Origin of the sequence: Pseudomonas reidholzensis, from assembly GCF_900536025.1 — a bacterium.
In the GTDB taxonomy this organism is placed as follows: Bacteria; Pseudomonadota; Gammaproteobacteria; order Pseudomonadales; family Pseudomonadaceae; genus Aquipseudomonas; species Aquipseudomonas reidholzensis.
This window is the reverse complement of record NZ_UNOZ01000013.1, coordinates 619,385-669,310: the sequence shown is the minus strand read 5'-3', so window position 1 is coordinate 669,310 and position 49,926 is coordinate 619,385. Positions and strand designations below refer to the sequence as shown.

At 61.7% G+C, this 49,926-nt stretch carries 80 protein-coding genes and 1 tRNA gene (2 of these 81 only partly in view); 34 read left to right on the top strand and 47 right to left on the bottom strand.

The genetic code is table 11. The features are described from left to right. The 36 genes from CCOS865_RS11335 to CCOS865_RS11160 form a co-directional block, all read right to left on the bottom strand. On the bottom strand, window positions 1-2,404 hold the 5' portion of the coding sequence (locus tag CCOS865_RS11335; RefSeq protein WP_119140734.1) for a phage tail length tape measure family protein. The gene continues 626 nt to the left of window position 1, outside the view; the window shows 2,404 of its 3,030 coding nt (coding positions 1-2,404); its start codon is at window positions 2,402-2,404; its stop codon lies beyond the left edge, outside the window. Window positions 2,405-2,440: 36 nt separating this feature from the next. After that, a complete protein-coding gene (locus CCOS865_RS11330; protein WP_119141000.1) occupies window positions 2,441-2,683 on the bottom strand; it encodes a hypothetical protein in 243 nt (80 codons plus the stop codon). Window positions 2,684-2,790: 107 nt separating this feature from the next. Beyond that, window positions 2,791-3,234, bottom strand: coding sequence for a hypothetical protein (locus CCOS865_RS11325; protein WP_119140732.1), 444 nt, complete (start codon window positions 3,232-3,234; stop codon window positions 2,791-2,793). Between the two features lie 57 nt (window positions 3,235-3,291). After that, window positions 3,292-4,461: a phage tail tube protein gene (locus CCOS865_RS11320; RefSeq protein WP_119140730.1), complete on the bottom strand. Its 1,170-nt coding sequence runs from the start codon at window positions 4,459-4,461 to the stop codon at window positions 3,292-3,294. Window positions 4,462-4,522: 61 nt separating this feature from the next. Further along, window positions 4,523-4,927 carry a phage tail terminator-like protein gene (locus tag CCOS865_RS11315; RefSeq protein WP_119140728.1) on the bottom strand — a complete coding sequence of 135 codons (405 nt, stop codon included), beginning with the start codon at window positions 4,925-4,927 and terminating at the stop codon, window positions 4,523-4,525. Beyond that, window positions 4,924-5,322 carry an HK97 gp10 family phage protein gene (locus tag CCOS865_RS11310; RefSeq protein ID WP_119140726.1) on the bottom strand — a complete coding sequence of 133 codons (399 nt, stop codon included), beginning with the start codon at window positions 5,320-5,322 and terminating at the stop codon, window positions 4,924-4,926. The genes CCOS865_RS11315 and CCOS865_RS11310 overlap by 4 nt, the downstream gene beginning before the upstream one ends. Next, on the bottom strand, window positions 5,322-5,708 hold the full coding sequence (locus CCOS865_RS11305; RefSeq protein WP_119140724.1) for a hypothetical protein: 387 nt from the start codon (window positions 5,706-5,708) through the stop codon (window positions 5,322-5,324). Before CCOS865_RS11305 ends, CCOS865_RS11310 begins: the two co-directional genes overlap by 1 nt. After that, window positions 5,665-6,696: a structural protein gene (locus CCOS865_RS11300; RefSeq protein ID WP_119140722.1), complete on the bottom strand. Its 1,032-nt coding sequence runs from the start codon at window positions 6,694-6,696 to the stop codon at window positions 5,665-5,667. The genes CCOS865_RS11305 and CCOS865_RS11300 overlap by 44 nt, the downstream gene beginning before the upstream one ends. Continuing rightward, on the bottom strand, window positions 6,693-7,211 hold the full coding sequence (locus CCOS865_RS11295) for a DnaT-like ssDNA-binding protein (RefSeq protein WP_119140998.1): 519 nt from the start codon (window positions 7,209-7,211) through the stop codon (window positions 6,693-6,695). The genes CCOS865_RS11300 and CCOS865_RS11295 overlap by 4 nt, the downstream gene beginning before the upstream one ends. A 40-nt stretch (window positions 7,212-7,251) precedes the next feature. After that, the gene (locus CCOS865_RS11290) at window positions 7,252-7,638 is read right to left on the bottom strand and encodes a hypothetical protein (RefSeq protein ID WP_119140720.1); all 387 of its coding nucleotides are present in this window, start codon (window positions 7,636-7,638) and stop codon (window positions 7,252-7,254) included. A gap of 9 nt (window positions 7,639-7,647) precedes the next feature. Then, window positions 7,648-8,577: a DUF2184 domain-containing protein gene (locus CCOS865_RS11285; protein WP_119140718.1), complete on the bottom strand. Its 930-nt coding sequence runs from the start codon at window positions 8,575-8,577 to the stop codon at window positions 7,648-7,650. 9 nt (window positions 8,578-8,586) lie between these two features. After that, the gene (locus tag CCOS865_RS11280; RefSeq protein ID WP_119140716.1) at window positions 8,587-9,039 is read right to left on the bottom strand and encodes a structural cement protein Gp24; all 453 of its coding nucleotides are present in this window, start codon (window positions 9,037-9,039) and stop codon (window positions 8,587-8,589) included. After that, complete coding sequence (locus CCOS865_RS11275) at window positions 9,039-10,157, bottom strand: DUF2213 domain-containing protein (RefSeq protein WP_119140714.1); 1,119 nt, start codon at window positions 10,155-10,157, stop codon at window positions 9,039-9,041. Before CCOS865_RS11275 ends, CCOS865_RS11280 begins: the two co-directional genes overlap by 1 nt. A gap of 192 nt (window positions 10,158-10,349) precedes the next feature. Beyond that, complete coding sequence (locus CCOS865_RS11265) at window positions 10,350-12,131, bottom strand: anti-CBASS protein Acb1 family protein (protein ID WP_119140710.1); 1,782 nt, start codon at window positions 12,129-12,131, stop codon at window positions 10,350-10,352. Then, a complete protein-coding gene (locus CCOS865_RS11260) occupies window positions 12,131-13,417 on the bottom strand; it encodes a terminase large subunit domain-containing protein (RefSeq protein ID WP_119140708.1) in 1,287 nt (428 codons plus the stop codon). The genes CCOS865_RS11265 and CCOS865_RS11260 overlap by 1 nt, the downstream gene beginning before the upstream one ends. Further along, on the bottom strand, window positions 13,404-14,042 hold the full coding sequence (locus tag CCOS865_RS11255) for a terminase small subunit (protein WP_119140706.1): 639 nt from the start codon (window positions 14,040-14,042) through the stop codon (window positions 13,404-13,406). Before CCOS865_RS11255 ends, CCOS865_RS11260 begins: the two co-directional genes overlap by 14 nt. 86 nt (window positions 14,043-14,128) lie before the next feature. Then, a complete protein-coding gene (locus CCOS865_RS11250) occupies window positions 14,129-14,425 on the bottom strand; it encodes a phage holin family protein (RefSeq protein ID WP_167469045.1) in 297 nt (98 codons plus the stop codon). Next, window positions 14,422-14,814: a putative holin gene (locus tag CCOS865_RS11245; protein WP_119140702.1), complete on the bottom strand. Its 393-nt coding sequence runs from the start codon at window positions 14,812-14,814 to the stop codon at window positions 14,422-14,424. The genes CCOS865_RS11250 and CCOS865_RS11245 overlap by 4 nt, the downstream gene beginning before the upstream one ends. A gap of 22 nt (window positions 14,815-14,836) precedes the next feature. Then, on the bottom strand, window positions 14,837-15,094 hold the full coding sequence (locus tag CCOS865_RS11240; protein ID WP_119140700.1) for a hypothetical protein: 258 nt from the start codon (window positions 15,092-15,094) through the stop codon (window positions 14,837-14,839). A 119-nt stretch (window positions 15,095-15,213) separates the two neighbouring features. Further along, window positions 15,214-15,804, bottom strand: coding sequence for a hypothetical protein (locus tag CCOS865_RS11235; RefSeq protein ID WP_119140698.1), 591 nt, complete (start codon window positions 15,802-15,804; stop codon window positions 15,214-15,216). Beyond that, window positions 15,795-15,926 carry a hypothetical protein gene (locus CCOS865_RS28550; protein WP_269835852.1) on the bottom strand — a complete coding sequence of 44 codons (132 nt, stop codon included), beginning with the start codon at window positions 15,924-15,926 and terminating at the stop codon, window positions 15,795-15,797. Before CCOS865_RS28550 ends, CCOS865_RS11235 begins: the two co-directional genes overlap by 10 nt. Next, window positions 15,923-16,525: a recombination protein NinG gene (locus CCOS865_RS11230; RefSeq protein ID WP_119140696.1), complete on the bottom strand. Its 603-nt coding sequence runs from the start codon at window positions 16,523-16,525 to the stop codon at window positions 15,923-15,925. Before CCOS865_RS11230 ends, CCOS865_RS28550 begins: the two co-directional genes overlap by 4 nt. Continuing rightward, window positions 16,516-16,791, bottom strand: a complete 276-nt coding sequence (locus tag CCOS865_RS11225) for a hypothetical protein (protein WP_119140694.1) — start codon at window positions 16,789-16,791, stop codon at window positions 16,516-16,518. Before CCOS865_RS11225 ends, CCOS865_RS11230 begins: the two co-directional genes overlap by 10 nt. After that, window positions 16,791-17,162 (bottom strand): recombination protein NinB, encoded by a 372-nt coding sequence (locus tag CCOS865_RS11220; RefSeq protein ID WP_415842642.1) that lies wholly within the window; start codon window positions 17,160-17,162, stop codon window positions 16,791-16,793. The genes CCOS865_RS11225 and CCOS865_RS11220 overlap by 1 nt, the downstream gene beginning before the upstream one ends. A gap of 37 nt (window positions 17,163-17,199) precedes the next feature. Then, window positions 17,200-17,754 carry an ead/Ea22-like family protein gene (locus CCOS865_RS11215; protein ID WP_119140690.1) on the bottom strand — a complete coding sequence of 185 codons (555 nt, stop codon included), beginning with the start codon at window positions 17,752-17,754 and terminating at the stop codon, window positions 17,200-17,202. Beyond that, window positions 17,754-17,939, bottom strand: coding sequence for a DUF1382 family protein (locus tag CCOS865_RS11210; RefSeq protein WP_119140689.1), 186 nt, complete (start codon window positions 17,937-17,939; stop codon window positions 17,754-17,756). The genes CCOS865_RS11215 and CCOS865_RS11210 overlap by 1 nt, the downstream gene beginning before the upstream one ends. A gap of 61 nt (window positions 17,940-18,000) precedes the next feature. Then, a complete protein-coding gene (locus CCOS865_RS11205) occupies window positions 18,001-18,783 on the bottom strand; it encodes a hypothetical protein (RefSeq protein ID WP_119140687.1) in 783 nt (260 codons plus the stop codon). Continuing rightward, on the bottom strand, window positions 18,770-19,753 hold the full coding sequence (locus CCOS865_RS11200) for a phage replication protein (RefSeq protein ID WP_119140685.1): 984 nt from the start codon (window positions 19,751-19,753) through the stop codon (window positions 18,770-18,772). Before CCOS865_RS11200 ends, CCOS865_RS11205 begins: the two co-directional genes overlap by 14 nt. A gap of 1 nt (window position 19,754) precedes the next feature. Beyond that, the gene (locus CCOS865_RS11195) at window positions 19,755-20,012 is read right to left on the bottom strand and encodes a hypothetical protein (protein ID WP_167469044.1); all 258 of its coding nucleotides are present in this window, start codon (window positions 20,010-20,012) and stop codon (window positions 19,755-19,757) included. Continuing rightward, window positions 20,009-20,302: a hypothetical protein gene (locus CCOS865_RS11190; RefSeq protein ID WP_119140683.1), complete on the bottom strand. Its 294-nt coding sequence runs from the start codon at window positions 20,300-20,302 to the stop codon at window positions 20,009-20,011. The genes CCOS865_RS11195 and CCOS865_RS11190 overlap by 4 nt, the downstream gene beginning before the upstream one ends. After that, a complete protein-coding gene (locus tag CCOS865_RS11185; RefSeq protein ID WP_119140681.1) occupies window positions 20,299-21,153 on the bottom strand; it encodes a Rha family transcriptional regulator in 855 nt (284 codons plus the stop codon). The genes CCOS865_RS11190 and CCOS865_RS11185 overlap by 4 nt, the downstream gene beginning before the upstream one ends. Window positions 21,154-21,277: 124 nt before the next feature. Next, window positions 21,278-21,490: a hypothetical protein gene (locus CCOS865_RS11180; protein WP_119140679.1), complete on the bottom strand. Its 213-nt coding sequence runs from the start codon at window positions 21,488-21,490 to the stop codon at window positions 21,278-21,280. A gap of 20 nt (window positions 21,491-21,510) precedes the next feature. Continuing rightward, on the bottom strand, window positions 21,511-21,717 hold the full coding sequence (locus CCOS865_RS11175) for a hypothetical protein (RefSeq protein ID WP_027907143.1): 207 nt from the start codon (window positions 21,715-21,717) through the stop codon (window positions 21,511-21,513). A 64-nt stretch (window positions 21,718-21,781) separates the two neighbouring features. Then, window positions 21,782-21,994, bottom strand: coding sequence for a hypothetical protein (locus tag CCOS865_RS11170; RefSeq protein ID WP_119140677.1), 213 nt, complete (start codon window positions 21,992-21,994; stop codon window positions 21,782-21,784). 18 nt (window positions 21,995-22,012) lie between these two features. Further along, window positions 22,013-22,222, bottom strand: coding sequence for a hypothetical protein (locus CCOS865_RS11165; protein ID WP_119140675.1), 210 nt, complete (start codon window positions 22,220-22,222; stop codon window positions 22,013-22,015). A 29-nt stretch (window positions 22,223-22,251) separates the two neighbouring features. Then, window positions 22,252-22,449: a Cro/CI family transcriptional regulator gene (locus tag CCOS865_RS11160; protein WP_119140673.1), complete on the bottom strand. Its 198-nt coding sequence runs from the start codon at window positions 22,447-22,449 to the stop codon at window positions 22,252-22,254. Between the two features lie 287 nt (window positions 22,450-22,736). On the opposite strand from CCOS865_RS11160, the gene CCOS865_RS11155 reads away from it, so the two are divergent. From CCOS865_RS11155 to CCOS865_RS11015, 31 genes are all read left to right on the top strand, one after another. Continuing rightward, on the top strand, window positions 22,737-23,369 hold the full coding sequence (locus CCOS865_RS11155) for a S24 family peptidase (RefSeq protein ID WP_415842643.1): 633 nt from the start codon (window positions 22,737-22,739) through the stop codon (window positions 23,367-23,369). Between the two features lie 56 nt (window positions 23,370-23,425). Then, window positions 23,426-23,734, top strand: coding sequence for an outer membrane protein assembly factor BamE domain-containing protein (bamE, locus tag CCOS865_RS11150; protein WP_119140669.1), 309 nt, complete (start codon window positions 23,426-23,428; stop codon window positions 23,732-23,734). A gap of 104 nt (window positions 23,735-23,838) precedes the next feature. Next, window positions 23,839-24,264, top strand: coding sequence for a hypothetical protein (locus CCOS865_RS11145; RefSeq protein WP_119140667.1), 426 nt, complete (start codon window positions 23,839-23,841; stop codon window positions 24,262-24,264). 468 nt (window positions 24,265-24,732) lie between these two features. Beyond that, the gene (locus tag CCOS865_RS11140) at window positions 24,733-24,984 is read left to right on the top strand and encodes a hypothetical protein (protein ID WP_119140665.1); all 252 of its coding nucleotides are present in this window, start codon (window positions 24,733-24,735) and stop codon (window positions 24,982-24,984) included. Window positions 24,985-25,048: 64 nt separating this feature from the next. After that, window positions 25,049-25,255, top strand: a complete 207-nt coding sequence (locus tag CCOS865_RS11135) for a hypothetical protein (RefSeq protein WP_119140663.1) — start codon at window positions 25,049-25,051, stop codon at window positions 25,253-25,255. A gap of 487 nt (window positions 25,256-25,742) precedes the next feature. Continuing rightward, on the top strand, window positions 25,743-26,018 hold the full coding sequence (locus tag CCOS865_RS28030; protein ID WP_147406498.1) for a hypothetical protein: 276 nt from the start codon (window positions 25,743-25,745) through the stop codon (window positions 26,016-26,018). Further along, window positions 26,015-26,236 carry a DUF551 domain-containing protein gene (locus CCOS865_RS11130; protein WP_114942265.1) on the top strand — a complete coding sequence of 74 codons (222 nt, stop codon included), beginning with the start codon at window positions 26,015-26,017 and terminating at the stop codon, window positions 26,234-26,236. Before CCOS865_RS28030 ends, CCOS865_RS11130 begins: the two co-directional genes overlap by 4 nt. 20 nt (window positions 26,237-26,256) lie before the next feature. Further along, window positions 26,257-26,670 (top strand): hypothetical protein, encoded by a 414-nt coding sequence (locus tag CCOS865_RS11125; protein ID WP_119140661.1) that lies wholly within the window; start codon window positions 26,257-26,259, stop codon window positions 26,668-26,670. Next, the gene (locus tag CCOS865_RS11120) at window positions 26,667-26,861 is read left to right on the top strand and encodes a hypothetical protein (protein ID WP_119140659.1); all 195 of its coding nucleotides are present in this window, start codon (window positions 26,667-26,669) and stop codon (window positions 26,859-26,861) included. Before CCOS865_RS11125 ends, CCOS865_RS11120 begins: the two co-directional genes overlap by 4 nt. Next, window positions 26,858-27,079 (top strand): hypothetical protein, encoded by a 222-nt coding sequence (locus CCOS865_RS11115; RefSeq protein WP_119140657.1) that lies wholly within the window; start codon window positions 26,858-26,860, stop codon window positions 27,077-27,079. Before CCOS865_RS11120 ends, CCOS865_RS11115 begins: the two co-directional genes overlap by 4 nt. After that, on the top strand, window positions 27,076-27,258 hold the full coding sequence (locus tag CCOS865_RS11110) for a hypothetical protein (RefSeq protein ID WP_119140655.1): 183 nt from the start codon (window positions 27,076-27,078) through the stop codon (window positions 27,256-27,258). The genes CCOS865_RS11115 and CCOS865_RS11110 overlap by 4 nt, the downstream gene beginning before the upstream one ends. A gap of 283 nt (window positions 27,259-27,541) precedes the next feature. Then, a complete protein-coding gene (locus tag CCOS865_RS11105) occupies window positions 27,542-28,663 on the top strand; it encodes a coiled-coil domain-containing protein (RefSeq protein WP_119140653.1) in 1,122 nt (373 codons plus the stop codon). 7 nt (window positions 28,664-28,670) lie between these two features. Beyond that, window positions 28,671-29,615 (top strand): recombinase RecT, encoded by a 945-nt coding sequence (locus CCOS865_RS11100; protein ID WP_119140651.1) that lies wholly within the window; start codon window positions 28,671-28,673, stop codon window positions 29,613-29,615. Continuing rightward, window positions 29,602-30,231 carry a lambda exonuclease family protein gene (locus tag CCOS865_RS11095; RefSeq protein ID WP_119140649.1) on the top strand — a complete coding sequence of 210 codons (630 nt, stop codon included), beginning with the start codon at window positions 29,602-29,604 and terminating at the stop codon, window positions 30,229-30,231. Before CCOS865_RS11100 ends, CCOS865_RS11095 begins: the two co-directional genes overlap by 14 nt. Continuing rightward, complete coding sequence (locus CCOS865_RS11090) at window positions 30,228-30,752, top strand: hypothetical protein (protein WP_119140647.1); 525 nt, start codon at window positions 30,228-30,230, stop codon at window positions 30,750-30,752. Before CCOS865_RS11095 ends, CCOS865_RS11090 begins: the two co-directional genes overlap by 4 nt. 81 nt (window positions 30,753-30,833) lie before the next feature. Continuing rightward, complete coding sequence (locus tag CCOS865_RS11085; RefSeq protein WP_119140645.1) at window positions 30,834-31,199, top strand: DUF7740 domain-containing protein; 366 nt, start codon at window positions 30,834-30,836, stop codon at window positions 31,197-31,199. Next, on the top strand, window positions 31,174-31,536 hold the full coding sequence (locus tag CCOS865_RS11080; RefSeq protein ID WP_119140643.1) for a hypothetical protein: 363 nt from the start codon (window positions 31,174-31,176) through the stop codon (window positions 31,534-31,536). Before CCOS865_RS11085 ends, CCOS865_RS11080 begins: the two co-directional genes overlap by 26 nt. A 62-nt stretch (window positions 31,537-31,598) precedes the next feature. Then, complete coding sequence (locus tag CCOS865_RS11075) at window positions 31,599-32,192, top strand: Lcl C-terminal domain-containing protein (RefSeq protein ID WP_119140641.1); 594 nt, start codon at window positions 31,599-31,601, stop codon at window positions 32,190-32,192. A 66-nt stretch (window positions 32,193-32,258) separates the two neighbouring features. Beyond that, on the top strand, window positions 32,259-32,867 hold the full coding sequence (locus CCOS865_RS11070) for an Lcl C-terminal domain-containing protein (protein ID WP_119140639.1): 609 nt from the start codon (window positions 32,259-32,261) through the stop codon (window positions 32,865-32,867). 52 nt (window positions 32,868-32,919) lie between these two features. Further along, window positions 32,920-33,276: a four helix bundle protein gene (locus tag CCOS865_RS11065; protein ID WP_119140637.1), complete on the top strand. Its 357-nt coding sequence runs from the start codon at window positions 32,920-32,922 to the stop codon at window positions 33,274-33,276. 202 nt (window positions 33,277-33,478) lie between these two features. Continuing rightward, on the top strand, window positions 33,479-34,636 hold the full coding sequence (locus CCOS865_RS11060; RefSeq protein ID WP_119140635.1) for an RNA-directed DNA polymerase: 1,158 nt from the start codon (window positions 33,479-33,481) through the stop codon (window positions 34,634-34,636). Further along, window positions 34,633-35,556, top strand: a complete 924-nt coding sequence (locus CCOS865_RS11055; protein ID WP_119140633.1) for a DNA cytosine methyltransferase — start codon at window positions 34,633-34,635, stop codon at window positions 35,554-35,556. The genes CCOS865_RS11060 and CCOS865_RS11055 overlap by 4 nt, the downstream gene beginning before the upstream one ends. A gap of 154 nt (window positions 35,557-35,710) precedes the next feature. Further along, the gene (locus tag CCOS865_RS11050; protein ID WP_119140631.1) at window positions 35,711-36,157 is read left to right on the top strand and encodes a YecA/YgfB family protein; all 447 of its coding nucleotides are present in this window, start codon (window positions 35,711-35,713) and stop codon (window positions 36,155-36,157) included. 117 nt (window positions 36,158-36,274) lie between these two features. Next, window positions 36,275-36,925 (top strand): hypothetical protein, encoded by a 651-nt coding sequence (locus tag CCOS865_RS11045; RefSeq protein ID WP_119140629.1) that lies wholly within the window; start codon window positions 36,275-36,277, stop codon window positions 36,923-36,925. Next, on the top strand, window positions 36,922-37,179 hold the full coding sequence (locus tag CCOS865_RS11040) for a hypothetical protein (protein WP_119140627.1): 258 nt from the start codon (window positions 36,922-36,924) through the stop codon (window positions 37,177-37,179). Before CCOS865_RS11045 ends, CCOS865_RS11040 begins: the two co-directional genes overlap by 4 nt. After that, window positions 37,176-37,511 carry a hypothetical protein gene (locus tag CCOS865_RS11035; RefSeq protein ID WP_119140625.1) on the top strand — a complete coding sequence of 112 codons (336 nt, stop codon included), beginning with the start codon at window positions 37,176-37,178 and terminating at the stop codon, window positions 37,509-37,511. The genes CCOS865_RS11040 and CCOS865_RS11035 overlap by 4 nt, the downstream gene beginning before the upstream one ends. Beyond that, complete coding sequence (locus tag CCOS865_RS11030) at window positions 37,508-37,921, top strand: phage protein NinX family protein (RefSeq protein ID WP_119140623.1); 414 nt, start codon at window positions 37,508-37,510, stop codon at window positions 37,919-37,921. The genes CCOS865_RS11035 and CCOS865_RS11030 overlap by 4 nt, the downstream gene beginning before the upstream one ends. Continuing rightward, window positions 37,918-38,244, top strand: a complete 327-nt coding sequence (locus CCOS865_RS11025; RefSeq protein WP_208644517.1) for a hypothetical protein — start codon at window positions 37,918-37,920, stop codon at window positions 38,242-38,244. The genes CCOS865_RS11030 and CCOS865_RS11025 overlap by 4 nt, the downstream gene beginning before the upstream one ends. A 56-nt stretch (window positions 38,245-38,300) precedes the next feature. Next, window positions 38,301-38,717, top strand: a complete 417-nt coding sequence (locus CCOS865_RS11020) for a hypothetical protein (RefSeq protein WP_119140621.1) — start codon at window positions 38,301-38,303, stop codon at window positions 38,715-38,717. 37 nt (window positions 38,718-38,754) lie between these two features. Continuing rightward, a complete protein-coding gene (locus CCOS865_RS28425) occupies window positions 38,755-39,156 on the top strand; it encodes a hypothetical protein (protein WP_244216083.1) in 402 nt (133 codons plus the stop codon). Further along, window positions 39,042-40,205: a tyrosine-type recombinase/integrase gene (locus CCOS865_RS11015; RefSeq protein WP_244216093.1), complete on the top strand. Its 1,164-nt coding sequence runs from the start codon at window positions 39,042-39,044 to the stop codon at window positions 40,203-40,205. Before CCOS865_RS28425 ends, CCOS865_RS11015 begins: the two co-directional genes overlap by 115 nt. A gap of 69 nt (window positions 40,206-40,274) precedes the next feature. On the opposite strand, the gene CCOS865_RS11010 is transcribed toward CCOS865_RS11015, so the two are convergent. The 9 genes from CCOS865_RS11010 to thrS all read right to left on the bottom strand — a co-directional run bounded on the left by CCOS865_RS11010 (window position 40,275) and on the right by thrS (window position 47,758). Next, window positions 40,275-40,351 (bottom strand) — tRNA-Pro (locus tag CCOS865_RS11010). A 110-nt stretch (window positions 40,352-40,461) separates the two neighbouring features. Beyond that, on the bottom strand, window positions 40,462-40,818 hold the full coding sequence (locus CCOS865_RS11005) for a MerR family transcriptional regulator (protein ID WP_008100384.1): 357 nt from the start codon (window positions 40,816-40,818) through the stop codon (window positions 40,462-40,464). After that, entirely contained in the window at window positions 40,799-41,101 is a 303-nt protein-coding gene (gene ihfA / locus CCOS865_RS11000) for an integration host factor subunit alpha (protein WP_009394049.1), read from the bottom strand. Before ihfA ends, CCOS865_RS11005 begins: the two co-directional genes overlap by 20 nt. Before the next feature lie 4 nt (window positions 41,102-41,105). Next, window positions 41,106-43,487: a phenylalanine--tRNA ligase subunit beta gene (gene pheT, locus CCOS865_RS10995; RefSeq protein WP_119140617.1), complete on the bottom strand. Its 2,382-nt coding sequence runs from the start codon at window positions 43,485-43,487 to the stop codon at window positions 41,106-41,108. A 33-nt stretch (window positions 43,488-43,520) separates the two neighbouring features. Then, window positions 43,521-44,537, bottom strand: a complete 1,017-nt coding sequence (gene pheS, locus CCOS865_RS10990) for a phenylalanine--tRNA ligase subunit alpha (protein ID WP_119140615.1) — start codon at window positions 44,535-44,537, stop codon at window positions 43,521-43,523. A 109-nt stretch (window positions 44,538-44,646) separates the two neighbouring features. Further along, window positions 44,647-45,003 carry a 50S ribosomal protein L20 gene (rplT, locus tag CCOS865_RS10985; protein WP_043860801.1) on the bottom strand — a complete coding sequence of 119 codons (357 nt, stop codon included), beginning with the start codon at window positions 45,001-45,003 and terminating at the stop codon, window positions 44,647-44,649. A 27-nt stretch (window positions 45,004-45,030) separates the two neighbouring features. After that, entirely contained in the window at window positions 45,031-45,225 is a 195-nt protein-coding gene (gene rpmI, locus CCOS865_RS10980; protein WP_028696462.1) for a 50S ribosomal protein L35, read from the bottom strand. Window positions 45,226-45,284: 59 nt separating this feature from the next. Further along, entirely contained in the window at window positions 45,285-45,836 is a 552-nt protein-coding gene (gene infC, locus CCOS865_RS10975) for a translation initiation factor IF-3 (RefSeq protein WP_208644516.1), read from the bottom strand. Beyond that, the gene (gene thrS, locus CCOS865_RS10970) at window positions 45,836-47,758 is read right to left on the bottom strand and encodes a threonine--tRNA ligase (RefSeq protein ID WP_119140613.1); all 1,923 of its coding nucleotides are present in this window, start codon (window positions 47,756-47,758) and stop codon (window positions 45,836-45,838) included. Before thrS ends, infC begins: the two co-directional genes overlap by 1 nt. A 334-nt stretch (window positions 47,759-48,092) precedes the next feature. On the opposite strand from thrS, the gene CCOS865_RS10965 reads away from it, so the two are divergent. Together CCOS865_RS10965 and CCOS865_RS10960 are read left to right on the top strand one after the other, a co-directional pair. Beyond that, window positions 48,093-48,395: a hypothetical protein gene (locus CCOS865_RS10965; RefSeq protein WP_119140611.1), complete on the top strand. Its 303-nt coding sequence runs from the start codon at window positions 48,093-48,095 to the stop codon at window positions 48,393-48,395. 162 nt (window positions 48,396-48,557) lie between these two features. Continuing rightward, window positions 48,558-48,770, top strand: a complete 213-nt coding sequence (locus CCOS865_RS10960) for a cold-shock protein (RefSeq protein ID WP_012273095.1) — start codon at window positions 48,558-48,560, stop codon at window positions 48,768-48,770. A 152-nt stretch (window positions 48,771-48,922) separates the two neighbouring features. On the opposite strand, the gene CCOS865_RS10955 is transcribed toward CCOS865_RS10960, so the two are convergent. Beyond that, window positions 48,923-49,246, bottom strand: coding sequence for an I78 family peptidase inhibitor (locus CCOS865_RS10955; RefSeq protein WP_119140609.1), 324 nt, complete (start codon window positions 49,244-49,246; stop codon window positions 48,923-48,925). A gap of 287 nt (window positions 49,247-49,533) precedes the next feature. Here CCOS865_RS10955 and CCOS865_RS10950 point away from each other — a divergent pair, with 287 nt between their 5' ends. After that, the gene (locus tag CCOS865_RS10950; protein WP_119140607.1) at window positions 49,534-49,746 is read left to right on the top strand and encodes a hypothetical protein; all 213 of its coding nucleotides are present in this window, start codon (window positions 49,534-49,536) and stop codon (window positions 49,744-49,746) included. On the opposite strand, the gene CCOS865_RS10945 is transcribed toward CCOS865_RS10950, so the two are convergent. Further along, on the bottom strand, window positions 49,718-49,926 hold the final stretch of the coding sequence (locus CCOS865_RS10945; protein WP_119140605.1) for a nucleoside hydrolase. 799 nt of this gene lie beyond the right edge of the window; 209 of the gene's 1,008 nt are visible here — the last part of the coding sequence; its start codon lies beyond the right edge, outside the window; the stop codon is at window positions 49,718-49,720. The genes CCOS865_RS10950 and CCOS865_RS10945 overlap by 29 nt on opposite strands.

Here is a 49,926-nt window from a genome sequence, read left to right as displayed (position 1 = left end):
CTGCTGCGGTAACCGCGCCAGCCTGAGCAATCTGCTGAGCGGCAACCGCTGCCGAGGTCTTCCCGAACAGCAGCTGCATCGCTTGGTTGACGCCCCATTGCGCGGCCATCTGGCCAAGCGAGTTGATGACGCTACCGAGCAGGCTTCGCGTGATGTTCGAGACCGACTCGCCGAACGTCTGGCCATCCAGGGCCATGCTTTCGAAGGCGCTGCCTACGCTGGACTGGATGCTGCCGAATGCTCCGCTGAACAGTGCCTGCGTTTGGCCGGCGACGTTCGCAGCGCTAACCTGGAAGTTGGCCAGCGCTGCGTTCCAACCATTGAGCGGGCTGGAAATCGCGGCGTCGTACTGCGCAAACCCTGACTGCAACGCCTCCAATCGCTTGGGCAGGTACTCCTGCTCCAGATCGATCTGCGCCTGCAGTTCCTGCCGCTGCTTCTCCGTCGTGGCGTTGGCCAGTTCGGTGCGCAGCTGAAGGATTCTGTCGTTGGTCTGCTGCTCGAGCTGCGCGCGCTGCTGCATGCGCTGCGTCTGCTGGTCTCCCATGCCAACGCCGGCGGCCGCGATGCTGTACTCGCTCCGCTGCCCTGCCAGTTGTCGCTCAAGCTGCGCCCGGTACTGCTCGGCCTGGGTGAGGCCCTGGGCGCCCTTGATGGCGGCGGCGTAGTTCAGTGAGGCCTGTGCCAGCGCCTTGCCGTACTCCTCCTGGCTGATCTTGCCCTTGCTCAGGGCGATGTCGAGCTGCCCTTGTTCCTTAGTGAGCGCGCGAGCGGCCTGGGAGGCCGGGTCGTACTGGTTGTACAGGCGGGCGAAGGTGTTTTCCGCCTCGGCGACGCCTTTGTTGACGCCCTTCGGGGCGTTCTTCTTGGCCTCGCGCTCCTTGATGTCCGCAATTTCTTTCTCGATGTTCTTGCGGGACTTTGCGTACTTCTCTTCCGCCGACGCGGTTAATCCGCCTGCTGCGATCGCATCACTGCGCGCCTTATCCAGGTCCGTCAGCTCCTTCTGGAGCTTCCGGGTCTGAGTCAGGGACGATTTGTAGGAGGCGTTGATCAGGTCAATGCCTTTCTTGCCCGCGGCCTGCAGAGCGTTGTCGCTTGCCTCTTGGGCTGCCTGCGCGGCGTTGCCTGCCAAGGCTTTCTGCAGCTGCTTAAGCCGGGTCTCAAGGAACCGCGTGCCCTGATCATCGCTGTCGAACAGAACAGAGAAGAACCCCTCCTTACGCTGGGAGATCAACTTCTCGGTATTGGCGATCTGCTCTTCGATAGTCTGATCGCGACCAACATCGAGCATCGCATCCCAGGCTTTCTTGGCGAACCCGGCTATGGACTGCCAGGCACCCTCAAGGCTCCCAAGGTTTCGCTCAATCTCTCCCGCCCGGCTGCTGATGGCTTCTGCGTACAGGCCTGCCGCCATGCGCGCGGCGTCCATGGTCTTGCCCTGCTCTTGCAGAGAGACGATATTCGCGTACTGCGTAGTGGTGAGAATGCTCAGCTCGCCGTCGAGCTTCTTGATTGCCTCGACCGGGCTTTTGCCGATCTCGTTGAAGGTTTGGACGACCTCGCCAATGTCTTTGCCGGTCTGCTTCGACCACGACAGTGAGGCTTGGGCGATCTCAATGTACATTCTGCGTAGTGGATTTCCCGCAGCCGCCAGCTGGGCCAATACCCCTGCCGCCGCACCAACGGTCCCGGTGGTGGCTGCCACCTGGTTCGCCATATCTGCAAGCTGGTTTACTGTCACGCCGGCGGCGTTGCCGTTTTCAATCAACGCATTGCGGAAACGGTCGGTCTCTTCCGTCGCCTGGTAATAAACGAGGGCCAGCACCCCAGCCGCTGCAGCTGCAACGGTGAATGGGTTGACCAGGCCAAACACGTACCCGCCCATGGCGCGGGCAGCAGGCCCTATTCCGCCGAACATGTCTTTCAGCTGGCCGCCCTGCTGAAGGAACACTGTCAGCGGCGCCTGGCCTGCCTGCAAGCTCACAGCGATATCGGTGAACTGAGCCGGCAAGCCTCGCAGGGCGGCGTTGTAGGCCTTGGCCGACATGCCTGCCTTATTCATGCCGTCAGAGGTGTCGCCTAGCGCGTCCCGCATGGTGTTGATGCGGCCGGTGTACTCGACGAAGGTATCGCTCTCGACGATGCCGGCCTTCTTGAACTTGGCCAGCTTCTCCTGCATGTCGTCCAGCCGGCCAAGGGCTGCGGTGGTCGGGTTGATCTGCCCAAGGAGCTGAGTGAGGGCCCTGCGCTGGTCTTCCAGGCTGTCGGATACGCCTTCAGCCGACGCTGATGCCGCATCGCCTGCCCGCGTCATCCCTTCCAGCGACCCGGTCAGGTCATCTGCATTGCGCTTGGCTCCGCGCGAGTCGATCGTTACCGCAAGGCGGGATTCCTGCTCCATAGCATTCTCCAGGCGTAAAAAAACCCGCAGGGCGGGTCATCGTTTCTTCGGTGGCGTCTTCGGCTTGTCCTTCTCCTGCTGCTCGTCCCAGTGCCGGCGGAACTGGTCATCAAGGGCAAAGACGGCAGCATCGAACTCTTCGCGGCATATCGCCGAGGGGTAGCGGTCGAGGTATTCAGTGATGGCAGATGGTGCGATTGGCGCAGGGGCGCCGACCATTCCAACGTACTGCCGCGAGCGGCTGATATAGCCGTAGGCCTCGAGGATCTCGGCAGTCACTCCGTCGATCTCTGGCGGATCAGGAACAGCGAGCCTCAATCGCTCGTGCTTCCAGCGCTTCTTGTCGCTGCCTTCGCCTGCCCACTCCCGACCCCAGAGGTATGCCGCTACTGCTTTTCCGCAGTGGCCTTGGCCTTCTCCTCGACTCGTCGCGCGATATCAGTGGCGGTGCGCAGGGCAAGGAAGTAAACGCTGGCCATCTGGTTGATCAGCGCCACGCACAGCTCTGGGCTGTATGGGGCTGGCTGGCCAGGGTTCTCTTCCACGTCAACGCCGCGCCAGTCTTTGATCAGATGCTTCGCCGCAAGCTCGACAAACAGGTCGTCGTCGGTCTCCAGCTGAACGTCCGGGATAGCGCCAACACTGAACTCGGCCGTACCCACGCCGGCCTGTTGGTTGATCGAGGCCAAATGCCGGTTGATCAACGCCTGGTGCGACTTGTAGATCGGGTTGGCGATCGAGGCGACCAGGATCTCGGCGCCGGGGGCGAACTCGACCCAGCGCTCCCCATTGATGTCCAGCTCGGGCTTTTTCGCGATGGTGAAGGCCATGGTATTCCTCTGCGGTAAAAGGCCCAGCGCGCACCGCAGGGCGCGCCAGGCAAAGGGTTAAACGGTGACGGTTACAGCGCAGGTGTCGGTCTTGGTGCCGTCTGCAGCGCTGGTTGCCGTGATGGTTGCGCTGCCGACCGTCAGGGCCTTGACCAGGCCGGTCTCGCTCACACTGGCGATGGCCGGGGCCGAGCTGGTCCAGGTGACCTGCTGGCTGGCACCGGCAGGGGTGACCACCACTTCCAGGTCTCGAGTTGCGCCAACGGCCAAGCTCACGGTGGCAGGGGTGACATCAACGGCAGCCACAACGACCGGCGCCGGCAGGCGGGTCACGGTCGGAGCAACGCGGCGGGCGGTGTAGTTCAGCTCCACCTGGATGATGTCGGTCGATCCGCCGTCCGGCCAATCGCCGGTCACTTCCATTTCGGGGATCAGGAAGTTGTAGCCGCCGTCGGCATTGCCGATGGTGAACTCCAATCTGATCGCGTCGTTGGTCTTCTGGGCCTTCCACAGCTCGTAGGCCATCTTCGACCAGCTGATGGTGATCGAGCCGGACGGGGTGAATGTGGTGGCGATGATGTTGCCGGGGTACGGGTTGCCGTTGCCGATGCACCGCTGGGTCTGCACCGCGTTGTCGAACTGCAGGCTGAAGCTGTCGACGCAGGCGTTGTCTTCACCCACCTGCACGCCGTTGATCTTCAGGCCGCTGACGTCCTTGAAGCTGAAGCGGCGCTGACTGACCTCGGACTGGGCGTTGACGATGAACGACGTGTTGTCGCCCTTGTCATCCCACGCGCGGGCAGCCATGGTCGTGGTGACCGTGATCTCGTTGTCGCCCGGGAAATCGAAGTTCATCGTGGCGACTTGGACGCCGCGGGCGATGGCCGAAACGCCGATGTCCGTAGCGTACGAGGCGATCGAGAAGGTGATGCGGTCGTCGCCCATGGTCAGAACGTTCGCCGCCCAGGCCTTGCCGAAGCACGAGGCCATGAACTCGTCCAGGGCGCCATAGCGCCACTTGGTCTCGATGTCGCCGCCAACGTCCACAGTGGTCTGGGCGGTGCCCTGCGACATGCGGGTGAAGCCGATTTCGTTGTTCTCTTCCGAGTTGAAGGTCGGCATCAGGCCGTTGCTGATACGGGTCAGCACGTTCCAATTGCCTGCCGGCGTGACGCCTGGGGTCACCTCTTTGATCCAGGCAAGCTGGACCTTGGCACCACTGGACATGGGGTGTTTCTCCTATCGATAGGCGTAAAAAAACCGCCATGTGGCGGTGGAGGTGGCGGGCTCAGTAGGCCCGGTATGGGATCGACACGTTGACCTGGTACCAGCCGTGTCCGTCGTCGCCTACCACGCTGGCTGAAACCGCGTAGCAGTCGAACGGCCCGGTCGGGTCGCTGTAGAACTCGAAGTGCTGCACCAGCGTGTCGGCAGCCTTGGCGATGGCCAGCGTGCCTTTGTAGGTCGGGACGAACAGCTGAATCATGATGATGCCGGTCCGGCGCACGCACGGGCCGATGCCGGTCTCTGGCGCGCTGGACAGGCCCGGCACATCCGCCAGCCTGGCCCATATCGGCTTGCCGGCGGGGTCGAAAGGCTGTGGACTGTTCGGGTAATCCACGCTGGCAGCGGGGATGCCGGCCCACTGCGTCATCCTGGTGGTGACGATGTTGCGGATCTGCTCGAAGGTCATTTGTTGAACGCCTGTGTCACGCCGTAGAAGGCGATGCCGTAAATACCGGCCGGCGCCTGCCGCGAGTGCCCGTCTTCGAGCGCACCGGCGTACACCAGGTTGTTCTGGATGTAGGTGACCGTGTACGGCTGCAGGCCCGAGAGCGCGCTCTCGCCGCTGGCCACCGTGTCGCGGCCGGTCTTGTCGTAGGCGTCGAGGGAGTAGTAGACCGGTGAGCCTATGCTGACGATGTTGTTGGCGACGAACCGGCCAGTGTCTACTGGTGCCCGCAGGACGATCTCGCCGAGCATCGCCAGGGTTATGGCTCGGTGACGCTCGGCCAGCGCCTCCTCGACAACGCCGACGAATGCCGTAGGCGGAGCGCTCCAGCCCCTGCCGCCGCGCTGCCTGGCCATTACGCCTTCCTCAACTGCAGGTCATGGTGTACGCCGGCAGGGTCACCGCCTACACGCACTACGCGATAGCCCTTGGCGGGCATGCCGAGGATTCCGACGTCGGCGCTGGTCTCCACCAGGTGACCGATATCAGGCCGGCCCGCCACCTCATTGGTCAGCGCGATGAGCTGGATGTCTCCGAACTTGATGTTCAGCCCATCCACGCGCTTCTCCTCGTACTCATGAAAGACTCCGCGCCCCGAGTAGATCACGGGTTGCGCTGTGGTTTCCTCGGTCACCGGGTCGAAGACTCCAGGCCCCATGTACTCGCCGGTGAATGCGGTCACCGACTCCGTGAAGACGTCATCGAAGAGCTCCCCGAAGATTTCCTGCATCTCGTCGCGCATAGTTCGCCCTTATGGTGTACCGGGCCTGACACCGGCAGTTCGCTGTTTCATCCCATCCGGCGCCGAGCCCTCGGTCTCCCGGGTAGCGGAGCAGAGCGCCAGAGTTGGCGCTGAACGGCTCACCCAGCGCCCGGGTCTGGCCCTGCATGCCGGCGTGGCTGTTGCGCACCTTCTCGTCTCGCCTGGTCTCCCAGTCCTTGACGATCGCCTCTCGTGGTAGCCCGCGCTCTACCAGCTGCTCGTAGACGCGGTCGCGGCCCGCGCCGAATGACTCCAGAGCCTCCGTCCTGGCGATCATCTGCGCATGCGTTTGGAGCAGGCGGTCGGCATAGCGCCCGGCAATCCGATCGGCGTCGGCCTGGGCCACCGGCCTGCCCTCCTTCAATGCCCTGAGCACGGTCGCGTCGAAACGCTTGTCGCGGCGCGTCCTGGTCAGGTACTTGCGCAACTGCTCGGCATCCCCGCTGCGCAGCTGGGTGCGCGCGTCTGCCACGTACTGGGCGAAGTTGCCAGGCAGGCCCACAGACCCGCCAGTGCGGCGGCCGGTCTGCTTGCTCACCCGTCCAGCGAGGTCGAGCGCGATCTGCCGCGGGCTTCGACCGGCCTGCAGGCCAGATGAAACCGTGACCCTGATGCCGTCGACTTGGTCCATGGCCATCTGCGCCTTCAGGGCGGCGATGTGCTCCGCCAGCCAGGACTGAGCGCCCGCGGCATTGACATCGAGCTCCTGGCGCCCCAGCGAGCTAGGTACGCTACTGACCTCGGCCTTCCCACCAGCGATGTAGCCAGAGCGGATCAGCTCCATGAGCGCAGCGAACACTCCCAGCGCCAGCACATCGCCCAGGGCCGAATCGTCGCGGGATGCGATGAGGCGCTCGATCTCGGCGATGGTTACCGAATCCAGAGTTGCCCGGATCTGATCCAGGTACGCCCTGGCCATGGCCGGCTCCATGCCCTCAATCTGCCGGATGAGCTCAGCCTGGTTCACACGACCACCACTGCCGGCAGCGGGCACCTCAGCACCATGATCGGCGCCAGGATGTCGTTGATGATTCCCACGACGGGCTTGTTGGGCTGGCCGTCGCCATCTTCCGGGCCAAAGAACTCGGTTTCCAGCGGCCCCACCTTGGCGCGTTTCACGGCCTTGGATGCTACATAGTCGGGGTTCAGGCTACCCGGCTTGACGAGTTCGCGCAGAGCGCCTTCGTAGGCGGCCTGCTCGACCTCCCGCGGCACTGACCCGGAATCGATTGGGTCGCCATTCCGGTCGGTTGCGCCGGAGCGCGGCCATTGCAAAGCCTGATCACGACCGCCAACCTTGCGCCCCGGGAAAGACAGAACGCATCCGGTAGTTGGCAGCTGGGTGCCCAGGCCGTCGATGTAGGCTGATGCCCGCGCCAGCGCCGCTTCCTTGTCGGCCTCAGTAGCAGCCGCCCAAGCGGCATTGCCACGGGCCAGGTGGTAGGCGTCAGCGCCCGCCACGGTACCGTAGTAGTCAGCCATCATCGCTCTCGAATAAGTGGGCGGCGAACCGCCCGGGTTGTTACTGGTGCTTGGCCAGCTCGGCCTGCAGTTCTTCCAGGGTGACGTCTTCGCCCACGACCACACCCTTCTCGGTGAGCTTGGCGATGATGTCGGCCTTGGCCTTCTCTTCGGCCTCGGCCAGGCGCTCCTGCAGGGTCTTGACGCTGGAGTTCTTGCCAGCCTCGATGCCCAGCGCCTTCAGTTTGGCGAATAGTTCTTCCTTGCTGAGCTCAACAGCCCCGCCACCTTCGACTACCAGCACGCCGGTCTCGACGTAGAACGCCAGATTCTGGCGATTGCTGTAGTCGACCCACTGCGGCACATCGATAGTGCCGCCAGGAGGCACCACGGAGCCGTCAGGTAGGCCGATAGGGGTCTTGCTATGGGTGTTGGTTATCTTAGCCATGCGACCCCCTTAGATGCCGTCGGTGTAGCGGACTTCGGCAGGACGGCGAACGTCCACGCCGCCCAGGCGGAAGATACCCGGAACTTCCCAGCGGATCGGGCCGGCCTGGTACACAGGAAGGAAGCGGTGAGGCATCGGGATGTGCATCTTCAGCACCGACGGGTCGCGACGGTAGCTGATCATGCGTGCAGTGTTGCCAGCGCCGGCGGTATCCAGGCCGTTCAGGCCCTTGATCAGCAGTGGGCGGCCGGTGGTGGCGGTGTAGACGTTGTTCTTCTGCAGGTAGGTGAAGATCGACTCCAGGCCCTGCTCGTTGACCTTGCGGGTGGCCAGCAGCAAGAACTTGCTGTAGGGCAGCAGCAGGGTGTCGGAGAACGCGGTGTACAGGGTTCCAGCCGCCTGGACGGTCAGCGCGGTGTTTACGTCGGCCAGGATCTGGTCGGCGGTCGCGGTGGCCCAGTTGCCGGTCACCGCGGTGCCGGCGGTAACGCCTGGGAAGTTGAACAGGCCAGAGAAGCCTTTCGACGAATCACCCAGCAGGGCAACACGGTCGACCATCTCTTCGTAGGCGCGGCGCGCAGCCATGGCGTCGTCGGCGGTCAGATTGATGCCGAGCATCTGCGCCTGGCTGATCTCTTCCAGGCCGTAGCCATAGCCGATACCGGCCATGTGCACGTTGGTTTCGAACTTGGTCCGCTCTGTACTTGCCAGCGGGATGTCATCGGCGTTGCCGTTGATCCAGTCTGCCTTGCCCACCTTGTCGGCGGAGTAGTAGGTGACGGTCTTGATCCACTCGGGGGCGGAGGTGTCGACCGGGATGAGGCCCGGATACTGGATGTCCGGGTATACGATCTCGTTGACCTGACGCTCGATGTACGAGGTCTGCGAGACCACGAAGCCCAGGGCGGCCTGAGCATCGAGGAGCTGAATCTGACGCATGGTTTCTCCTTAGCCCAGGCGGACTTGAGCGATTTGGTTGGCACCGGTGGTGCTGGTGTCGAAGCGTGCGTTTGCCACCAGGACGTTGTCCGTGGCCACGTTGGTCCACACGCCGGTAGCCGGTACGAAGTACACCGGGTCACCCGCGGCAACCTGCACAGAGGCAGTCACCCAGATGGCGCCCTTGGTCATGACCCGGGCGGACTCGTACTGGCTGTACTGGTTGGCCTCGGCCTTGACCGAGCGATCGCGGACGCTGATGCCGACGAGCTTGGCGGCAGTGTCGCCGGTGGTCGAAGCGCGGCCAGCCTTGTCGGCGGTTCCCTGGATGACCGGCACACCGAATGCCAGGCCGCCAGCAGCCTGAACGGTGCGGGAGATCAGAGTCTTCGGGATCATGTCGACGATCATGCCCGGCAGGCCGGCGCGGATGGTCGAGCTGTAGGTGGTTTGAACGGCCATTACTTGGCACCCCCTTTCCAGGCGTCATTGAGGCGAGATTCGTAGGCCGACTGGCCGTTGTCGCCCGGTTTGTTCGGATTGGCATCCTGGGCGCGGAAGTGGCTGCGCACAGGATCTTGGCCGGCGTCCTCGACCAGCAGGTCGAATCGAGCGTCGATGTAGGCCTCGGTTTTGCCTGCGATGGCTGCGTCACCCAGCCTGGCGATGACTACGGCCTTGCGAATCTCGGCATCGCCCTTGCCGGAGTAGTCGCCATCATGGATGGCCTTGGCCTTTCCGATCAGTTCGGCACGCGCCTGGACGCGCTTGTCGATATCGGCGTCGCTCAGCTGCTTGGCTTTCAGGCCGTCGATCTCGGCGTCCTTCTTGGCCAGCTCGCCATCTTTGGCTGCCAGTGCAACGGCGTGCGCGTCGGTCAGGGTTTTGATGTTGACGCCCGCGTCGGCCAGCTGCTTGGTCAGCTTGTCGATCGCCTGGGCGCCCTGGTCGGTGGTTTGAACGGACAGGCCATCAACAATGACCGTGCGCAGGGAATCAGCCATGTGATGGCCTCCTTTTGGGGGTTTGGGATCGTTGTCACCAATGCGAAGCTTCTCGCCGCCACGAGCGCGATGCTCAAGGCTGAGGTGGTTCATTTTCATAGGGCCGAGGTAGCAGTCGAAGCGCTCGCCCTCAGGGGTCTCTCCGTCTTGGAACACCACTTCGGCGCCGTAGCCCATGGAGAGCTCACGCTTACCGGCCTCGTAGTCCTCGATGGCCCTTGCGTCCATTAGGACCAGTGGCACCTTCACGAAATCGCCATCTCGGACCACCTCGCCCCCGGTCTGGCCAATGGCGAGGTCTTTCCAGTTCTGCGAGTTGACGCCCTCACCGCCCGGGTGTCCGTTGGTCATTGGCCGGTAGGCGTAGGACTGCATTGCGTCCTTGTGGAATACCGAGCTCTCGGGTCGGTACACCCTGACGATCGGCTTGTCACGGAGGCCGTGCTCGTTGTCTGGGTCGATCTCGGTGCCCAGGTAGTCCTGAATGCCGGTGCGAGCGACTCGGGCCTCGGCCACCAGGTAGCCGTCAGCCGTCCGCCGCACATTGGAAGCGGTGACAGAGTCTTGAAGAATCATGATTACCTCTGTGGCTCGTCCCTGAGCGCTCGGCGCGTTGGCCTGCTCATGATCTGCCGCTGAAGAATGTGGATGTGGTGGCGGAACTCGTCGGTGTCGTGAGGGCCCTCGTCCGGCAGTAACAAGAACTCGTTCCACGCTGCCGAAATTGCATCAAGCGCCCGCCTCTCCTGTTCGGTCATGGATCCACCCTCAAGAATTCAGGTCTTCGAATATTTCCGGCCCGAATTCGATCTTCCCGCGGTACGGCTCAACCTTGCTCAGGTCGAGATCGCCAGCAGCGTAGGTGATGGTCACGTGAGGCTGGTACTCCTCATAATCCCAGGAAGCCCCAGCCTCGCGGATCTGCATGTGTCGCCAGGCCAGATCGGAAGAGTTGAATAGCAGTACGACAGCGCCCTCACTGCCCAGGCGCTCGACCAATCGTGCGCCGCCCGGGGCGACGGTCAATCCACCGTCCTGACGACTTCCCCAGTCACCGCTTACCTTCATCCAATCCAGAGCCTGCTTGCTGTAGGCGATGGTGACGTGCAGGTCGTCGGTCGGCACGGTTGCCTCGAACCCTTGGGCTTTTGCCCATGCCAGGATCTCGGCACCGTTGGTGACCTTGCGCTGAACATAGAGCGGTCGAGGAGCAGCGTCGCTGATTGATGCGTTGCCACGGGCTGGCTCGACGCCCCACTCCTCTTCGTCCGGAAGTTCAGACCCGAACTCAGCGACCGCAGCCTCCAAGCCCGGCAGTACGCTCTGCTCGACCAGCAGCGTGGTGGCCGCCTTGCTCAGCGCGTCTTCGTGCCACAGCTTCGTTTCGCCAAGGATCTTGATCGTCTCGGCTGTCTGCTTGCTGATCTCCGAGCGCTCCTTCGCCGTCGGCTGCCACAGAGGGTTCCACACGTAGTGGATCTGGGCAGGCCTGGAGCCAAGCGCGGAGCGAATCAGGCAGTCATCGAGCAGCTTCAGTGCAGGCGTGATATCCAGCTCCTGCAACGCCTGAATGCGGTCGTAGTAGTTGCGCAGGTCAGCTTCACCAGTGGAGTTAAGGCCGGATGGTGACTGACCCAGTAAGCGGGTAGCGGGTATGTCGGCAGCGCCGGATACAGCCTGCAGGAAGCGGTCGATGATGTCTGGCAGCGTGCCGAAGCTCGCCGTCTTCGTCTCGTAGTCCTCTTCCTTGTCGAGCAGCAGCGTGCCGTTGATGCCCTTGGCAGTGGCTGCCAGAGTGATGCGCTCCAGCACCTGCTTCCGGTACCCGTCATCCTGCAGGCTCGACATGAAGTCCGGTATGCGGATAACGTCGACCTTGGCCTCGAACACCAGGCTGGCCACGTTGGCCATGGTGCCGTCCGACTGCTTGATTGCCTCGAACAGCGCCTGAAGCACCGAATCGCCCCAACCGAAGATGTTGGCCGGGGCCAAGTCTGGGTCTGGATGCTCGGCGCCGGAGAAGATCACTAGGCGAGACGGGTGAATCTCCAGCTGGCTATCAGCGAGCCGGTAGGCCTTTGGCTTGCCGAAGCGCTCCGACTGCGGGTCTTGCTCGATCTCGGTCGGCGAAAGCTGCCTGCGGTTCATCATCGCCAGGTACTTGAGTCCGCCTGCCTGGATTCGATCGGGGTTGAGCGGAAGAGATGTGTTGGTCTCGCCAGTGCCGATGAAGATGGCAGACCCACCGAACAGCCTTGCCCTGGTCAAGGCCTGCTTCACCTTGGCGCGAAGGTCCAGGCGGGCTTCCTCGGCCTCGATCTTCTCGATCTGCCCCTTGTCAGCCTGCCAGGCCCGCCAGCGACGGGTGCCGTCCAATGCCGGGATGTCCACGATCTTGCGAGGCAGCCAGGCCCCGCGGTACGCATTGACCAGCTGCTCGTCAGTGAGAATCACCGGCGCATATACCGAGCCCGATGCCTTGTCGCGCTCGGTGCCCAGGTTCGCGACCAGGTTCACCAGCTTGTCGCTGAGGTATCGGACTACGCCCATTAGGAAACACCTGCGAGGGAGTACTTGTTGATTGGGTACTCTTTGTGGATGAAGTAGCCGCCGGCGTCTGGCCGGTGGTCGTTGCCCTGCTTCTTGTCCGGCTCGCCGTTGTCGCCCCAGATCTGCTGCTCGAGGTCATCGGCGTAGGTCGGGCACTTGTCGGCGTTGATCCGGTACCGGCGCTGGCCGGCGGCGTTGCAGAACATGGCGTTCATGGAGTTGATGCGGTCTTTCACCGGCGGGTTAGCACCGGGCGCCGAGACCATGAAGCCGGCCTGCTTTAGCAGTGAGATGTCGGTCTCGCTGGCCCGGACGGACTTGCGAGAGTCGCCCGAGGCATCCGGATAGACCCGGATCTGTCGGGTGTTGCGGTAATCGCTGCCGTCATAGAGCCAGTAGCGCTCCTTGATCTGCTTGATCATGTCCGGCGTGTCGTAGCCGTTGATGATCTCGTCCACCGCGTGCGGCAGGCCCAGGCGCTTCACGTGCACCACTGCCGACATCTTGCCGACGTTGAAGTCCATGCCGATGAACAGGGGCTCGCCAGGCTGGATGGTCTCCTGGCTGCCGTTGAGCTTGCGATCGTAGGCGGTGTAGATCGTCCCCGACGTCAGGTTGACGAACTGGCCGTTCAGGTAGGCCATGATCAACTGCTCGGGGTACGAGTCCATCAGCGAAGGGATGTAGTCCGGCGGCAGGTTCAGCTCGTTGTCGAACGTGCTCGCCTGCACCAGGCCGTACATGCCGTTGAGTGCCGGCTTCTCGCGCAGCTGCTTCACGAACTGCTGGTAGACGAACTTGAACCCCTCGGGGGTGGTGGTCACGTCCACGCCGTTCTTGAGCCCGGCCACGTTGTAGCGCATCCGGGCGATGATCTTGCGCCAGGCCGTTTCAGCTTTCAGCTTGGGCAGAACGTCGAGCTCATCGACCAGGGCGTGCCCGATCTTGAAGCCGACGATGGTCTGGGGCTTCTCCATCGAGCGGCAGATGGTCGTGCTGCGGTACTGGCCGCCGCTGTAGAACTCGACCTCCTTGTCGCTCTCCTTCGTCTTGACCTTGAGGCCCCAGTCGAATGCGACCTCCTCGATGGTCGGGAAGAAGATGTCGCGGATCTGTGGGTACGTCGGTGCGAAGTAGCCGGAGTTGATCCTGGGCCATTCCCAAACATGCTTGCAGATGCCGGCGCAGCCTACCCAGGTCTTGCCTGAGCCGAACCCAGCGACGAAACCGCGGAACTTGTGCGGCATGTTGATGAACTTGGACTGCGGGACGTTAAGGGTTGGCATCTGGCTTCCTCGCGTCTCGCACAATCACCTCGACGCGCTGGGGCGCCTGTCCTTCGTCACCGTCTTCCTGTAGCCGCTTGATCTCTGCCCGCTTCTTCTCAATCTCCAGTCTCTTCAGCTCAGCATCGAGGTCAGCGTGACCAGCTGGCACGAACATGCCCAGGTGCCGGCCGATGTCGACCAGGGCACCCTTCTTGTCGTGCAGCTTGACCTTCAGTCCTTCCTTGCCCTGCGAGACCTCAGCGATCGCGCCGGCGGTGTCATCGTCTATGTGTGTCGAGTCGACCAGAGCCAGGCCGTGATACGGCACAAGCATCTCTCCCTCGCCATCATCGCCTTCGAATACCCGAACCTGTGTCTCACCCCAGCGCACCACCTTCCGGATGTCGCTGAAACCGATCTTGGCCAGTTCACGCAGAACCATGTCCTGGGTGATGGCCGTTCTCTCCGACCTCTCCCCCTGCCTCTTGGTCAGGTATTGGCGAACCTTGACATTTGTTAACAGGCGGGACGCTTGCTGGTCTGCCGTCTTAGGGCTGTATCCAGCGCGGATAGCGGCTTGCGTGGCATTCAGGTCTATCAGGTACTCGTCGACGAAGCGCTGCTGCTTTGCTGTCAGCGCCATAGAGAATCCTTGAGACTTGGTGCCTCGCTATGAGGATTGTTAATCGGCGCGCCACGAAGCGGCTCACCTCGATTTTGTGGCGCGGATCAGCCCTGGAAGTTGAACGCCTTGGCGACGTTGCCGCGGGCGCGCAGGATCAGCAGGAAGATGATCGCGAAGATGCCGGTATTGAACGGCGACACGATCGGCCACTCGCCGTAGAACAACACTCGACCGATGATGCTGAGCCACTGCTGCCCGAACAGAGACGCCAGACCAAAAGCCAGCAAGCTCGGGAAAAAGTGGTAGACCGAATTGCCCCGGCGGTACCGGAACGCAATCAGAAAGCAGATCGCCCCGCTGAACGTTGCCTGCAGCAGAGCGTAAATGTGGACTTCGTTCATTGCTGCCCCCTCTTGGGCAACAGGCCCCAGACGAACTGAGCCCATCGCGGAGCCTTGCCTGTTTGAATGGACTCCACCAGAGACATGGAGATCACGATGCACAACAGACCAGCGATGAAGGAGGCAATTCCCGACGTCTTCGTCCAGGCTTGGGCCAGGAACTCAGCAGCCCCGAAGTAGCCGCCGATCCACCCGACGATCAGGTAGCCGACGCGCTGCCAGTTGTTGATGTCCTTGGCGAAGAGCACGAAGAAAAATGCGCCGCCGAATGCGCCGATCACCGCAGACAGGTCAACGCCCGGAAGCATCGCAGCAATCGTGATGCCGGTGCCGCCTACAGCCAGCGGGGCAGCTGCAGTCGTGACTGCCGTGGTGAATGCTTCAGCCATGTGAGGTCCTTTCGATTCGGGCCTACCAAGGCCGGGGGCTTACCCAATGCATGCCAGTGGCTGAACTGTATAGGGCGAAGGTGATGATGCCGGCACTCAGGATGGTGCACAGCAGGGATATGCGATCCCAGTCGGCTTCTGGCTCACCGTCTCGGTGCTTCAGGCCCTGGATGATGAACAGGACGCCAAGGAAGATGTTTGCGCTGATGTCCCGGTGCATGGTGTAGCTGAGGAGCGCCATCGCGAAGGCGAGGAGACTCCAGCAGGTGGATCTCGACATCGCTTCTCCAATAGCAAAAAACCCGGCTCAATGGCCGGGTTCATTTGGGTGTTTGCCAAAGGCAAAATTATCAGGATGGCGAAATCATGCCACCAGCCGCACGGGAACGCAATAGGGCCTCAAGCGGCCCTTCGCATTTCGTAGATTGCTGCTGCCACCGGGCTAAGCGCCTCTTTGTCCAGATCCTCGCAGCACTCGAACCCCAAGCTCACGAAGCCGCCCCAGTCACGATCCCAATTCGACGACTCGAGCCTGACCCCATAGTGGGCATCCAGCCACGCCCGAAACCCCTCAGGAGAGGCCAGGGGGTCGTCGTTGGCCGACTGCCCGCCCTGGTGCATGTACCGGTACCGAGCCATGACGCCCTTGACCACGTACTCGAGCTTTTCGCGCTTGGCGGCGGTCATGCGGGGCGACCGTTGCATCACCATGATGAAAACCGATTCCTCGGCAGTCTCCTTGGTATCCACGTCGAGCCGCGGCGAGTACATGAAGTTGCCGAAGGCCTTCACGTGAGCAGTCAGCTGGCCGATTGCCGACTGCACCTGGCCGGCAATGACCTGGTGGGCGGCGTGGCCAGCGTGGCGCTGTTTCTCGGTGGTCTGCACCATGGCGCCCAGCAGGCCGAGCTGTTCGATGAATGATCCTTGGCTGTCCCAGGCTACGTGGTAGCAGTCGTGCCAGGCCTGGCGAGCGCTGTTCAATTGCATGGGCCGCCCTCCTCGCGCTTGCGCTTCGCCGCCGTGCGCATACCCCACACGATGCACAGTGAACCGAGGATCGCCATTGCCAGGAGCAGGACCTGGCCGGTATCAGTGGATGTCCAGGTCATGCTGCTTGCTCCTTCAGCTGTTTGATCTTCGCTCTGCACTCGGTCTTGAGCGCCTTGAGGTCCTCGATGGTGTACTTGCGGGCCTGATGAGGACCCTCCAGCCAATCCACCTTGTCGGCGCCGATTCGCCTTACCAGCCGGATGCGGTACTCGACAGCGTTTCCGGACAGGTTCCGGTTGCACTTCACGCACTGGCGGTGAACGTTGAGCGGCTCGAAGCGCAGTTCGGGGCAGGCGCCGACCGACCGATAGTGGCCGGCATCCCAGCGGCTACCGGTAATCAGGTCGTGGTCACTGGGCAGCGAGTCGCAGCTGATACACGGCTGGCTGGCGTCACGCAGCCGAATGAGTTCGTTGAACAGCGCCTGAGCCTCGCGCATGTGCTCGGATCGGCTCTTGAGCTTCTCCTTGCGCACCTGGATCTCGCGGCGATCGCGCTGGGCAATGGCCTTCCGCGCTACCTGCTGGTTCTCCGGCTTCTTCGCCAGCTCCAGGGCGCACTTCACCCCGCACGCTTTCTGCGTCGACAGCGATGGCCGGAACTTGCCGCCGCAGGCCTTGCAGGTCTTCTGCTTCACTTCCTTGAGAGCTACGCGCATGGTTCGGCCTCCTTGGCTTTCTGCTGCTCTGGCTCGAAGTCGCCGCGCAGGGGCATCAGGCTCGTCTCGGCGTACGCCACGCTGCGGACATCACCAGGTCGGGCACAGATCCAGCCAAGGGCCAGGGCCGTGTAACTCAAGCCATCAGGCCCCTTGAACGCTTCGCCTGGGGAAAGCTTGTGGAGGAGATCAACCACCGTGCCAGCAGGCACGCCGGGGACCGGGTAAATGGTCAGCGCCAGGTCACCTACGTTGAACTTGCTCATCAGTACCGCCCCTCCCACAGATCCTTCTGACTCCAGCGAACCTGGTGCTCGGCGCCAAACGCCTGAATCCACTCCAGCAGGCTCGCGCACTGCTTCACGCTGAGCTTGCTTGTGCGCTCGTACACGACGTCGAAGCCGTTACCGTCTACCGCTGGTATCAGTTGAGGCTGTTCGCCACTCTCACGCAGCCAGGCGGCGGTCAGAAGGCGCTTCCAGATCAGCACGTCCCACTTCTTGCCGGCGTGCTCTACCTGCTTGGCGATATCGCTCAGGCAGGCGTGGAGCTTCTTGTTCTGCTCGCCGCTGCGGTCCTGGTCTTTGATCACGATGACCTTGGGCTTGCCGAAGTCCTGGGCCTGAAGGTGGCCCATAAGCCGGTTGACGTCGGCCATGCTGTGCATCACGAAGTCAGTCATGGACTGCCTCCTTGGTCATGGCCGCGCTTACGATCAATTCAATGGCATCGCAGTAGCCGTAGATGTCCTGCACGTCGTTGTGGCCGTTGACGCAATCACGAACGGTCTCGCGGATGTTGCCGTCAACCTGCTCCATAACTCGATGCATGGCGCCGCGCAACACCTCATTCTCGGCCTTGAGCTGGTCGCGCTCGGCCGTCAAAGCGAACTCTCGAGTTACGGCCCTGCCGACCTCTTGATGCACTGTGATCTCCGCTGCGACGCCGGCCAGTCGAGCTTTTGCCTCCAACTGCTCGATCTCCGCGAGCAGGGCCAGGATCGCTTCCGGATTCGCAGCAGCGATGTACGCAGCATTGGCGCGGCACTGCTCATCGGTGTTCACGAGACAGTTGGCGAAAGCCTCGGCGATCCGGCCGCCCTTCTCGTGCGCCACGTAAGCGAACAGGACGTTTCCGTGCTCGTTGACGTAATCGCCATCGGTCACCCACCGACCTGGAGTTGCAGCCTCGGCCAACTGCTTCAGGTCACGCATCTTGTTGGTGTCCATCAGTGCTTCTCCTCGGCTTCCGCCAGGGCGGCCATTCGCTCTAGACGCTCATCCACCTGACGAACCAGGTCGGCCTGATCGGCTTCGTTGAACACAGGAACCGGCACGAACAGAACTCCATGCTCGGCATAGGTGCGCGCAGCTTCGAGAGCTCGGCGCATTGATACTGGAGTTGCGCGCATCATGGATTCGCCCCCTCCCCGGCCGGCTGCCCGGCGCGCTTGATGTTCAACTTGGCCAGCAGGCTCATTGGCTCTTCCTCATGAGTTCGGCAATGGCCTCGCGGGCCTTACGCTTGCGCAGGTAGGTATCTACGCGGATCACTTTCGATTCCTTGAGGCGCTCTTTCTCTTTGCGCTCCTTGGCGGCGTCGATGATTTGGCGGACCTCGGCAAGCTTTTCGCGGACCTTGGGGCTGACCTTGGCGCGCACTTCACCGGTGAGTAGGCCGGCAATGGCCTGACCGTCGCCGGTGATCGGCGCGATGCGCAGGTCGGCGAGGTACTTGGCACCGGTATCGTGGGTGATGAGCTGGGCGCGGACGGCGGACTCGATGGCCGTCACCCGGCGCCCGGCGTCGTAGCCCAGCGAGACCTCCCACTTGGCCGGCTGGTCTTCGGCGCGGGCGAAACTGACCAAGCGCTCGTAGGCGCTCATGAACGCCATCCGGGCGCCGATCTTGTCGCCAGCCTCAAGGATCGGAGCGGATGCGATCATGGCCTGGCGGATTTCAGTGGTGAGCACCACGGTCTCGTGCTCGTCACTGGCCGCCAGGGCGATGGACCATGCCTCGTCCTTGCCTGGGCGGGTGTCTGCCGCGTGGATGTTCTTGAGGACCATGCCGAGCGAAAGGCGCCCAGCAGGCTCTCTACGGCACGCACGCAGTGCGCCGATGATGACGCCAGGCTCATACGCCGAAAGGTCCTCAGCGATGAGCTGAGCGCCTCCAGCGCTGATTGCCTGACCCATCGCCTCGGCAGTTGCGCAGATGGCCACGGCCAGCTCGGCTTGTTGGTCAGAGGAAAGCATTGCGCTTACCTCCCTGGCCGTTGCGGATCGAGTCAGCCGCTTCCTGCGCCGCATTCATATTCGCCTGGGTCTGCTCCTGCTGGCGGGCAGTCGTGGCGTTCATCTGGCGATTGGTCACCCACTGGGTGTGGTAGGCCTCTGCCTTGGCCAGCAGGTCGCCCAGGTTGTGGCAGCCGTTGATCAGCTTGGCGTCGTTGATCCGCAGGTAGAACGCGGCGACATGGTGAGCAACCTCAATCCCGAGGCGGTCAATCAGCTGGCCCATCTGCCCGCCTGCCTTCGCATTCCATACCGGCCAGGTGTGATAGCGCTTGCGGTAGGCCATGGCGTAGTTGGCCCAGGCCTTGAAGGTTTTGCAGGACTGATCCTTCGGGCCTGGCATGTCCGCCGGGATTTCGCAGCGCGGCTCTTCGCCCCCAACAGGGATCAGTGCAACCACTTTTCCGGCAGGCTGGTTCGGCTCGTCCGAACCTTCCTGCGAACACTGACTGGTACCCTGATTGGTATCCTGATTATTGGTATCCTGATTTGTCGGATTTTTTTCCGACCTTGACTCGGATTTTTTTCCGACCATGCTCGGATTTTTTTCCGAGGTAGATCGGATTTTTTTCCGACCTTTGGTACCAGTAGGCGGGGTCGGATATTTTTCCGACCCATCCAGTTTCTGGTTCCACTCGGTGGCCTTCTCCGTCAGACGGAACAGCGTGATGCTGGACGTGCTGGAAAGCTCGATAAGTCCGACCTCTTCCAAGGCTTTCAGCATGCGATAGGCGGTATCAGGCTTGCCGGTGAGCAGCGGGAGCTCGTCGGTGATCTTGGCCTTGCTCAGGGCGAAGTAGATCCCGTCCGGCGTCTGCATAGGCTTGGCCCAGCTTGGGCAGCCGTAGACGAACGAGAACAGCAGGGCCTGCTGGGAGTTGAGCCCCCATTCCAGAGCTTTCACCTGGTTGATGGTGAGGGTGAACTGCATATCAAATACCCCTCTTGAGGACGGCGGTCAGCATCCGGTAGTAGCGCTTGAACCTCTCCGGTTGGTCGTCTTCAAGGCTCCAGCCCGGGTCGTGACACCAGCCGCAGGATTCGTCGCAGCTGTGGTTACGGCCTTCGTCGGGGAAGTGCTTCTTGATGATTGCCCGGGCTTCCTTGTTGATCGCGGCAGCCTTGGTCAGGAAGCGGCGGCCAGCAGTAGGCGCTAGGTATACGGTGGTTTGTTGGGGGATGATGCTCATGGCTCCTCCCGCTCGATCATGGAGCGCAGATCGCGGTCGAGGTCATGGACCGGCGTCCAGTCGTGTCCGATGTTCATGTGCACGGACACGAACTCGTTGCTCGGCTGGTCTACCTTCTTTCTCAGCCAGGTGTAGAGGACGTGCGTCTCGGTCAGGACCTTCTTGTCGACTTCCAATTGCTCGCAATAACGACGGAATCGCTCGTTCTCAGCCGCCAACTGGTCTCGCTCCGCCTCAAGCCTGGCGATCGTTGCGTAAGCCATCTGTTCGCGCTGCGTGGGCTTTCTCATGCCGCACCCCGCACGGCCTTGTCGTGGGTGTGCAGGCCGTCCCAGTTCTTCTTCATGGGCAACTGGCCGGCCAGGTACAGCTCGTACAGGCGTACGGCGCCCTTGCGCAGAAGCACAGGCGTGAAGGAGATGAACGGGTCTTTGCCGTGCGGTGCGACCTCGTGCTGATGCTCGGTCATGTACTTGTCGCGGGCGTACGAGCCGACGCGCCATCGGGTGCCGGACTTGCTCTCGTTGTAGAGCCAGTTGCGGCCTTCCAGGTAGTGACCGATCTGCATGACGTTGACCCCATTGAGGCCCTTACAGAACTGGGTGGCGGTCATGCCTTCCTTGAACAGGTTCTCGAGGTGCTCGATCTTTGTGGCCTGGGCCTCGACCTGGACGGTCAGCAGCACGCTGGCCTTCTCCGACTCCAGCGCCATCTGGAGGATTTCCAGCTTGCTGAGGTCGGCGGGCGCGGCCGGCGCTGCCTTGGCGAGGCGCCAGAATTCTTTGACCAAGCGCTTTTTGAACTCACGGACGATGGCCGTGTTGCGCATGTAGGTCAGCAGCAAGGTCGCCTGCTGCTCGTTCATCAGCGCGATCTCGCGGGATTGCATACCGCCGGCGGTCTCGAAGGGTTCGATTTGGAATCGCACCCCTCCAAACTCGCTGAAGTCGGCCTGGTACTTGCGAACCAAGGCAATCACGCTGGCGTGCTCGTTGCCGGTTTCATGAGCGATGGTTTCGGTAGTGGTAACCGCCTCGCCGTCGACGATGGCCACGATTGGTGCTCGCGCCACGAAATCGTGGTTCGCATTTTGTGGCGCGGCCTTTGATAGGGCCTGTACACTGGTGGTCTGCATATGCATAATTCACCTCAGATGTTTTGTGTTTTGCAGAGAGCCGGGCCGCGAACCCGGCTTTTTTTGTCTCTGCGATTTGGCGTCCCTTATGAGGGACCGGCGCCTGGGTCCCTAATTAGGGATCAGGCGGTTACCTCGGCGCCGCGAACGGCACCACGTTGCTGCTCTTGGGTTTTCCCCGCTGACCGAGGACGTGCGTGGCCTTTTTCAGGATCTGAGCGGCCAGCTCGTCGGGGCTGATACCGACCTCCTCCGCCCAAGCCTCCAGATCCGCGAAGTCATTCCGGCGGAACCTGGCTACCTCTACGTCGTGCTGCTGGACTGCTTCGTTTGCAGGCGACATTCGTCCTCCCCTAGACCTATTCAGGCCCTGGCCTTTTTCTCGTTGATCAGCGGCAGATGGCCGTGCTCTTTCTTGAATGCGAGCGCGGCCAGGATGATTTCCCGGGCCAGCACGCTGTGCTGCGCTTTGAGCTCCAGGGCGTACCCCTTCAGCTCGTTGAAATCCTCGTCATCCAGACGGACCTTGACCTGGTGGTCGTGGCGGTGTGCTTTGTCGTCATAGGCCATCAGGTGTACCCCTGGTTGCTACGTGGTCAATCGGTTTGGATGACAGGGACTTCGTTGCCCTCTTTTAGGCCCCATCGAGGGCCTTTTTATGTCCTACCAGGCCCAGCACAGGCGCCCTGTGTCGCATTTGTCTCAATTGCTCCTGGATGGCTAGTGATCGACTCATCTCCAGGTACTCGTCGGTCGATCTTTCCAGGCTCCAGCCGAGGTCGGCAGCCAGCTGTCGAACCTCAGCCTTCACCTCGATTGGCAGCAATTCGAAGGTGGTTTCAGGCATAGGCCCTCCATAGGGGCTTCAGGCCGTCTTATCCTGCTCACCGGCGCCGTTCAGTTCTCGGAGCAGATCAGCAGCGCCCAGGCGACGGCCGAGGTTGGCCAGTTCGTGCACGTAGGTGGCCAATTGCATGCCAGCCATACGGGCTTCCATGCGCAGCTTTCGAACCTCTTCAGGCTTCCAGCGCGACTTGATCACTTCGCTGCGTTTGTTGGCGGGGTCCAGGTGCATTCAGGGATTTCCTTGTGATTGAAAAAGGGTTAAGCGGCCGACTTACGAGCTGGGATCGGGCGAATCTCGTTCGCCTCAATGTGCCCGTCGTCGTGCAGAGTGATTCGGATGTCCCGTTTTGCTCGGAACATTTGGGAGACGGCGCTTTGCTGAATCCCCAGAGCCTTGGCGAGGTCGCTCTGGGTTCCATGCCCGGCCAGGTATTCCTCAAGGGAAACAGTGTTCATCTGGTCTGCCTCATAGGGGTTTGGTCGGATATTAGCACTGCTGTTTTACAATATTCAAGGACAAAGAGTAGCAGTGCTGTTTGCGTAAGAAGCAGCGGTGCTACTAAATCACGCGCATGAAGAAACCGATCAGAACCCCTCTGTCTGCCGAACAGCTCGCGGATGCGAAGCGGCTGCACGACATCTACAAAAAGCGCGCCAAGGAATCCAGGGAAGATCCATCCAGGCCAGTCCTCACTCAAACCGAAGTGGGTGAACGCTGCGAGTGGAAATCACCCCAGAGCACCGTGAGCCAGTACATGACGGGGAAGGTCGCACTCAATCTTGAGGCGCTGGTGAAGCTATCGGAGGCCCTGGACTTTGAGCCGGCCGAGGTCAGCCCAACGCTTGCGGCAGGCATCCGCCGTGCATCTTCGCCTGCTCACCCCGATCATGAGGCGCCCGCGGCGAACTCCCCCCTACCGGTGTCTGCCGATGTTCCTGAGTCGGAAGACGATCGTTATGCGTTCGTGCCTCAGTACGACGCCAAGGCGGCAGCTGGCCTGGGCAGCGAGAACCCTCATGTCGAGATCCGTTCGACTTTGGCCTTCAAGCGCGACTGGCTGAAGGTCAAAGGCGCCAAGGCCGATCAGCTGATAGTCATCTACGCCGAGGGCCAGAGCATGTGGCCGACCATCAATGACCGAGACGTACTGCTGATTGATCGGTCCCGCGTTGAGCCGGTCGACCGCCAGGTTTTCGTATTAGCTGGCGTGGACGGGGCGATCGTGAAGCGACTGATCCAAGGGCCGTTCGGCAAATGGATCCTTCGCAGTGACAATGACGACAAGGATCAGCATCCCGATCGTTATTTTGTGCGCAGTGATGAGAACGAGCATCGGATAATTGGCCAGGTGATCTGGCGCGGTGGTGACCTCTGATGCGGCAAAAACGCCGTACTGGGTCGCATGGAATCTAAAACACAGGGAGTCAATCAATGCCTCGTCCGTTCCAAAGATTCGTCCTCGCCGCATTTGTCGCCCTTCTGGCCGGCTGCGCAGGAACCCCCTTCACTTTCGGCCAGGCCAGCCAGGTTAAGGTCGGCATGACCGAAGATCAGCTCTACGAAATCATGGGCAACCCCTACATGGTCACATCCAGGGAGGAAGGTCAGATGTGGATCTACAGCCACGCAACCGCCTTCAGCGGTGCCAAGTCCTTGTCGTTTGAGACCAGGGACGGCAAGGTCACCAAGGTTCCGTACATCCCGAAGAATTACATCGCGAAGCCTAGCCCGGACGAATGAGCCCAGGGAGAACACCGAAGCCCGCCATTGAGCGGGCTTTTTCATGCCTGCGTGATGGCTTCTGAATGGGGTGGTAGGATTGCAATTTCTCAGGACGAGCCACAATGCGCAAACACCTCCTTCTCGCACTTCTCGCTCCAACGCTTTGGATGAACGCAGCCTTCGCCGACCCGACATACATTGAGAAAATGTCGGGACTTACTGCCGTCTGCACTATCGATGCGATCTCGCAGCAGCTCGAAGTGAATTCTGCCGCCAGAAAATACGGGGAGGGCAGCAAAAAATGGTCGGATGCATTCCACCATCGCCTCAGCGTTGTTAGGTCCTGTGCTGATGACGCCAAAAACAAGGGGAAGGTCCTATACAAGGCAGAGGCTGAGCGGCTCCCAGCCCTTAAGCCAGAGCTGGCCGAAATGTACGTCTCCTGGCTCGGATATCTCGATCATCTAACAGATGAGGATCGAGACTCCTATCAGCGCGCCTACGAGCTTTCGGCGAACCGACTGAAGGCTAGCGTAGACGCCATCTAGCCCGCCCCTTCTCAAAGATGAGCCCGCCATTGAGCGGGTTTTTTTGTGGCGCTCGAAATAAATAACAGCAGTGCTGTTGACTCATCAATAACAGCAGTGCTACTTTTGTTTCACGCAGTCACCGAACAGGGACTGCGGAGGCCCTCAAGCCTCACCGCTCTTTCACATTGATGGGAACCTCGCGGATCGATCCCGGCAACGGTACAGCGCGAGCAATAAATTCGATCCCCATGCCAGCTCTGGAGCTGGCCAGCTCGAAGCCATGCGGCGCGCTCCCTCACTGAAAGCGTCAAGCGGGCCAAGGGTTGAGCTGCAAACGCTCCCTGCCGGGTAGCCCTCAGAACGGGCTGATGCACTGGTACAGCGGGCCACGCCGGAGAATCCGGTGGAGGCTGCAGCAAGCAAGACCACGTATTCACTGAAGCACCTGGGCGACCGGGTGCTTTGGGAATCCACTGGAGAAAGACCATGAGCGTGAAGATGGTTGTTGAAAGCCACATCCGCACGGCCCGCATCTGCCGGGAGCGTTACTCGACCATGAGCCAAGTTGATTGGTTGGTAGGTGGGGTCCTGCACTCCCTGAAGCATTCGATGGACGTCACCAAGGACAGGCCTCTGTTCATCCACGAAGCCCGCACCTATGTGCAAGAGCTGGAGAATGCAGGCCAGCATGACGCTGCGGTGAAAGTGGCCGACTGGATCGAAGAACAGTGGGTATGACAGACGATTCCCCGGTGCGCCTCAAGCGGGGCGCATCAAGGGGAATCCACTGGAGGTATTCACCGTGTTTAGCATGACTGTCGGGAAAACTTACAAAACCAAGAACGGCTCAAAGGTAACCATCGAGCACGACAAGGGAGATTTTCAGTATCCATTCTTCGGGCGGATCATCGGCGCTGACGGAGCAATCGACCGCATAGCTTATTTCGCCACGAATGGTAGCTACGACCTCCGTTCAGCCTCTGGTTACAGCATCGAGTCTGAGGCCTGAACAACCAGCGCCACGACAGCCTGTCGCTAACTGCCCGATGCCCTGCTACCCATCGCAGGCTGCATCGGAGTGTGATCTGAATGCGCAGGCTGATGCGCGATAACTGACCAGCACCCATACCGGTAAAGCTTTCAGCCGGAGAGGAGCGTGGCGACCACGGCTCAGGCTCTGATCAAGGTCAGGACAGTCGTAAGCCGGAGATCAGCGCCGGCCAGATCACACCCCGATGCAGTTTTCATCGATTTAAAGCGCATCACGGTGAGCCTTATGCAATTTAAGGCGCACCACAGTAAACATTAAACGACGTACACGCAGGCGAATCCGGGGCCTACCCGGCCAGACCAGATGCATGTGAGGTAGCGCTCACCGCCTGCACCCTTTCCCTTCACTTCGACCGCATTGGCGGGTGCCAGGCTGGCTTTTCACGCCCAGTTTGGTCACTGCGCCTGGCGCCCGACCAATGCGGTTGGCTATCGAGGTTAACGCAATGACCAAACCAACGGGTGGGCCGGCATTCCCGGTCACCATCAATAATCGCGATACAAACCCCGCCACTGGATTTCTGGGTGAGGAGATCAAGCCGCACAGCTTCTCAACCTACTCGGGAATGACCTTGCGCGACTACTTCGCGGCCAAGGCGCTGGCGGGCCTTGCGGCCAACCAGTCGATGATCGACAGCAACGACAGCAAGGCAGTCCGCTATCTGGCTGACTGCTCTTATCAGATTGCCGACGCCATGCTCATCGCCCGGGTGAAGCCATGAGCGGCTGGATCAAGTGCTCTGAGCGCATGCCTGAGCTGCCCAGGGGCGGCGGCAAGGCCTGGGTAATCGCCTACACGCCAGCACGAAAAGCGCAGAGCGCCTTCAACGGCGCCCGCTTCCTCTACTGGAACGGCATTGACTGGCGCTACGGGGATGGCTCGCGCTTCGAGCACCGCGTGACTCACTGGCAGCCGCACCTCACTCCACCCACCGAGTAACCCACCACCTGGAGGCGACCATGGGCGCACTTCGAGCAGCACAGTTTGAGTACGACAACCGCCTTCCAGGCGAGCACCCGGACGATGTGCCGGAGCGCCTGTGGGTCGACGATGGCATCGCTGAGCTGATGGCGCGCCGCGATGTGGTCTTCCAGCGCCGGATGCGCCCGAAACAGGGTGTCACCTATGAGCGCTTCGCCCAGGCGGTGGATGAGTTCGTGATGGGCCAGCTTGGTCTGTCGGGGATCAGCAACTCTGTGTTGGGCCGCCTGGTCCTCGCGGCGCGCAGCAAGGTCACCGGTGATGCGGCGGCCGCGGCCGAAGAGATCTTGAGCGTGGCCAGCCCCGAGGCGGCGCTGCAAGAGATCGCCCGCCAGCTACTGACCCCCTTCGCCAAAGAAGGAGTTCTGGCCCAGGCAGAGGACGCGCAATGAGAAGCCCCCATGTCCTGATCGACGAAGAGCTCGACGCCATGTCGCACCCGGGTACAGATCTGACCTGGAACGTCATGGTGCAGAAGCTCCTCACCGAAATGCTGGCCGACCAGCGAATCACCATCGAAGAGTTCAACCACTACTGCGGGCGCCTCAACAAGATAGTTGATGGGCGCAAGGAGGTTGCATGACCACGCCAATCGTGAAGACGCTCATAGACGAGCAGGTTGCCGAACTGTCCGAGGCCCAGGCCATGCCGGCCGACCGGGTGCTGATGTTGTTCAAGGGCCCAACTTTCGCGGCCGCGGTGCGCCAGGCTGAGCTGGCCAGCATCGAGAACCCGCTGGCTTGGTCTTGCCGTGCGTGTCTCTGCGGCGAATGGACGGTCGGGTACGAGGTGCGGGCATGAAACTGGTCGGCTGGAAAACAGGCTGCCCAGCTGACTCAAGGGTCGTTCAGGTGTTGCGCCAGCTTGATAACGGGCAGCGCATCCAGTGGAAATGCCGGTTTCACAGCTTCGAAGAACGCTGGGCAACTCACGACGGGATCTACATCGACGGCGTATTGGGCTGGAGAGATCTGAAATGACCAGCCACCAGCGCGCCCGCCGCGTAGCCACCTGGCGCGGCTCATTCTTCGCCCTCACCTTCTGCACCGGCTGGCTCCTCCTGAGCGCCTTGGCCGGCACCATCACTTCCTGAATTCACACCCGAGCACGGCGGGCCTTCGGGATAACCGTACCCCTCGCGGGAGCGTAAGCGGTGAGAGCGCGCAACCATCCGCCGCAGCCAGGGCGCCCGCCCTACTTCACGAGCGTGACCTGGCATTCCCCTATTCAACTGACGGCGCCGGCCTGGCGCGAGGTTTTCCAATGTCCGCACAAACCGAACTGGCCGTTGTGCCGCCGAAAGAAACAGCCCTGCAGGTGTTCCAGGCCCCAAATGGCCTCGACCCGTACCTCAAGCATATTCGCGACCAGATCGACACCTTCGTGCCGGACGTGAAGACGGCCAAGGGCCGCAAAGCCATCGGTTCTATCGCCTACAGCATCGCTCGTTCGAAGTCCGCGCTGGACGACCTGGGTAAAGAGCTCGTTTCGGAGCTGAAGGAAATCCCGAAGAAGATCGACGCCGAGCGCAAGCGCATGCGTGACACGCTCACCGCGTGGCAGGAAGAAGTCCGCCGTCCGCTGACCGAGTGGGAGGAAGCTGAGGCGGCGCGTGTGTCCCGGCATGAGCAAGGCGTCGCGGCCATCAAGGCCGAGGGCATCGAACTGGGCCTGCTGGACGCAGAGGATTTGCTGACGCGGATCGGCCGGGTCGAGGCCGTGGCTCTGGGCGACACCTGGGAAGAGTTCGACGCAGAGGCTGGCCAGGTGAAGGACCAGGTGCTGACTGCGCTGCGTGAAGCTCTGACCGCGCGGCAGAAGTACGACGCCGAGCAGGCAGAGCTGGTCCGCCTGCGCCGCGAAGCAGATGAGCGCGCAGAGCAAGACCGGATCAGGCTGGCACAGGAAGCCGCCGTCGAGGCTGAGCGCCAGCGCGTTGCCCGGGAGCAGCAAGCAGAACGTGACGCGGCCGCCAAGCGCGAGCAGGACCTGAAAGACCAGGCTGCCGCGCAAGAGCGCGAAGCCGAGAACCAGCGCCTCCAACTCAAGCTGCAGGCCGAGCAAGCCGAGCGCGCCAGGGTGCAAGCCGAGGCCGACCGCGTTGCCACCGAGCAGCGGATGGAGCAGGAGCGCCAGGCCGCTGCCCGCCGGCAAGAAGAAGCAGCCGAGCAGGCGCGCCAGGACGAGCGCCGCCGCGCTGATGCCGCTGCCGCCGAAATCGTCCGGCAGCAAGAAGCCCGCGAGGCCGACAAGGCGCACCGGGCCAGCATCAACCGCGCCGCATTGGAAGCCTTCTTGGCCGAGGGCATGCCTGAGGCCTGCGCCAAGCAAGCGGTCACCCTGATCGCCCAGCGCAAGATCCCGAACATCGCCATTTCCTACTGAGGTCGCCATGAGCCAGGCAGTAGCCATAATCTCGCAAGACATTTACGCGCAGCGGAATCAGTTCGCCAACGTGCTGACCGACCGCTCGCTGAACTTCGAGCGCGAGGCCGAATTCGCCATCCAGGTGATTACCTCGAGCGAGTACGCCACCAAGATTGCAATGCAGAATCGGCAGTCGGTGGCTAACGCGATAACCAACATCGCCGCCATCGGCATCAGCCTGAATCCGGCCAAGAAGCAGGCCTACTTGGTTCCGCGCGACGGCCGCATCTGCTTGGACATCAGCTATATCGGCTTGATGGACCTGGCCATGTCGACCGGCGCCATACGTTGGGCCCAGGCCGAACTAGTCTACGCCGCCGACGCTTTCAGCCTGAACGGCTTTGACAAGCCGCCAACCCATTCCTACAACCCGTTCGCGAAGGACCGAGGCGAGGTGATCGGCGTCTACGTGGTCGTGAAGACTGCCGACGGCGACTACCTCACCGAGACCATGAGCATGGAGGACGTGAATGCGATTCGCGATCGCTCCAGCGCCTGGAAGGCTTGGGTCAGCAAGAACAAGTCCTGCCCGTGGGTTACAGACCCGGGCGAGATGGCCAAGAAGACCGTGGTCAAGCGCGGCTACAAATACTGGCCGAAGACAGAGCGCCTGGAGCAGGCGATCCACCATCTGAACACGGACGGCGGCGAGGGCTTGGCCAGCCTGTCGGGATCAGCACCCACCGATCCGGAAATGGTGAATAGCTGGATCGCTCTGGCGCAGAAGGCCGGCAGTCTGGAGGCGCTGACCGACGTGTACCAGCAGGCCACGGCCGCCCTGAAGCAGGCCAAGGACGCAACTGGCCACGCCCGATTCAAAGCAGAGGTGACGAAGCGCGCCGACGCACTCAAGGCCCAGGCAGCGCCCATCGAAGGTGAATCTGAGGAGGTGTTAGATGGAGCAGCGTAGCGCTGAATGGTTCGCGGCACGCCTTGGGTGTGTCACCGCGAGCCGAGTTAAAGACGTGATGGCCAGCGGCAGGGGCGGCGCGCCGTCAGCTACCCGTAAGAACTACATGATGGAGCTTCTGTGTGAGCGCCTCACCGGTCAATCGGGCGGCGCCGACCTTTCCCGCAATGCTGCAGTGCAGCGCGGCGTAGAACTTGAGCCTTTTGCGTGCATGGCCTACGAGGCTGACAAGGGCCTGATGGTGGCTGAAACCGGACTGGTCATGCACCCGACCATTCCGGGTTTCGGCGCTTCGCCGGACGGCCTGGTCGGAAATGATGGCGTGCTGGAGATCAAGTGCCCGAACACAGCCACCCATATCGCCACAATGCAGTCCGAACGGCACGACCCGCAGTACGAGTGGCAGATGCTGGCTCAGATGGCCTGCACCGGCAGGTCCTGGGCAGACTTCGTCAGCTACGACGACCGCCTGCCTGAGCCGCTTCAGTATGTGTGCCACCGCTTCGAGCGAGATTTCAAGCGCATCCGCGAAATGGAGGCCGAGATCAAGGCGTTTCTGGAAGAGCTCGGCGACCTGGAGAAGGAAATGCGCGAGCGGATGAAGGAGGCAGCATGAACCCATCAATCGACCTGGAGGCCGCACAAGCGGCCTTCCTTGCCTCTGGAGGAAGCATCATCGTTCTCGACGGCTTCCAGTACGTACCGCCCCGGCCACACCGCGACATCGAGGTGATTCGGGCGGCGCCTGAGAAGAGTGAAGATCCGCGGCTGGCCCGCAAGCTCTCGCAGATCTCGGAAATCAGGCGACTGGCCAAGACCATGACCTCCCAGCAAGTCCACGAGGCCACCGGCTATTCCAGGCAGACCCTGTTCCGCCTGGCCCGCGAGGGCAACTTCGTATACCGGCGAGCGGAGCGCAAGCCGCGCGACGGAGACAAGCGCGAAGCTCAGCGACAGATCCAGCGCAATCAGAAACGTATCGACGAGCTCAAGCTGGTAGAGCGGATCTGCGCCCTTCGCGATGTGGGCCTGAATCGCAACCAGGTAGCCAAACAGATCGGCATCAGCTACGGCGCCCTGACCAACATCGTCGAGCGAAATCAAGTCGACTTCCCCCGGGTGTTCGTCAAGAAATGAAGCGCATCAGCACCCTAGTCCGCCAGCGCCGCCGGCAAGAACAGTTCCACCTGCCGCCCAGCGGCTTATCGGAGCAGCACCATGCAGAAAGCACCCTCTGGAGTCGTAACCCTGCCGGCCTGGATGAATCGGCCGGTCAAGAAGCTGTACATCACCCGCAGCGGCGGCCAGTACCGGCCTGACGATGTGGCCCTGGCCTTCGCACTCAGCCTGCGCTTCGATGACAGTGCGGATGCGATACGCGGGCTGGCTCGACGCCTGGTCGACAAGGTCTGCCTGGAGCACCAGCCAAACCTGAAGCGCATGGCCCGCGAGCCGGATGACGCCAAGGTGTTCGACGCCGCGATCAAGATCGTCAACCGGGTATGCGACCTTCTGGATATCGGCCCTGGCACCAGCTTTGTGCGCAATGGAGGCGATGATGGCTCTGACGCCGAAGCAGCGTGACGATAAGCGCAAGGAGAAGGAAGCCAAGGCCGGGATCGAAGAGCTGCGCATGAAAGCCCGCGCTGGCACCCGCCAGGCCCTAGCCGAGATCATGGAGTGGGCCGAGGTAGAGGAAAACGGCGAGGCCATGACCCTGCTGATCCACCGCATACATGAGCTAGGGCCTGAAGCGGCCCGCCACTTCCTCAGCGCACCGCGCCACGAAATCGTTGTGTCTGATTTTGTGGCGCGCCGGCTCGACCAGTTCCGCATTGGTCGGGAGCTGCGCGCACCCGACCTGCTGCTCGGCGATGACCCAGACGACACAGGCATTCTTCTGATCGCTCAGCGCGCCTGACCAACCCTATTTCACTATGCCGCATCCAGCCATGGAGGGCGGCGCCATCCTGAGGATCACTCATGAAGCCTGAAATGATCACCCTGAAGCACGGCGACACCACGATCAAGATGCCGGCTTCCTCCCTGGCGAAGCTGGCGGTCGCCAGTGTGTTTGCCCAAGTGCTGCCGCCAGCGGCCAACGTTCAGCCAATTGGCAAGGCAGACATTCCTGCCGTGGGCCAGCCTTGGCCGGGCCAGGGCGGCATCAATGGCGGGTTCATCCCGGTGCACGGCGATGTGCCAGCGCACTACCTGATCTTCGCCGACCGCGATGTCGGTGAGCACGAATGGGGTGGCCGCAGCACCGAGTCGAAGGCGGTCAGTCGACACGACGGCAAGGCCAACACCGACACCCTGATCGCCGAGGGCGGCCACCCTGCTGCCGAAGCCGCTCGAGCACACCAGGCTGACGGCCACGCCGACTTTGACCTGCCGGCCGCATCCCAGCTCTACCAGGCATGGGTTCACGGCCTGATCACCGAAGGGGCGTACTGGAGCAGCTCGCAGCGCTCGGCCTGTTGCGCGTTCACCATGCTCTTCGCTGGTGGCTATCAGGACTTCTACGGCAAGGGCATCGAGCTTCGCGTCCGCCCCGTCCGCAGATTCTTCATTTAATCCTTCATCCATTCGACCAAAGGCGCATCAGCGCCTTTTTTGTTGCCTGCACACAAGGAGCATCACATGAGCGCAGTTGAGAAATCGGCAACCCCGGCTATCGGCCAGGCATACGGCGGCGGCTTCGTCACCGGCATCACCCGCGACCCGGCCACCGGCGAGCGTCACCTCTGGATCACGGCCGGCGCCGCCCATGAGCTGAAAGGCGCCTGGGGCGAGTTCGGCGCGAAGATCGAAGGCGCCGACAGCTTCACCAACAGCCGCGCCAACACCGAGGCAATGGCCGCCGCCGGAAGCGAGCTGGCCAAGCAGGTTCTGGCTCTGGAGATTGGCGGCTTCACTGACTGGGCGATCCCCGCCCGCGACGTGCAGGAGCTGCAGTACCGCCACTTCAAGCCGACCATCGAAGAGAACTGGGCCGGCCTGCGCAATGGCGACAACCCACAAAGCGAGCCTGTAGGCCTGCTGTATAGCGAAGAGGATCCCAAGCAGACCGCGCATGAGGCCTTCCAAGAGGGTGGCGCCGAGGCGTTCCGCGACACCTGGTACTGGTCGTCTTCGCAGCGCTCGGCCATTTACGCGTTCAACATGGACTTCGGTGCTGGCTTTCAGCACGGCCACGGCAAGAGCGGCGAGCTTCGCGTCCGCCCCGTCCGCAGCGAGCTCATTCAGTAATTCAGTCATTTAACCGGCCGCTTGCGGCCGGCCGCCCACGGAGGGGCATGCCATGGCAATGCACACTGAGCTTTCCATCTACAAGGCCGCCAGCGGCCTGTTGCAGATGGCCACGAACCTCACCAAGAACATCCCGCGCGAGCTGAAGCAGTCACTGGGCCGGCGCGTGATCGACGAGTGCGTTGACGTGCTCATGCTCATCGCCCGGGCGAACGCTGCCCAGGACAAACGACCCCACCTGACACAGCTGGTTGAGAAGGTGCAGGTGATCGAGCTGCTCATGCGGTTGTTCAAGGACAGCCGCTATATCAGCGTCCCGCAGCACGCAGGAACGATGGAGGTCACCACCTCTATCGGGAAGCAGGCCAACGCCTGGAAACGCTTCACCCCATCCGCGCCCGCTGCCTGAAGGTTACGGCTTTCTGGCCTGTGCGAATTGAATCTGGTCGTGCCGCTGATCTGAGATCACCGCCATGTGCAGCATGGATACCGCCGGTCTAAAGCGTCCGTTTAGGTCCAGCACAGTTACCCCGATGAGCGATCGCCGGGGCGACGTAGATAGCACGACCGGTCGCAGCGCTCGGCCAATTACGCGTTCAACATGAACTTCGATGATGGCTATCAGAACAACAACGACAAGAACAACGAGCTTCGCGTCCGCCCCGTCCGCAGATTCGAACCCCTACCCGTTCAGCGAACTGGTCCAGGCTTACTACGATTGCCGGCGCTCGAAGCGCAACAGCAACAGCGCGCTGGCATTCGAAGTGAGCCTCGAGCGGAACCTGACGGAGCTGCACCACGACCTGGTCACCGGCCGATACCGGCCAGGTCGCTCAATCTGCTTTGTGGTCACCCGGCCAAAGGCCCGCGAGGTGTGGGCCGCCGACTTCCGCGACCGCATCGTGCACCACCTGCTTTACAACCGCATCGGTCCACGGATCGAAAGCAGCTTCATTGCGGACAGCTGCGCCTGTATCAAAGGCCGCGGCACGCTGTACGCCGGCAAGCGCCTTGAGGCGAAGATCCGGAGCCAGACGCAGAACTGGTCCCGCCCCGGCTTCTACCTCAAGTGCGACCTTGCCAACTTCTTCGTCGCGATCGACAAGCGCGTGCTGGCCGAGCAGATCGTCGGCAGGATCACTGATCCCTGGTGGCGGCAGTTGACCCTGCAGGTGCTCATGCACGACCCGCTCGAGGATTACTCGACGCGCAGCCCGGCGCACCTGTTCAACCGGGTTCCGCAGCACAAGCGCCTTGCCGCGCAGCCGGCCCACCTGGGCCTACCGATCGGCAACCTGTCGTCCCAGTTCTTCGCGAACGTCTACCTCGACGCCCTGGACCAGTTCTGCAAACACGAACTGGGCGCGAAGCACTACATCCGCTACGTCGACGACTTCGTGCTGCTGCACGACTCTGCGCAGCAGTTGAACGAGTGGCTGCGCAGGATCGAGCAGTTCCTGCCAAGCCTGGGCGCCAGGCTCAACCCGAAGAAGACCATCCTGCAGCCAATTGACCGTGGCGTGGACTTCGTCGGGCATGTGATCAAGCCGTGGCGGCGCACCACCCGCAAGAAGTCGGTAGCCCAGGCCATGAAGCGCACCGCCGCCGCCCCGGTGGAGGACCTGCGCGAGACGGCCAACAGCTACTTCGGCCTGCTCAGCCAGGCCAGCCACAGCCAGAAAGACCGCGCCGCACTGGCGAACCTGATCCTGCGCCGGGGCCATACGGTCAACGGCGAGCTGACCAAGACCTACCCGAGGAAATCATGACAACAGCAATCGACCTGTTCGCCGGCCTCGGCGGATGGAGCACCGGCGCGCGCGCCGCAGGCGTCCAGGTTCTCTGGGCGGCAAACCACTGGCCGGTTGCCGTTGAATGGCACAGCGCCAACCACCCAGAAACCCTGCACGTCTGCCAAGACCTGCACCAGGCGCGTTGGGAGCAGGTGCCGGCACACGATATTTTGCTCGCATCCCCCTGTTGCCAGGGTCATGCCAAGGCCCGCGGCAAGAAGTCGGGCAACCCTGAGCACGATGCTTCGCGCTCGACGGCCTGGGCGCCGGTGTCGGCTCTGGAGGTGCACCGGCCGCCGGCGGCGGTGATTGAAAACGTGCCGGAGTTCACCGACTGGGTGCTCTACCCGGCCTGGCTGCAGGCCGTTCAGGCGCTCGGCTATCAGGCCGCGCCGCACATCGTCGACTGTGCCGACCTCGGCGTGCCGCAGCACCGGGTGCGCCTGTTCATGGTGCTGACGCGCAGCAAAGCGCCACTGATGCTTGAGCTTCAGCGCGAGCGCCATGTGCCAGCCACCATCTTTCTCGACTTCGACGCCGGGCGCTGGTCGCAGATCGAGAAGCCGGGCCGGGCCCAAGCCACTCTCGACAGGGTGCGCAACGGGCGACAGCGCTTTGGCGACCGCTTCATCATGCCCTACTACGGCAAGGGCTCTGGCACTACCGGCCGTGACATCGACCGGCCGATCGGCACCATCACCACAGTGGACCGTTGGGCCCTAGTCGACGGCGACCGCATGCGGATGCTCAGCGCCGACGAGGCCCTGGCCGCGATGTCGTTTCCAGCTGAAACCCTCAGGCCTGACAGCCACCGGCTGACCATGCACATGGCCGGCAATGCAGTACCGCCGCTGGCCGGCCAGCGCGTCATTGAAGCACTGATGGAGGCCGCATGAGGCCCATGCGTCGATCCTACGCCCGGCCCCAGGCCGGCATGCCCCAATTCGAACTCACCAACACCTGCGACGAGTGCGGCAAGAACCGCGCCCACGGCAATCACCGGGCCTGCTCGAAGAAGCGGCAGGCCAGGTATCAAACGGAGAATCGTCCATGAGCACAGAGAAGATGGTCAGGGTCCCCGAAAGCAGGCTGCGGGATATTGCGCGAGATCTTCGCGACTTGGCTTGCGCTGACTACCCGGCGACTCCTATCGAAGACCAGGCAATCCTGCAGATCTTCAGCAACAACGGCGAGCCGGCTTTGGGCGGCGCAGGCGCGACATTCAACGAAGAGCAAGCCCTGAAGGCCGCCCGCGAGATTCTGTCGCTCCTCCCTGTAGATCCGGCTGAGGTTGAGCGGCTTCGCGCAGAGCTGGCCGAATCCGACCGCGCATTCGTGGCCGTATCGCGCAAGCTGGCCGAGCGGGATGCGCTGTTGCGCGACTGGCTGCAGGGGAATGGATCGGTGATCTCTCTCGACATGCTGACCACTGACCTTCTTGCTGAGGCCGCATCTGCAAGCGCCGGCCATTCTGTCGAGCCCAGCAAAAAGGCCTGACTCGCAGAAAATCTTCACCCCGCCCAGAAAATCTTCATTCCCGGGCAATCCCCACAGATTTCTTTAACCACCCTCTCCCTCTATTCACTGCCGCGATATGGCGGCCAAGGCGAAGCTATGTCTCAAGCAAAGGAACGCCCGATCTTGTTCAGCGGGCCAATGGTCCGCGCCATTCTGGAAGGACGGAAGACTGTCACACGGCGCGAGATCAAGCCCAGCATGCGGAGCGCTGATAGCAGCTTCGAGCTTCACCAGCAGGAAGACGAGTCTTGGCGCCCCATGCACACTTTTGACGAGAGCTGCTTGGATGCCAAAGGCACCGAGCACCCAATTGTATGCCCGTATGGCCAGCCAGGTGACCGGCTGTGGGTGCGCGAGGCCTGGCTGGCAGATGCTCAACTCGACTCGATCGCGCCGCGCGAACTGAGCAAGGGCGAGCCAGTTTTTTATCCGGCAGATGGCAGCATCCGGCAGACGGGATGCGCAATGCTCTCGCAGGGCCGAGGGCGGCCATCGATCCACATGCCGCGCTGGGCCAGCCGCATCCTGCTGGAAATCACCGCAGTGCGCGTCGAGCTGCTGCAGGACATCAGCGAGAAGCAAGCCGAAGCAGAAGGCGTGGATTTCCTTCGGCACGTACCAGACGCAGACGAGACGCTCACCGCCGCCCAGTTATTCGAGTGCCTCTGGAGCAGCATCAACGGCGATGAGTCGTGGAGCGGAAACCCATGGGTCTGGGCGGTCGAGTTCAAGAGGATCGAGCCATGACCGGCCCAAACGACCCAATACGCACGGCCACACGCGGCCTCCTCGACTGGGACGAGCTTCTCGCGGTTTTAGTCCTGATCGGTCTGCTGGTGTTCGTCACTGGGGCCGGCCGCGAGCAGCAGCCCAAGTGCGAGCCGGTCATCCAGCTACAGGCCGGCAACCAGCGCCAGCTCTCCCCGCACGAACAGCAGGACAACGGACCTACACCCGCACTGGCGCCTGGGCGCTGGATTGATGAGAGGTACCAGCTGTGACTGAACTCCAAGAGCTGCTGCTCGCCGCCAAGGCTGCCGGTATTGAAGTTGAGCCTTGCACCTGCAGCGATCCGAAATGGCCGCTGCGCATCCGGGGTAAGTCGGGCACCAGGGCGCACTGGAATCCAAGCATCAACGACGGCGACGCTTTCAAGCTGGCCATTGATCTTGGCATCCAGATCCATGTTGAAGGATCTGGCGAATCCGAAGCCGTCTGGGCGGACGACACCATGGTCTGGGTAGATAGCGAGCATGCGCACGGCGATCGCCGGAAGGCCGCTCGCACGGCAATCGTCAGCGTTGCCGCGCAGCGCGGAGAGCAGATGCCATGACCGAACTCATCGAAGTGAAGACAGCAGACCTGGTCGGCGAGGCGCTGGGATGGGCGGTAGGCAAGGCCGAAGGGCTGGACCTGCACCTGGCCGAGCCCAGCTACAACGGAGTGCCCTGGCGAGTGTTCGCCCGGTACCGCGCCACGGTGACCGAGCGTACTGAGCGGTACAACCCATGGGAGGACTGGGCGCTGGGCGGGCCGCTGATTGATCGCGTTGACCCGGAAGAGCGGCGAGCCCCCAAAGTCCTGGGCGGTGGCCGGTGTGCAGAGGTGTGGATCGAGCTTGATGGCGGCGATGCCCGCGTGGGATTCGGTCGGGGTGAAACCCGCCTCATCGCAGCGTGTCGCGCGTACGTCGCCGCCAAGATCGGCGATACCGTTCAGGTGCCGACGGAGCTATGCCAATGACTATCAACAAAGAAAAGCTGAAGGCCTTGGCCGATCGTGTAGCAGTTGATCGGCGCTTCTGCGCTGACGAACACCACCGCGAGCTTGCTGCCGGAGTTAAAAGCCTGCTGGCCGAGATCGAGGAACTGAAAGGTCTTCGCCCTGAGTGGCCGCCACGGCCTCCCAATGGAGAAGGTCTTCCTCGCTACGGCCTCCGCTGGAACGGGCCGCAGCAGCCATTGGCCGTACCTATGGTGGATGGTTATTGGACGCCATGGCACCTGGCCGAACGGCTGCGGGAAGAACGCGACGGCCTGCTCGAAGCCGGAGCCCATCTGCTGTAACCCCTCCCCCTACAACTCAAGCCCGCCGACACTCGCGGGCATGGAGAGCTATTGCCATGACGAAAGAAGAACTCGCCGCGCAGTTGAACGGCCTCGAATACCCAACCCGCATCCCCGGCACGCTGATCATCGCGGCACAGAGCGCCGGCCTGGTGATCCTCTGCGGCGCCAGCGACGACCTGATGGAGTTCTACGGTGCTCGCCGTGAAGAAATCGGCTGCTACGACGGCGGGATGGCTTTCGTCGATGCTGACGGTGTACTGCCTGATCGCGATTGCGTGGATGGCGATGAGGAGGTCGCCGAGTACGTGCACCGGCAAAAATCAGCCAAAACCATCGAGGCCCTGTGGAGCAAGGAGGACGGCTACAGCTGGACCTACAAGACCGATATCCCCCATGCCACTTTCGAGGTGGTCGAGGACGGCGCGCCTTACTGCCGCGGGATCGTGTTCGCCCTGGCCGACGCGGCCTGACCACCAACCTGCCGCCACCGGCGGCATGGAGACCAACATGGCGAATGCCACAGCAGCAAAGCCCTCAAGCATTCAGCCACGGTTCATCCGGTTCGGCGATGCGCCTGGGTACCTCGGCATGTGCCGGGACGAATTCAACAAGACGGTCAGGCCAAGCGTCCGGGAATTCCCGATCGGGAAACAGGGCGTGGCCTTCGACCGGCAGGAGCTCGATGAGTGGGCAGACGCCTACATCGAGGCGAAGGCGATTGAAAAAGCCACCGGACAGGACAACAATCGGCCCCGCAGCGAGCGCCGAGGAGATGATACATGGCGCGAAAAACGATTACCGGGCTCTACGAGAAAGGCGGTGTCTGGCAGATCGACAAAGTCTACAAAGGCGAGCGAATTCGAGAAAGTACTGGAACTGGTGACCGGGAAGAAGCAGAGCAGTACCTGATCCACAAGCTGGAAAAGCTGCGACAGCAGAAGGTCTACGGGGTGCGGCAGATTCGAATATGGGAGGAAGCCGCAATGCGCTACCTCCTTGAGGTCAAGGATCAGCCATCCATTCACCTCACCGCACTGTGCATGAAGCAGCTCCACCCATACCTGGGCCACCTGCCGCTGACGCACATTGACGACCAGGCGCTGGAGCCATTCATCCGTGACCGCCAGACAGAGAAGGTGCTGCCTGACGGGTCCATTGAGAAGGCCGTGAGCAACAGAACGATCAACATCGCGATTGAGCGAGCAGTTCGGGTTCTGACCCTCTGCGCGCGAAAGTGGCGGGATGATGACCGGCGCCCTTGGCTGGACAGCGTGCCAATGCTGAAAAAGCTCGAGGAGAAGAAGTCGAGCAGGAAGCCCTACCCGATGTCATGGGAAGAGCAGTCGATCCTGTTTGGCGAATTGCCTGGCCACCTGCAAACGATGGCTCTGTTCAAGGTGAACACAGGCTGCCGGGAGCAGGAGGTTTGCAAGCTCAGATGGGATTGGGAGATATCGGTGCCGGAACTTGGGACCAGTGTTTTCCTGATCCCCGCTGACTTCGGCGGGAGACACGCCCGGTCGGGCGTAAAGAATGGCGACGAGCGCCTGGTGGTGCTCAACAGCGTGGCCAAGTCGATCATTGAGCGGCAGCGCGGGGTCAGCAAGGAATGGGTTTTCCCATACAACGGCACCGCGATGCACCGGATGAACGACTCCGCTTGGAAGAAGGCTCGGGTGAGAGCGGCGAAACTCTGGCAGGAGGAAAACCTTCGCCCCGCTCACCCTGGGTACGCCTCGATCAGGATTCACGATCTGAAGCACACCTTCGGCCGCCGACTGCGGGCCGCGGGCGTTACTGAAGAAGATCGGAAGTCACTGCTCGGGCACAAGAACGGCAGCATCACCAGTCATTACTCCGGCGCTGAGCTGGGCAAGCTGATTGAGGCTGCGAACATGGTATCAACAACGGACTCGCGTGGGCCGGTGCTGACGATATTGAAGAGGAAAATCGGATGATGTCCCGAAAAAGTCCCCATATGCAGAAATGAAAAAGCCACCCGAGGGTGGCTAAGTCACTGAATATATTGGTCGGGACGGAGTGATTCGAACACTCGACCCCTTGCACCCCATGCAAGTGCGCTACCGGGCTGCGCTACGCCCCGACTGGGCTTGAAGCATGTTCTCGATCTTGCTGAGAACGAAGAAGAATTTACCCTAACCTTTTGATTAATGAAAGCTTTTTTTCAAAAAACTTTCCACTCGTCGGATCAGCTCACTTCTTCAACACCACCAGCACATCCTCCAACTCGACAATCATCTGCCGGATCAGCTGCTTGTACTGGCTCGACTCATCCTTCACCTCATCACTGGAAAGCCGCAACCGCGCCCCGCCAATGGTGAAGCCCTGGTCGTACAGCAACGCGCGAATCTGGCGGATCATCAGCACGTCTTGGCGCTGGTAATACCGCCGATTGCCCCGCCGCTTGACCGGGTTCAGCTGTGGGAATTCTTGCTCCCAATAGCGCAACACGTGCGGCTTCACCGCGCAGAGCTCGCTGACTTCACCAATGGTGAAGTAGCGTTTGCCCGGGATGGGGGGCAGCTCGTCGTTATGGCTTGGTTCCAGCATAGGCCTCTACCCGGGCTTTCAGCTTCTGCCCTGGACGAAAGGTGACGACGCGGCGTGCGGTGATCGGGATCTCTTCCCCTGTCTTGGGGTTGCGGCCCGGCCGCTGGCGTTTGTCGCGAAGGTCAAAGTTGCCGAAACCGGACAACTTGACCTGCTCGTTGTCTTCAAGCGCGTGGCGGATCTCTTCGAAAAACAATTCGACGAGTTCCTTCGCCTCACGCTTGTTGAGCCCCAGCTCCTCGTACAGCCTTTCGGCCATCTCAGCTTTCGTCAGAGCACCCATGCCGTTATTTCCTTAACGTGGTGTTCAACCTTTGTTCGAGCGAGGTGAGGATCGTCTGCAGGGTGGCATTCACCTCATCGTCATTAAGAGTGCGCGATGGATGCTGCCAGGTCAAGCCGACCGCCAGGCTTTTTCTATCAGGATCAATGCCTTTACCCTGGTAGACATCAAACAGCCTGAGGTCTGTGAGCCATTCGCCTGCATTGTCACGAATTAATTCAAGTACCGCGCTCGAAGCCACATCACGACCTGCGATCAACGCCAGGTCACGCCGCGTTTCCGGGAACTTGGACAGCTCGCTGAATTTCGGCAGGTTGCCTTCGACCACGTCCTCGAGCACCAGCTCGAAAACGAATACCGGGCGGTCCAGGTCCAAGGTCTTGGCGAGCTCTGGGTGGATGGCGCCGAGGTAGCCGACTTCCTTGCCGTCGCGCTCGATACGGGCGGTCTGGCCGGGATGCAGGGCTGGGTGCTTGCCGGCGACGAAGGTGAACTGGTCCAGTGCACCGGAGTAGCCGAGCAGCGCTTCTACGTCAGCCTTGACGTCGAAGAAGTCGATGCCATCACGGGCGTTGGCCCAACCTTCCGGCAGGCGGGTGCCGGTGACGACGCCGGCGATCATCGGCTGCTGCTTGAGGTCGCCGAGTTGGCCGACAAAGCGTTGGCCGCTCTCGAACAGGCGCACGCGGTCCTGCTGGCGGTTGAGGTTGTGCTGCAGGGCTTTGACCAGGCCGGGCCACAGCGAGGCGCGCATGGCGGCCATGTCGCTGGAGATCGGGTTGGCCAGCAGCAGCGGCTCGACGCCAGGGCTGAACAGCTCGAACAGTTTCGGGTCGATGAAGCTGTAGGTGATCGCCTCCTGGTAACCGCGGGCCACCAGCAGGCGGCGCAGGGTCGGCAGCTCGCCGCGGGCTTCCGGGGCGGCTTTCGGCGCCAGGCGGGCTTGCGGGTAGCGGACCGGCAGGTGGTTGTAGCCGTACAGGCGAGCCAGCTCTTCGATCAGGTCGACTTCGAGGCTGATGTCGAAGCGGTGGCTTGGCACGGTGACGGTCCACTGCCCTTCCCCACTGCGGGTGGTGGTCAGCTCGAGGGCGTTGAGCAGCTGCTCGACCTGGGCCGGGTCCATCTGCATGCCGAGCATCTGGGTGATGCGTTCGTCGCGCAGGGTGATCGGCTCGACCTTGGGCAGGTGCTGCTCGCTGACGCTTTCGATGATCGGGCCGGCTTCGCCGCCGACGATCTCCAGCACCAGGGCGGTAGCGCGCTCCATGGCTTCGCGGGCCAGATGGGCGTCGACGCCGCGCTCGTAGCGGTGCGAGGCATCGGTGTGCAGGCCGTAGGAGCGGGCCTTGCCAGCGACGGAAATCGGCTCGAAGAAGGCGCTCTCAAGGAACAGGTCGCGGGTCTTCTCGGTGTTCACGCCGCTGTGCTCGCCACCCATCACGCCGGCAATGGCCAGGGCGCGGGTGTGGTCGGCGATGACCAGGGTGTCGGCACGCAGGGCGACTTCCTGACCGTCGAGCAGGACGATCTTCTCGCCCTCTTCGGCCATCCGCACGCGGATGCCGCCGTTGATTTCGGCGAGGTCGAAGGCGTGCATCGGCTGGCCGAGCTCGAGCATCACATAGTTGGTGATGTCGACGGCGGCGTCGATGCTGCGTACGTCGGAGCGGCGCAGGCGCTCGACCAGCCACAGCGGGCTTGGCTTGGACAGGTCGACGTTGCGGATGACGCGGCCCAGGTAGCGTGGGCACGCAGCCGGCGCGGACACTTCGACCGAGCGCACTTCGTCATGCGCAGCCGGCACGGCAGGCACTACCGGGCGGGTGACCGGGACGTCGTACAGGGCGCTGACGTCGCGGGCCAGGCCGGCCAGCGACAGGCAGTCGCCGCGGTTCGGGGTCAGGCCGATCTCGATGCTGGCGTCGTCGAGGTTGAGGTACTGGCGAATGTCTTCGCCGACCGGTGCGTCGGCCGCCAGTTCGAGCAGGCCGTCGTTTTCTTCGCTGATCTGCAGCTCAGCCGCCGAGCAGAGCATGCCGAACGACTCGACGCCGCGCAGCTTGGCCTTCTTGATCTTGAAGTCGCCCGGCAGTTCGGCGCCGATCATGGCGAACGGGATCTTGATGCCCGGGCGCGCATTGGGGGCGCCGCAGACGACCTGGAAGGTCTCCTGGCCGTTGCTGACCTGGCACACGCGCAGTTTGTCGGCGTCGGGGTGCTGCTCGGTGCTCAGCACTTCGCCAACGACGATGCCGCTGAACTGGCCAGCCGCCGGGGTGACGCTGTCGACTTCGAGGCCGGCCATGGACAGACGAGCGACCAGCTCGTCACGGGAGACGTGCGGGTTGACCCAACCGCGCAGCCACTGTTCACTGAATTTCATGCTGTTCTCCTGAAAGTTGCGTCGATTAGTGGCCTAGCGGAATTGCGCCAGGAACCGCAGGTCGTTGTCGAAGAACAGACGCAAATCATTGACGCCGTAACGCAGCATGGCCAGGCGCTCGGCGCCCATGCCGAAGGCGAAGCCCTGGAACTCTTCAGGGTCGATGCCGGACATGCGCAGCACGTTCGGGTGGACCATGCCGCAGCCCATGACTTCCAGCCAGCCGGTCTGCTTGCAGACGCGGCAGCCTTTGCCAGAACACATCACGCACTGGATATCGACTTCAGCGGACGGCTCGGTGAAGGGGAAGAACGACGGACGGAAACGCACGTCCAGTTGCTTCTCGAAGAACACCCGGAGGAATTCTTCGATGGTGCCCTTGAGGTCAGCGAAGTTGATGTCGCGATCGATCAGCAGGCCTTCGACCTGGTGGAACATCGGCGAGTGGGTGATATCCGAGTCGCAGCGGTAGACGCGGCCCGGGCAGACAATGCGGATCGGCGGCTGGGTCGACTCCATGGTCCGTACCTGCACCGGCGAGGTGTGGGTACGCAGCAGCATGTTGGCATTGAAATAGAAGGTGTCGTGCATCGCCCGGGCCGGGTGGTGGCCGGGGATGTTGAGCGCTTCGAAGTTGTGGTAGTCGTCTTCGACCTCAGGGCCTTCGGCGATGCCGTAGCCGATGTGGGTGAAGAACTGTTCGATGCGCTCGAGGGTACGGGTGATCGGGTGCAGGCCACCGGTGGTCTGACCACGACCTGGGAGGGTCACGTCGATGCATTCGGCTGCCAGGCGAGCGCTGAGCTCGGCCTCTTCAAAGGCCGCCTTGCGTGCGTTGAGCACGACGGTGACGCGTTCCTTGGCGTCGTTGATCAGCGCGCCGACCTTGGGGCGCTCGTCGGCTGGCAGGTTGCCCAGGGTCTTCATCACCTGGGTCAGCTCGCCCTTCTTGCCGAGAAATTGAACCCGGATCTGTTCCAGGGCATTGATGTCTTCAGCGCGCTCCACGGCTTCCAGGGCTTGGGAGACCAGCGCATCCAGGTTTTCCATGTACAGACTCCAGATACGAAAATAGGGGAAGAGCTTTGAAGGCTCTTCCCCTATCGATGACGTTCAACACCCAGCGACGCGAGCGCCGCCGGATGATTGTCGTGGGTACTTAAGCCAGAACGGCTTTAGCTTTCTCGACAATCGCAGCAAACGCCGCTTTTTCGTTCACTGCCAGGTCAGCCAGAACTTTGCGGTCGATTTCGATCGACGCTTTTTTCAGGCCAGCGATCAGGCGGCTGTACGACAGACCGTTGACGCGAGCACCAGCGTTGATACGAGCGATCCACAGAGCGCGGAACTGACGTTTTTTCTGGCGACGGTCACGGTAGGCGTATTGACCAGCCTTGATGACAGCCTGCTTGGCAACACGGAATACGCGCGAGCGTGCACCGTAGTAGCCTTTGGCCAGTTTCAGAATTTTCTTGTGACGCTTACGAGCGATTACGCCGCGCTTTACACGAGCCATGAGTAATTTCCTCTATCTAGACCAGAATTAACGAACGCGCAGCATGCGCGCGACTTTTGCCACGTCGGACGGGTGCAGCATGCTGCTACCACGCAATTGACGCTTACGCTTAGTCGACATTTTGGTCAGGATGTGGCTCTTGAAAGCGTGCTTGTGCTTGAAGCCGGTCGCCGTTTTCAGGAAACGCTTCGCTGCACCGCTCTTGGTTTTCATTTTTGGCATGTTCGGAACTCCGCATTGGGTGGATAAACATAACTGCAAGGCCTGCCGTGCCCTGGTAGTTATTTCTTCTTCTTGGGGGCGATGACCATCATAAGCTGGCGTCCTTCCATCTTAGGATGCTGCTCAACGGTGCCGTATTCGATCAGGTCAGCTTCAACCCGCTTCAACAGCTCCATGCCCAGCTCCTGGTGGGCCATCTCACGACCACGGAATCTCAGAGAGATCTTGGCCTTGTCCCCATCACTTAGGAAACGTATCAGGTTGCGTAGTTTTACCTGATAATCCCCATCCTCCGTCCCTGGACGAAACTTGATTTCTTTGATCTGGATGATCTTCTGGTTTTTCTTCGCTGCAGCCTGCTGCTTTTTCTTCTCGAACAGGCTTTTGCCGTAGTCCAAGACCTTGCAGACAGGGGGTACGGCGTCAGCAGAAATCTCTACCAGATCCAGCTTCGCTTCTTCAGCGATACGAAGCGCTTCTTCGATCGAGACGATGCCCAGCTGCTCACCGTCAGCACCAATTAACCGAACCTCGCGTGCCGAGATATTCTCGTTGATCGGGGCTTTCGGTACAGCTCGTTTATCGTTTCTCATATCACGCTTAATAGTCATTACTCCGATTCTTGGCGACCACGCCGGGAAACCGCATGCGCAAGGAGCTCAGCGAATTGGGCGACGGGCATGGAGCCCAGGTCTGCGCCTTCGCGAGTACGCACAGCGACGGTTTGCGTTTCGACTTCACGGTCCCCTATAACCAAAAGGTACGGGACCTTGAGCAAAGTATGCTCGCGGATTTTAAAGCCGATCTTCTCATTTCTCAAGTCGGACTTGGCACGGAAACCGCTGTCGGTCAGGTTTTTTTCCACCTCGAGGGCAAAATCGGCCTGTTTGTCGGTGATATTCATGATCACCGCCTGGGTTGGCGCCAGCCAAGCTGGGAACACACCGGCATAGTGCTCGATGAGCATGCCGATGAAACGCTCGAACGAACCGAGGATGGCGCGGTGCAGCATTACCGGACGCTTGCGGGCGTTGTCTTCGGCAATGTAGCTGGCGTCCAGACGCTCTGGCAGGTTCGGATCGTACTGCAGGGTACCACACTGCCAGTTACGGCCGAGGCAATCGCGCAGGGTAAATTCGATTTTCGGGCCGTAGAAGGCGCCCTCGCCCGGCTGGTATTCCCACTCCAGGCCCGATTCGTTGAGTGCGTCGGCCAGGGCGGTTTCGGCGCGATCCCACAGCTCTTCGGAGCCTACGCGCTTGGCCGGCCGGGTCGACAGCTTCATGGCGACATCGGTGAAGCCGAAGTCTTTATAGACGTCGAGGGTCAGCTTGATGAAGTCAGCGGCTTCTTTTTTGACCTGGTCTTCGGTGCAGAAGATGTGCGCGTCGTCCTGGACGAAGCCACGCACCCGCATGATGCCGTGCAGGGCACCGGACGGCTCGTTACGGTGGCAGGCACCGAACTCGGCCAGGCGCAGCGGCAGGTCGCGGTACGACTTCAGGCCCTGGTTGAACACCTGTACGTGGCACGGGCAGTTCATCGGCTTGACCGCGTAGTCGCGGCTTTCCGACGAGGTGGTGAACATGTTCTCGGCGTAGTTGGACCAGTGGCCGGAACGCTCCCAGAGGATGCGGTCGACGACTTGCGGGGTCTTGATCTCGAGGTAGCCGTTGATGCGCTGAACGGTGCGCATGTACTGCTCGAGCACCTGATAGACGGTCCAGCCGTTCGGGTGCCAGAAGACCATGCCAGGCGCTTCTTCCTGGAGGTGGAACAGGTCGAGCTGCTTGCCGATCTTGCGGTGGTCGCGTTTTTCGGCTTCTTCGATGCGCTGGATGTAGGCGGCCAGCTGCTTCTTGTCAGCCCAGGCGGTGCCGTACACGCGTTGCAGCTGCTCGTTCTTGGCATCGCCGCGCCAGTAGGCGCCGGACAGCTTGGTCAGCTTGAATGCCTTGAGGAAGCGGGTGTTCGGCACGTGCGGACCGCGGCACATGTCTACGTATTCTTCGTGGTAGTACAGGCCCATGGCCTGCTCGTCCGGCATGTCTTCGACCAGGCGCAGCTTGTAGTCTTCGCCACGGCTCTGGAACACGTCGATGACTTCGGCGCGCGGGGTCATCTTCTTGACGACGTCGTAGTCCGTCTCGATCAGCTGCTGCATGCGCTTTTCGATGGCGGCGAGGTCGTCCGGGGTGAAGGGACGCTCGTAGGCGATGTCGTAATAGAAGCCTTCGTCGATCACCGGGCCGATGACCATCTTGGCGGTCGGGTACAGCTGCTTCACTGCGTGGCCGATCAGGTGGGCACACGAGTGACGGATGATCTCCAGTCCCTCTGCATCTTTAGGGGTGATGATCTGCAGGGTGGCATCGTTGCTGATCACGTCGCACGCATCGACCAGCTTGCCGTCGACTTTACCGGCCAGGGTGGCCTTGGCCAGGCCTGCGCCAATAGAAGCAGCGACTTCGGCTACGGATACGGGGTGATCGAACGAACGTTGACTGCCATCGGGAAGAGTAATAGTGGGCATGGCGCCTCCTCTCCTAGTGGTGACCCCTACCAAAGGTCACGTGGGTTGGGATGAGCCAGTACAAGATCCGACCTGCCTTCCCCGCGGGGAAGCCTGCCTCACAGTGGCAGAAGCTTTTCAGCTTGCCAGGGACGAACCAGAGTGACTGGAGGTAAAAAGGGTTTGCGTGCCGTACACGGCCAAACGCAAGCCGAGCATGCTAGCACGCAGCTTATAAGGCAGGCATAAAATTTTGGAAAATCGGTTCTAAGGGTGAACTTGTCAGGAAAAACGCCCCTCAGACCTTAGGAAGCATTCTACTCTTCATGAGACCTGACCCAAGGAGTGTGCGGTTATGCGATTTCAGTCTCTTCTGGCCCTGGCCACCGCTGGTGCCCTGCTGCTGCCATTGGCCGCGACCGCTGGCGATTTCCCGGCCGGCAAGGAAGCTGCCTACATGACTCAATGCCAGCAGGTGGCCACCGGCCAGGGCGTGGACGCCAATACGGCCAAAAAACACTGCGATTGTGGCGCAAAAGCCATCAAGAAGAATTTCAGCGACGAAGAAATCAAGGATCTCGACAGCCAGGACGGGGTCGACGCAAAATTGATGCAGAAGGCGCAAACCGTGGTCCAGCAGGCCTGCAAGGCCCAGTGACGACCCCCATTTTGCGGGCCAAAGCATTTTTATTTGCGTTGGATCATCATATTCCTCAGGTAAAAGGCGCGACATCCGCAGAATTAGACTATGATGTACCAGGCGCTCGTAGCTTCGGCCGCATCAGCACCGATAAAAATCATGTTTCTGGAGATTCACCCCATGTCCAATCGCCAAACCGGCACCGTCAAGTGGTTCAACGATGAAAAAGGCTTCGGCTTCATCACTCCTCAAGGCGGCGGCGACGACCTGTTCGTACACTTCAAAGCCATCGAATCCGACGGCTTCAAGAGCCTGAAAGAAGGCCAGACTGTTTCCTTCGTCGCCGAGCGCGGCCAGAAGGGCATGCAGGCTGCACAGGTTCGTCCGGAGTAATTCGGATAGTTGTAGAAAAACCCGCCCTTGTGGCGGGTTTTTTTATGCCTGGGATTTGCTCAGCGCCCGGGCAGTGAGGCCCCTATCGCGGGCAAGCCCGCGCCTACAGAGCTTTGTAGGAGCGGGCTTGCCCGCGATAGGGGCCAGCACGATCAACCGCAGTTGACGCGCACCACCTTGCCCTGCTCGTCCACGTTCAGGTTCAGCCGCTCGGAGCGGTATTCCAGGGTAATCACGTCATGCGGGGTCAGAATGCGCGCCATCTGCGAGCCACTGGCCGTACGCGCCTGCTCGAGCAGCGCCGGGGTGCCCGGCTTGCCGACCGCAAAACCAGCGCCACTGGCATCACAACGGCCATCGTTACCAGCCGGCGCAGCCGCAGCATCGCCACCACCGCCCGAAGCACCGCCAGTGCTGCAACCAGCCAGGACTACAGCCACCAGCAGGGTCGCCAGGGAAGCACGGGTACGGAACATGAATCCTCCTAATCATCATGGGAACTGCCTTATGCGACAGTTCCACGCAAAGTTCGTTGCAAAACCGTCCGAGTCTGCCTGATTCGCCCCTTTGAAGCGAAGCGCCAATCGTGACCGGATTTTGCGCCGCACCGTTAGTTTGTCACGGCGCGCCTGTTATGCCTAAGTCGCAGGGCTCTTGACGCGCAGGCATGGTTTACTGCAATAAGTGGAGCGCAGCATGCCTCCCCACGAACGCCAGGGTCAGGTGTTCGCCTCACAAGCCCGAGCCGCAACGAGAATTATCCATGAGCAGCCACACCATCGATGCCGATATCAAGGTCAAATGGGCCGAAGGCCAGAGTGCGTACAGCCCTGGCACGCCAGAGGAGTTGCTGCTGATTGCGGTCGACCTGCTGGTGCGCGACCGCGGCAGCGAGGCGACGCGCAGCTTTATCGAACAGGTGCTCGAGCGCTACGCGCCGCACGCGGCTATTGCAATCGAGCCAGGCGCTCGCTGAGCAGGTCGAACAGGCCCTGGGCGTCGCCCTCGTTGACCCACAGGACATTGGCCGGCTGCTTGAGCACGCCGTACCAGTCGGGGACGGTCTGGCCGAAGCTTGGGCCTTCGCGGCTGTCGATGCTGAGGTGCACCTGCCGGCCACTGAACAGCTCGGGTTTGAGCAGATAAGCAATGACAC

Coding starts and splice junctions, on each gene's coding strand:
- CCOS865_RS11325 (WP_119140732.1), bottom strand. CDS start 3,234: ATGGCCTTCACCATCGCGAAAAAGCCCGAGCTGGACATCAATGGGGAG.
- CCOS865_RS11320 (WP_119140730.1), bottom strand. CDS start 4,461: ATGTCCAGTGGTGCCAAGGTCCAGCTTGCCTGGATCAAAGAGGTGACC.
- CCOS865_RS11315 (WP_119140728.1), bottom strand. CDS start 4,927: ATGACCTTCGAGCAGATCCGCAACATCGTCACCACCAGGATGACGCAG.
- CCOS865_RS11310 (WP_119140726.1), bottom strand. CDS start 5,322: ATGGCCAGGCAGCGCGGCGGCAGGGGCTGGAGCGCTCCGCCTACGGCA.
- CCOS865_RS11305 (WP_119140724.1), bottom strand. CDS start 5,708: ATGCGCGACGAGATGCAGGAAATCTTCGGGGAGCTCTTCGATGACGTC.
- CCOS865_RS11295 (WP_119140998.1), bottom strand. CDS start 7,211: ATGGCTGACTACTACGGTACCGTGGCGGGCGCTGACGCCTACCACCTG.
- CCOS865_RS11290 (WP_119140720.1), bottom strand. CDS start 7,638: ATGGCTAAGATAACCAACACCCATAGCAAGACCCCTATCGGCCTACCT.
- CCOS865_RS11285 (WP_119140718.1), bottom strand. CDS start 8,577: ATGCGTCAGATTCAGCTCCTCGATGCTCAGGCCGCCCTGGGCTTCGTG.
- CCOS865_RS11280 (WP_119140716.1), bottom strand. CDS start 9,039: ATGGCCGTTCAAACCACCTACAGCTCGACCATCCGCGCCGGCCTGCCG.
- CCOS865_RS11275 (WP_119140714.1), bottom strand. CDS start 10,157: ATGATTCTTCAAGACTCTGTCACCGCTTCCAATGTGCGGCGGACGGCT.
- CCOS865_RS11265 (WP_119140710.1), bottom strand. CDS start 12,131: ATGGGCGTAGTCCGATACCTCAGCGACAAGCTGGTGAACCTGGTCGCG.
- CCOS865_RS11260 (WP_119140708.1), bottom strand. CDS start 13,417: ATGCCAACCCTTAACGTCCCGCAGTCCAAGTTCATCAACATGCCGCAC.
- CCOS865_RS11255 (WP_119140706.1), bottom strand. CDS start 14,042: ATGGCGCTGACAGCAAAGCAGCAGCGCTTCGTCGACGAGTACCTGATA.
- CCOS865_RS11250 (WP_167469045.1), bottom strand. CDS start 14,425: ATGAACGAAGTCCACATTTACGCTCTGCTGCAGGCAACGTTCAGCGGG.
- CCOS865_RS11245 (WP_119140702.1), bottom strand. CDS start 14,814: ATGGCTGAAGCATTCACCACGGCAGTCACGACTGCAGCTGCCCCGCTG.
- CCOS865_RS11240 (WP_119140700.1), bottom strand. CDS start 15,094: ATGTCGAGATCCACCTGCTGGAGTCTCCTCGCCTTCGCGATGGCGCTC.
- CCOS865_RS11235 (WP_119140698.1), bottom strand. CDS start 15,804: ATGCAATTGAACAGCGCTCGCCAGGCCTGGCACGACTGCTACCACGTA.
- CCOS865_RS28550 (WP_269835852.1), bottom strand. CDS start 15,926: ATGACCTGGACATCCACTGATACCGGCCAGGTCCTGCTCCTGGCAATG.
- CCOS865_RS11230 (WP_119140696.1), bottom strand. CDS start 16,525: ATGCGCGTAGCTCTCAAGGAAGTGAAGCAGAAGACCTGCAAGGCCTGC.
- CCOS865_RS11225 (WP_119140694.1), bottom strand. CDS start 16,791: ATGAGCAAGTTCAACGTAGGTGACCTGGCGCTGACCATTTACCCGGTC.
- CCOS865_RS11220 (WP_415842642.1), bottom strand. CDS start 17,162: ATGGGCCACCTTCAGGCCCAGGACTTCGGCAAGCCCAAGGTCATCGTG.
- CCOS865_RS11215 (WP_119140690.1), bottom strand. CDS start 17,754: ATGGACACCAACAAGATGCGTGACCTGAAGCAGTTGGCCGAGGCTGCA.
- CCOS865_RS11210 (WP_119140689.1), bottom strand. CDS start 17,939: ATGATGCGCGCAACTCCAGTATCAATGCGCCGAGCTCTCGAAGCTGCG.
- CCOS865_RS11205 (WP_119140687.1), bottom strand. CDS start 18,783: ATGCTTTCCTCTGACCAACAAGCCGAGCTGGCCGTGGCCATCTGCGCA.
- CCOS865_RS11200 (WP_119140685.1), bottom strand. CDS start 19,753: ATGCAGTTCACCCTCACCATCAACCAGGTGAAAGCTCTGGAATGGGGG.
- CCOS865_RS11195 (WP_167469044.1), bottom strand. CDS start 20,012: ATGAGCATCATCCCCCAACAAACCACCGTATACCTAGCGCCTACTGCT.
- CCOS865_RS11190 (WP_119140683.1), bottom strand. CDS start 20,302: ATGAGAAAGCCCACGCAGCGCGAACAGATGGCTTACGCAACGATCGCC.
- CCOS865_RS11185 (WP_119140681.1), bottom strand. CDS start 21,153: ATGCATATGCAGACCACCAGTGTACAGGCCCTATCAAAGGCCGCGCCA.
- CCOS865_RS11180 (WP_119140679.1), bottom strand. CDS start 21,490: ATGTCGCCTGCAAACGAAGCAGTCCAGCAGCACGACGTAGAGGTAGCC.
- CCOS865_RS11175 (WP_027907143.1), bottom strand. CDS start 21,717: ATGGCCTATGACGACAAAGCACACCGCCACGACCACCAGGTCAAGGTC.
- CCOS865_RS11170 (WP_119140677.1), bottom strand. CDS start 21,994: ATGCCTGAAACCACCTTCGAATTGCTGCCAATCGAGGTGAAGGCTGAG.
- CCOS865_RS11165 (WP_119140675.1), bottom strand. CDS start 22,222: ATGCACCTGGACCCCGCCAACAAACGCAGCGAAGTGATCAAGTCGCGC.
- CCOS865_RS11160 (WP_119140673.1), bottom strand. CDS start 22,449: ATGAACACTGTTTCCCTTGAGGAATACCTGGCCGGGCATGGAACCCAG.
- bamE (WP_119140669.1), top strand. CDS start 23,426: ATGCCTCGTCCGTTCCAAAGATTCGTCCTCGCCGCATTTGTCGCCCTT.
- CCOS865_RS11145 (WP_119140667.1), top strand. CDS start 23,839: ATGCGCAAACACCTCCTTCTCGCACTTCTCGCTCCAACGCTTTGGATG.
- CCOS865_RS11140 (WP_119140665.1), top strand. CDS start 24,733: ATGAGCGTGAAGATGGTTGTTGAAAGCCACATCCGCACGGCCCGCATC.
- CCOS865_RS28030 (WP_147406498.1), top strand. CDS start 25,743: ATGACCAAACCAACGGGTGGGCCGGCATTCCCGGTCACCATCAATAAT.
- CCOS865_RS11130 (WP_114942265.1), top strand. CDS start 26,015: ATGAGCGGCTGGATCAAGTGCTCTGAGCGCATGCCTGAGCTGCCCAGG.
- CCOS865_RS11125 (WP_119140661.1), top strand. CDS start 26,257: ATGGGCGCACTTCGAGCAGCACAGTTTGAGTACGACAACCGCCTTCCA.
- CCOS865_RS11120 (WP_119140659.1), top strand. CDS start 26,667: ATGAGAAGCCCCCATGTCCTGATCGACGAAGAGCTCGACGCCATGTCG.
- CCOS865_RS11115 (WP_119140657.1), top strand. CDS start 26,858: ATGACCACGCCAATCGTGAAGACGCTCATAGACGAGCAGGTTGCCGAA.
- CCOS865_RS11110 (WP_119140655.1), top strand. CDS start 27,076: ATGAAACTGGTCGGCTGGAAAACAGGCTGCCCAGCTGACTCAAGGGTC.
- CCOS865_RS11105 (WP_119140653.1), top strand. CDS start 27,542: ATGTCCGCACAAACCGAACTGGCCGTTGTGCCGCCGAAAGAAACAGCC.
- CCOS865_RS11100 (WP_119140651.1), top strand. CDS start 28,671: ATGAGCCAGGCAGTAGCCATAATCTCGCAAGACATTTACGCGCAGCGG.
- CCOS865_RS11095 (WP_119140649.1), top strand. CDS start 29,602: ATGGAGCAGCGTAGCGCTGAATGGTTCGCGGCACGCCTTGGGTGTGTC.
- CCOS865_RS11090 (WP_119140647.1), top strand. CDS start 30,228: ATGAACCCATCAATCGACCTGGAGGCCGCACAAGCGGCCTTCCTTGCC.
- CCOS865_RS11085 (WP_119140645.1), top strand. CDS start 30,834: ATGCAGAAAGCACCCTCTGGAGTCGTAACCCTGCCGGCCTGGATGAAT.
- CCOS865_RS11080 (WP_119140643.1), top strand. CDS start 31,174: ATGGCTCTGACGCCGAAGCAGCGTGACGATAAGCGCAAGGAGAAGGAA.
- CCOS865_RS11075 (WP_119140641.1), top strand. CDS start 31,599: ATGAAGCCTGAAATGATCACCCTGAAGCACGGCGACACCACGATCAAG.
- CCOS865_RS11070 (WP_119140639.1), top strand. CDS start 32,259: ATGAGCGCAGTTGAGAAATCGGCAACCCCGGCTATCGGCCAGGCATAC.
- CCOS865_RS11065 (WP_119140637.1), top strand. CDS start 32,920: ATGGCAATGCACACTGAGCTTTCCATCTACAAGGCCGCCAGCGGCCTG.
- CCOS865_RS11060 (WP_119140635.1), top strand. CDS start 33,479: ATGATGGCTATCAGAACAACAACGACAAGAACAACGAGCTTCGCGTCC.
- CCOS865_RS11055 (WP_119140633.1), top strand. CDS start 34,633: ATGACAACAGCAATCGACCTGTTCGCCGGCCTCGGCGGATGGAGCACC.
- CCOS865_RS11050 (WP_119140631.1), top strand. CDS start 35,711: ATGAGCACAGAGAAGATGGTCAGGGTCCCCGAAAGCAGGCTGCGGGAT.
- CCOS865_RS11045 (WP_119140629.1), top strand. CDS start 36,275: ATGTCTCAAGCAAAGGAACGCCCGATCTTGTTCAGCGGGCCAATGGTC.
- CCOS865_RS11040 (WP_119140627.1), top strand. CDS start 36,922: ATGACCGGCCCAAACGACCCAATACGCACGGCCACACGCGGCCTCCTC.
- CCOS865_RS11030 (WP_119140623.1), top strand. CDS start 37,508: ATGACCGAACTCATCGAAGTGAAGACAGCAGACCTGGTCGGCGAGGCG.
- CCOS865_RS11025 (WP_208644517.1), top strand. CDS start 37,918: ATGACTATCAACAAAGAAAAGCTGAAGGCCTTGGCCGATCGTGTAGCA.
- CCOS865_RS11020 (WP_119140621.1), top strand. CDS start 38,301: ATGACGAAAGAAGAACTCGCCGCGCAGTTGAACGGCCTCGAATACCCA.
- CCOS865_RS28425 (WP_244216083.1), top strand. CDS start 38,755: ATGGCGAATGCCACAGCAGCAAAGCCCTCAAGCATTCAGCCACGGTTC.
- CCOS865_RS11005 (WP_008100384.1), bottom strand. CDS start 40,818: ATGCTGGAACCAAGCCATAACGACGAGCTGCCCCCCATCCCGGGCAAA.
- ihfA (WP_009394049.1), bottom strand. CDS start 41,101: ATGGGTGCTCTGACGAAAGCTGAGATGGCCGAAAGGCTGTACGAGGAG.
- pheT (WP_119140617.1), bottom strand. CDS start 43,487: ATGAAATTCAGTGAACAGTGGCTGCGCGGTTGGGTCAACCCGCACGTC.
- pheS (WP_119140615.1), bottom strand. CDS start 44,537: ATGGAAAACCTGGATGCGCTGGTCTCCCAAGCCCTGGAAGCCGTGGAG.
- rplT (WP_043860801.1), bottom strand. CDS start 45,003: ATGGCTCGTGTAAAGCGCGGCGTAATCGCTCGTAAGCGTCACAAGAAA.
- rpmI (WP_028696462.1), bottom strand. CDS start 45,225: ATGCCAAAAATGAAAACCAAGAGCGGTGCAGCGAAGCGTTTCCTGAAA.
- infC (WP_208644516.1), bottom strand. CDS start 45,836: ATGACTATTAAGCGTGATATGAGAAACGATAAACGAGCTGTACCGAAA.
- thrS (WP_119140613.1), bottom strand. CDS start 47,758: ATGCCCACTATTACTCTTCCCGATGGCAGTCAACGTTCGTTCGATCAC.
- CCOS865_RS10965 (WP_119140611.1), top strand. CDS start 48,093: ATGCGATTTCAGTCTCTTCTGGCCCTGGCCACCGCTGGTGCCCTGCTG.
- CCOS865_RS10960 (WP_012273095.1), top strand. CDS start 48,558: ATGTCCAATCGCCAAACCGGCACCGTCAAGTGGTTCAACGATGAAAAA.
- CCOS865_RS10955 (WP_119140609.1), bottom strand. CDS start 49,246: ATGTTCCGTACCCGTGCTTCCCTGGCGACCCTGCTGGTGGCTGTAGTC.
- CCOS865_RS10950 (WP_119140607.1), top strand. CDS start 49,534: ATGAGCAGCCACACCATCGATGCCGATATCAAGGTCAAATGGGCCGAA.